Here is a 56,680-nt window from a genome sequence, read left to right as displayed (position 1 = left end):
AAACTACAAGGGATACGAGATCAGCGTTAACAAGCAGCAGATAAGTGCTCAGAGTCTCCTCAGGATAGTCGAGAAGATAGAAGGATTTCCCCTGCTTAAGGAAGCTTATAGAGAGATCTTGGAGGATTACATGGATGTTGAGAGGGCTGAGGAGGTGGTGGGCGGCATAGAGAGCGGTAGGATAAGGGTCGTTGACATAGGCATGGTGGATGTGCCCACGCCCTTCGCCCACAACATAGTTCTGGAGGGTCTGAGTGACCTGATATTCATGGAGGATAAGATGGCAGCTTTGAGGAGGTTCCAGAGTGAGATAGAGAAAATTATAAGGGGTGAGGTCGGCTGACCGCCTCCGTTTTTAACTTCTTTAGAGAGGAATTCTAGGAGTTACATGGTCTCGATGACAGGTATCTTCGGTTCCCTCGTGAGGTTCCTCGTGACCCTAGTTGTGAGTGCCGTCGTCCTATGGTTGGCTCAGAAGATAGTGCTTCCCGAGAAGAAGGAGCGGTCCTTCCTATCGGCTTTGGCCCTCGCCTTCGTTTGGTCAGTGATAGACTTCGTGCTCGGGATCATCTTCGTATTGCTCCCCCTGTGGATACTAGAGAAGATCTTAATCATAGTGATCTGGATCTGGGTGCTGAAGGTGTGGTTTAGGGTCGGGTGGTTGACTGCTGCGGCCATCTCGGTAGTTGCTTGGATCATCTCGGCTGTGATAGGTTTCTTCCTGATGATCCTCCATCTGCTCTGATTCCCAGCACCGTCTCCAATTTTTCGAAGGCCTTTCCTATCTCTTTAGGTTTAAGCACGAGTTCCTCGAACACCAGCCTGTGGAGAGAATTCAGGGGCGTCTCGTCGAAGTAGATGTTCACCACTTCCACACCCTCCAACACTGCCACTTCCCTTGGATCCCTCCTCTCTATGGTGTAACCATCCCTGTGAAGCTTGAGAAGTCCGGGAACCGCTATCGTCTTGATCAGGGTTGCGAGTGGCAAGGTACCAGCCTTGTTTATCAGGCGGGATGGGGTGACCCTGTCCGCGCCGACCAAGCCCACGGCCCCTTTCCTCTTGGAGTACCATGGGAGGAGGGCATCAACCACTAGAGTCACCTTGAACCCTGCGTCTCTGAGAATTTCTGCGGTCCTTAGCCCCTCTCTTCCCGGTCTAGATTCCCCGACTATCACCTCGCTCACGGATGACCTCTTCAGACAGTTTATGACTGCGGAGCTCCTGCTTAAAGTAGCTATAACTTCGATTCCCAGCTCAGATAGGAGGTTAGAGCATGTAGAAGCCAGTTCCTCCTTGGATCTACCGTAGAACTCCCTTAACTTGAACAGAGAGCCGGAGCACGCTGCCATCTCCAAGTATTCCAGGGCCGTCATCTCTGGATGAGCTTCTCTGAGGACTCTAGCATCTTTGCACGGATCTCTCGACTTATTGAGTAAGATCAGGGCCTCCTCGAATATCTCCAACGAGCCCCTCGTCCTGTCCTCTATCAGGCGGCGAATATCAGTATTCGTAGGCTGGGCCCTCCTCGAACGTATATTTAACGGTCTTGAACTCTTTCCTGAGTTCTGAAACCTCTCTAGCGACTTCCTTTGGATCCTCTCCGTCTATAAGGACCTCCCTGTAGAACTTCGCCACCTCCCTCATCTCGTCCGGTCCCATGCCGAGCCTGGTGAGTTCGGAGACCCCCAGCCTCAGGCCGCCCGGATCCTTGAAGCTCCTTCCCCTCTTTATGTCCCACGGAAGGAGGTTCCTGTTCACAATTATGTTGGCCTCCTCCAGCAGCTTCTCGCACTTGTATCCTCCACCCAGATCGTCAACATCGAGGAGGACCTGATGGCTCTCGGTGAACCCCAAGTGCTCTGCTACCACCTTGAATCCCTCGTCATGCAACGCCTGGGCCAAGGCTTTCGCGTTCTTAACAACAGCCTCAGCGTACTCCTCACCAAATGCGAGCATCTCCGCGGCTGCTATTGCCAGCGCTGCCACCGCATGAAGATGGTGGTTGCTCAAGAGACCCGGGAAGTTGGCCAACTTGATCAGTTCGAATTTTTCCTCGTCGTTAGTGATCACCGCACCGTGCTGGGGGCCGAAGAAGGTCTTGTGGGTGCTGAAGGTCATCACATCGGCTCCTTCATTTAAGGGACGCTGGAACTTACCTCCCGCAATTAAACCAGCGACATGAGCGGCATCGTAGTTAACCGCAGCTCCCATGGACTTAGCCGCCTCCACTAGCTCTTTCACCGGTTGAGGGAAGAGTATCACGCTGCCTCCCATCATTATCAGTTTGGGCTTGTACTTTTCCATCCTGTTGATGGTCTTATCGGCATCTATGTTCATGTTCTCGTCGTCGAAGGCTATGTACTTCACATCCAAGCCCCTGACGGCTCCTGCCGTACCCCCTATGAACTGTCCCTTGGACCCCTTCAAGGGTCCCATGCTGATGTGCCCTCCCTTGGTTATGGGCAGCGCCATCACGACATCTCCTGGCTGTGTGAGGGCCGTATATACGGATAGGTTAGCAACTACCCCGCTTATTGGACGTACATCTGCGAACTTCACCCCGTACAGCTTCTTTATGAGCTCCATCGCAAGCGATTCGACATCGTCGATGTACTTCGTCCCGGCGTAGACTCTCTCCCCCACCCATCCCTCAGCGTACCGGTGACCGAAATCGCTGGTCATTGCCCTCCTAACTGCAGGACTAGTGACATTCTCGCTGGCTATCATGGGTAGAGACGAGTCGAACCACCTATGGTGTTCCTCAATTGAGGATAGGACTCTCCTGTAAGCATCCTCCGGATCCAAACACCCACCCAGTTTCCACCGAGGGGAGAAGTTATAACTGTGTGTCGAAGAAAGCCGGGATGCTCGGGGAATACGAGCTTCGCTGCATCAAATGCGGCAGGACCTACAGAGCCGACCCTTGGACCATAGTTTGCCCTCACTGCGGAGGCCTGCTGGAGCCCGTCTTCAGGAGGAAGCCCCTCGGCGTATCTTGGGCTCTTTTCAGGACGAGGAGGTTCGGGGTATGGAGGTATAAGGAGCTTCTACCCAGAGTGAGGCCCATAACAATGGGCGAGGGAGGTACTCCCCTCATAAAGATAGGCGAGGGGCTCTGGGTGAAATTCGAGGGGAGCAACCCAACAGGATCCTTCAAAGATAGGGGAATGACTGTAGCAGTGTCCTTGGCCAAGGAGGCTGGTGTGAAGAGCGTCATATGCGCCTCCACTGGTAACACCTCCGCCTCCGTCGCTGCTTACGCCTCCAGAGCGGGCATGAGGAGCTTCGTCGTACTGCCGAGGGAAAAGGTAGCCAAGGGGAAGCTGGCTCAGGCGGTGCTCCACGGTGCCACCATCGTGGAGATAGACGGTCCCTTCGATGCCGCATTGGATGTGGTGATGAAAGTATCTGGGAGGGAGAGCGGACTTTATCCCCTCAATTCAATCAATCCTTGGAGGTTGGAGGGTCAGAAGACCCTCGCCTTCGAGATAGCCGATGAGATAGGCGTGCCGGACTGGGTCGTGCTGCCCGTAGGAAACGCTGGCAACATTTCAGCGATATGGAAGGGATTCAAAGAGATGAGAGAGCTGGGTCTGATCGACAAGATGCCTAGGTTGGCGGGCATACAGGCAGCGGGCGCCTCTCCAATAGCTAGAGCTCTTAAGAAGGGGCTTAGCGAGCCTATCTTTAATGATAATCCCGAGACCGTGGCCACCGCGATAAGAATAGGGAGGCCTGTGAACTGGCCGAAGGCCTTCAAGGCCCTCAGGGAGAGCAGGGGTGTCGTCGAGATCGTGACCGATGGAGAGATTCTGGAGGCTCAGAGGAAGCTAGGGAAAATGGGTGTGGGGGTGGAACCAGCTTCGGCCGCATCGTACGCGGGTTACCTGAAGTTACTGGGAAGGGAGATCTTCCCGGACGACAGGGTTGTGCTTGTGGCCACCGGCCACGCCCTAAAGGATCCGGACGCCTTTCCATTCCCCGAGCCAGTGAGGGCCTCCAGCGTTGATGAGGCCGTGGATAAGATAAGGGGGCTAGCCCTATGAGGGTCAGGGCGTGGAGCACTAGCGCCAACTTGGGGCCTGGTTATGACATAATGGGGATAGCAATTGATGCGTTCTCCGACACGGTCGAGATCGAGCTTGTTAGCGGTGGCCCGGACGCTGTAGTTACTGAGGTTAAGGGCCCCTATGCGAAGTCCGTACCCCTCGGAAGGAGAAACAGTGCTGCCGCTGCCGCCAGAGCCGCATTGAAAGCTGCGGAGCAGCATTTAACCGCTAGGATAAAGCTTTGGAAGGGAGTTCCGCCGGGTAGGGGTCTAGGAAGCAGTGGCGCGTCCTCGGCCGCAGCGGTGAGGGCAGTGGACTTGGAGCTGGGTGGTGTGCTATCGGAGGAGGATCTCGTGAGAGCAGCGGCTGAAGGGGAGAGGGAGGCATCGGGTTCTCCTCACCCGGATAACGTCGCTCCCTCTCTGTTCGGGGGGTTGGTCGTCATAGGAAGGAGGATCGTGAAGCTGGATCCTGATGCGAGGTTCGTCCTATCCGTTCCCTGGACACCTATTCCCGAGAGGAAGACTGAAAAAATGAGGTCCCTGGTCCCCAGAAGCGTGAAGATTGAAGAGATGATCAGGCACTACTCCCACTTGGCCTCCTTACTGCTCGGACTTGCTACAGGCGATTTGAGGTTAGCAGGAGAGGGGATGTCTTACTCCCTAGTAGACGAGTCCCGATCCAGGCTCATTCCAGGATATAGGGAGGTCAGGGACATAGCTATGAGATCTGGGGCCCTAGGTGTGTCCATCAGCGGAGCAGGACCGAGCATGCTGTTCCTATGCGAGGAGTGCGACCGAGTTGCCGAAGAGGTGAGGCGGGCTTATAAGGGGCTAGGTATACCAGCAACGGTGATGAATGTGGCGCCGGCTGGCGGCGCTGATGAGGTATGAGGGATCCCCTATGGAGGACTTAGTGGCCTTAGCTCTCCTGATAGTGGAGCTCACCCTGCTAATAGCCACCATAATCCTGCTCTACCTCAGCAGACATGAACTCGAGGGTAGGAAGAGGCTTGTGGAGCACCTCATGGAAGTGACCAAGATGCTCACTAGAACCCAGTACTTTAATGCGGTGCTGGAGGCCATGAGAGGAGCTGCTAAAGAGATCTTCGGGTCTGTGACGGGCGCTAAGCCCAAGGACTCTACCGAATTCTTCGACAAGATCGTCAAGGAGATAGAAGCTGCCACATCGAGGGGTGTGAAAATTAGGTACATGATGCCCAAGGGAAGGGAGAAGCTCTACGTGGGTTACAGGTATTCGAAGGCCGGGGCCGAGGTTAGGTACCACGGAGGACTCGTAGTGTACGATCTCAGACACATGGTGGTTGACGACAGAGTCGTGGTCATGGGATTCCCGGAGAAGATAGGGGTGGAACAGCCCACGAGAACTGGTATAAAGGTGGAGTCGGAGAGTCTGGCGAAGATCTTCAAGGAGAGATTCGATAGGTTGTGGGAGGAAGCCATTTCATATGAGGATTACTTGGCCCACGCCGTCGATGATATAAAGAGGACGAACCCAGAAATTTCTATGGAGTTAGTAGCCAAGCAGCTGGATCTGCCCGTAGAGGAGGTCGAAAAGGTGTGGGGTAGGTCCCCCAGAGGGGCAGCTAATACTTTCCTCGGCTGATGTTTCCTCTCTTAAACACTTACTTAAACACCTAAGTTATAGCAATCATTTAATACGGGTCTGATGGAGGGGCGGTCGAGGAGCATTGGAGAAGATAAGGGTACACGGAGGATTTTATCTGCCGGATCCTGATCCCCCCAAGGAGGCACATGTGGAGCTCACAACCTCCTGCAACCTCAACTGCAAATTCTGTTATAGGCAGAGCTGGAATGAGAGGATAGGATTCATGGGTGAGGAGCTGTTCGATCGGGTGCTCGGGGAGCTCAACAACATGGGTGTCCAAGATCTGTGGTTCAGCGGATGGGGAGAGCCCACGATCCACCCGAGGTTCGAGGACTTCGCGAGGGAAGCGGCGGAGAGATTCGATCTAGGGATGATTACCAACGGAACCACTCTCTTGAGGAAAGCCGATGCAATAAGTCGCTATTTCTCTTGGGTTTTCGTAAGCGTGGATGTCACGGATCCGGAGATGTACAGGAAGATCAGGGTGGGATCGAGCTTTCACGTAGTTGAGGAAGGGATCAGGGAGCTAGCCAACAGGGATGGGGCGGAGCTGTGGATCTCCACCGTCCTCCTGAAGAGCACGGTTAGCAAGCTACCTGATCTAATAGAATGGGCAGCTGAGGTAGGGGCTAGGGGTGTTCTCCTGTCCAATCTGATAGCTACTCACCCTGCCCTCGCTCGTGAGCAGATACATGATAAGGTGCAGCCCGATAACGTCACGAAAATCATGGAAGAGGTCAGGACCTTGTCAATGCTCCACCATATTAGGGTGATAGAGCCCTTCTTCTACTACAAGACTGAGAGGAGGTGTCCCTTCATCGAGGAGAGGGCCTTCGCCATCACGTTTGATGGGAAGGTCGTCCCATGCCTCTTCACCCTTCACGACTACAGGGCTTGGATCGATGGAAGGGAGGTGGAGGTAAAGCAGCTAGTTTTCGGCGATCTGAAGGAGAGGAGCTTGAGGGAGATATGGTGGTCCCCCGAGTACGTATCTTTCAGGGCTAAGGTGAGGATCGCTGACTTCCCGTCATGCAACGACTGCCTCCTCTGGGATGGCTGTCACATAGCCAACAGCAACGAGTTCGACTGTTGGGGTAACAGTCCAACTTGCTCCTTCTGCCCCTATTACAGGGGTGCCGTCCAGTGCCCTAGGAGCTACATTGCCCGCTGGGTGATAGGAGCCTGATCCCCGCTACAGTATGTCAAAGGGCTTACTGGTCCCTAAAACATCGGCTCCCGAACTAACCAGCTCAATAGCCTGTTCCTTGGTCCTTATTCCTCCGGAAGCTTTTATCTTCTTGTCAGTGAGCTCTTTTATCCTCCTGACATCGTCGGGTGTCACGGGCCTGTACAGTCCAGTGGATGTCTTCACGTACTCCACGTCGGTGGACTCTAAGGCCTCTAATGTGCTCTTGAGCTCATTTTCAGAGAGAAGAGGTACCTCAATAATGGCCTTAACCGTACCTGAGAAGGCAGCAGTTATGAGATCAGCTTCCTCCTTCAGGTAATCGAACAGTCCGTTCTTCACCGCAGGTATGCTGATCACATAGTCTATCTCGGAGACACCGATCTCTCGAGCCAGTTTCGCCTCCCCCACTTTCGCTTCCTTGAGTTGAGAGCCGTGAGGAAAGCCTACAACTGTGCATATGGGTATTCCCATATCTATCACCGTCAGACGCTGAGCATAGAAGGGGTAAACCACGACGGACCTCATCCCCTCCCTTGCTGCCCTTTCCGCGAATTCCACGACCGCCGACAGGGAGACATCATGCTTCAGTAGTGTTGCATCTATCCTGCCCCTCAAATCCATTCTCATCTCCCGTGTTCTCTGCCACTTTTGCCAGATAACTCTTCTTGTAATGGGGACTCCTCACGAGAGTGGCGAATAATAAGTTATAGAGGGAATACAGAAGGATGAAGGCGAATATGGGGTACTCAAGTGATATGCTCATCATATTTCCTCCTGCCAGCGAGGAAATGGCCCTAGGACCCACTACCGACAGGTTATAGAGAGAGTTAACCATTCCTCTCTCGTCAGGAGGTGAGTACTCCATGAAAAGTGCCCATATCAGCGGGAAGGGCGCATAAGTTCCCATCACTTGAAGGATAAGTAGCGTAGAGGCTAGCAGGAAGTCTTGGGTTAGGGGGATCAGAGCCATCACGAGTATGGCGAAGCCTTGGGACAGTACGATGAATTTCACGAGCCCCAAGAGCTTGGAGAACACCGGAGCTACTAGGTAACTGAATGATGATATAAGGTATATCAGGGAGAGAACGGTCCCAACCGGTCCGGACTCGACCCCATACTTCTCTCCCAAGTAATAGCTGGTTAAAGGATAGAAGAACCCTGTGGCCAAGCTGGATAGGACTAGGAGGAAAGTGAGCCTCCGTATCATGGAGGAGTTCAGAGGTCTCAGGATGTCTTTGAGAGTTATTGGGTGATTGGCCGTTGAACATGCCATCTTCTTGTCTTTAGTGGCCAGAAAGAAGGGTATGGCGATCAGAGTCGCGAGCATGGAGAGGAGTATCATCATTCGGTAGGCTTGGGAGTAGTTCATGTCTCGAGACGACATGACCATAAGCTCGGGAACCCATCCCATTAGACTCCCAGCTGAGAAGCTGACGCTGTAAAGGAACATCTGGATGCTCGAGGCCTCTTCCATTCTGCTACCAGCGAGGTCGGCTAGCCAGGCTTGGAAGGCGGGTAGGGCGAGGGAGCTACAGCCTCCCAAGATCCCACTCACGATTATCGCCAGTAGGTTTAGACCCCATAGCGATACTATGGCTAGAGACACGGCGGAAAACATGTACCCTATCAGCACGGGTTTCTTCCTTCCCATCTTATCGGTGATGAGACCGGCCGGAATGAAGACTGCCGCCATTAATAGACCTTCCAAGAAGCTATAGAGACCCAGTAGACTAACATTTACACCTTCTGTTTCGAAATATAAACCCCAGACGGCGTAGAACATCCCACCAGAGAGCCCCGTCGGTATGCTTGCTATGAGCAATAGTTTCAGATCCCTTTCTAGCTCCCTGATTCCGTTAATCATTTCAGTCATCAACTATCCGCTCTTTTTAATTAAAATAGCTACCTTACTTCTTTGATATTCCCATCTAACTATATAAAAAAACGTAGATTACTCTCTTTAAGTTTCTTATATCGCCTCAATCATCATTTTAATTACCTGAAAAAATCGATGGTATACCCACCTAGAGGGCCACATAAAGATTAAAATCGAGCGATCGGTCTGACTCAGGGGGCCGGTGGTCTAGCGGCTATGACGCCGCCCTCACACGGCGGAGGTCGGGGGTTCGAGTCCCCCCCGGCCCACTACCACTTCTTCAGAGTGATGGCTACTATATCTCCGTCTTTAGCGTTCAATTTAATCCTCAGGCTTTCGGGGTGTATTATCTCTAGTACATCATCGCCGTAATGTCTCCTGAGAGGGAAGATTGCGTGAGCCTCCACAGATCCGTTTAGAACCACGGGTAGAACCTCCACATCCCCAAATGTCCTGCCCGCTTCCACGAATCCAGGCACCACCTTGGGCCTCACCCTCCTCCTCCATTCCCTTATCTTGGAGATGTCTTCTCCCCTCACTCTGAGGTTTAACGTGCCTGGGAAGGGTATATAGCCCACAACCTCCTTGAAGCCCATCACATAGCCCGGTCTGGACATGTAGTAGGCTCCTTCTTTCATCCCCGAGAATACCTCGGCCATAAGTACCTCTTCGTCCCAGCTTATACCCTGAGTCATCTCATAGAGGGTTCTGACGAGTTCCAATGCCTTCTGAGTGGTCATCACGTACTGGACCCTTCTAGCCATGGTCGACCTGAGAAAGCCCAAGTCCTCCGCCCTAGAAATCCATCTAGATATCGTAGCTCTGGAGGTGTTGAGATATTCGCATAAATCGGAGGCTCTCACTGGTTTTTTCGATCCCCCCAAGAGGATGACGGCCAGCAGCAGGTGTGATGTGTAGGGATCCAGCTCCTTGAAGTCCCTGCTCATCCCCCACCACCCGATGACTTGAGCATGAGAATCTCCGAGAGGGTCTTCTCGACCAAGGATCTGGCGACATCCGCCTTCCTCCTGACCGGGACTAATGAGTCAGGAAGCACTATGAGGTTCAGTCCTTCATATATCTCCTCCATAATCTCGGCGAGGCGTTCAGCCTCGCCAATCCTTCCCTCCAATAGTAAATGTAGAGCTACCCTCCTGAGCTCCCCCACCGAATCACCGATGCCCAGCACGTACTCTCTAGGGCCAACTCCCAGATCTTCATGGGACGGAACTTCTTTTCCGGAAAGCAATCTCGACAGAACTATCCCCTCGACCGCCTCTTGCATGGAATCGGAGACGATGTTCCTCAGAGTGGGATCCAAGTATCCCAACTCCTCCTTGCACTCCAAGAGGAATTCTCTTATCTCTTTTAGGATGCCCGCCAGTTCCCTCTCGACCCTGTCCAGATCCTCCATGCCCCTAGCCCTCAATATAAGCTCCCTGCACCTAGTGAGCCAGCCTCTAGAGAGGGATATGGCCTTCTCTCTGAGGATATTCAGTTTCTCCAGTTCGAGTTGAGACTTCCTCAGCTGTTCAGTCACCTTGCTCGGGCGAATCATTATTTATCGGGAACTCGGTGTCAGCATGGATAAAGATGTTATCCACCGGTCTCGTGAGGATACCCGATCACGTAAGGAAACTCATGGAGAAGCAGGGGTACAAAATTATTCTGAATCATTCTGCCATGAAGCCATGCTATTGGTTTAGAAAGGCTCTAATGGAGGGAAGAACCTGCTACAAACACAGGTTCTACGGCATTCCCTCGTGGAGATGCCTCCAGATGACCCCCACCGCGTCCTTCTGCAACCTACAGTGCCTCTACTGCTGGAGGTTGAATGTGAGCGATGTACCGGCCGAGTTCAGGTGGAAGGAGGTACCTGAAGAGGGGGAGAAATGGGATGATCCGGAGGAAATAGCTGATGAGAGTATCAGATTGCAGAGGATGATAGTACAGGGCTACAAGGGAGTGAAGGTGTTTAGAAAAGAATGGGTGTACGAGGCAGAGGAGCCAAAGCATGCAGCCATATCCCTGACAGGGGAGCCCACACTTTACCCGCACATAGGCGGACTCGTAGAGGCGTACGCAAAGAGGGGGATGACCACCTTCATCGTCACGAATGGTACCCTCCCGGAGAGGCTGGAGAAGTTGGAAAGAGAACCTACTCAGCTATATGTCACTGTCCCCGCCCCAAACGAGAGGCTCTACATGGAAATAACCCGCCCATTGTGGCCTGATGCATGGTCTAGGCTTCAGAAGACCCTAGAGATGCTCCAGTCCTTCTCCTCCCCAACCGTCATGAGGATACCCTTAATAAAGGGGTTTAATATGGATGATAAAGTTATAGAGGAATTCTCTCGGCTTATAAAGGAATCTCAGCCCACTTATGTGGAGCCCAAGGCCTACATGTGGGTAGGCTACTCTAGAAGGAGGCTAGGGAGGGAGAACATGCCAACCCATGAGGAGGTCAGGGCTTTCGCATCCAAAATAGCGGAGCTGGCGGGTTATAACATCATAGATGAGTCTCCTGAGAGTAGGATAGTGCTCTTATCGAGATTGGAGAGGGCGATAAGATTTTACTAAGGTGATCTCATGACTGAGGGATTCGTCCTACTTCTGGGAGGGCATGTGTTCAGGGGCATCGCCGATGGGGACTTCAGCCTGATCGAGAGAACGGCTAAGGTTGTTAGAGACCTCTTCAAGGGCAGAAAACTGGCTATAGTCACGGGTGGAAGCGATACCGCTAGGAGGTACATAGAGGCCGTCGGATCTTTGGGTGGTAGTAAGTTCCTGCAGGATCAGGCCGGGATACTCGCCACAAGGCTACACGCCCTAGTCATGATAGCGGCGCTGGGGAAGGGCGCCTTCCCCAAGGTGATCGGGGATTACGATGAAGCTGCTCTCGCATTCCAGTTGGGCAAGATACCTGTATCTGGAGGTATGCAGCCCGGGCAGTCCACGGACGCTGTTGCAGCGCTCATGGCCGAGAGGCTTGGCTTGGGCCTCTTAGTGAAGATGACCGGGGTGGACGGAGTTTATGATAAGGACCCCACCCGTTATCAAGACGCCAAGAAGATAGAGGAGTTATCCTACGACGATTTGGAGCGTATTCTGAGGGACAAACTATATCATCCGGGTAGGTACGAGCTTCTCGACGCATTGTCAATCAAGATACTGAAGAGATCGTCTATCTCAACGATAATTTTAAGTGGGGATGAACCTGAGGCTCTACTTGACTTGGTGAGTGGTAAGAGGACGGGGAGCCTAATCAAACCGAGGTGATCTCATGTTAAGATCCTCTAGGAGTTGGAGAAGGGGTAGAACAGCTATTTCTAGGAGAAGGAGGAGAGGACTACCTCCCGCCATAAAGAAGACGTTAGTGGAGGCAGTATACGGCGTTCTCTTCGCGGTGTTCACTTTTCCAGTCGCGCTCTTTATAGCGGAATTAGGAGTGTGGGTAATGATAGTGTGGATGCAGCCTTACGATGTCATAATGGGGAACTTCTACTTGGTGTTGGTGATGATCCAAGCGCTTTTCCTGCTGATACCTGCCTACAATAAGCAACCTGTCCGTCTGATGGTGGCAGCCCTCACAGCTTACGTAATATGGTCTATCCTAGTAGGTGTCGCGGAGTTCCACCCGATAACTTCCATGTTCGGAGAGCTCCCATACTGAAACGACAAAATAGGTAAGGGAAGTGGTGCTCCGGCCGGGATTTGAACCCGGGTCTGGGGCTCGAGAGGCCCCTATGCTTGACCGGGCTACACCACCGGAGCCCATGGCCAAGGGATGTGTATGGGAAATATAAATGTTTCTGGCCCTCGCTCTAGACCGTTGGGCCTAATAGTAGTTATGGGAGCCCCTGCTTCCGGCAAGAGTACCCTGTGCCGGAGATTAGCTGAGGTGCTGGGATGCCGCCATATAAATGTGGGTGACATGGCCGAGGAGAGGGGATACATCTTAGGAAGGGATGAGGAGAGAGACACGCTAATCCTAGATGATGACGGTATCCAAGAAGAAATTTCCAAGATTCTAAGGGTAGAGAAATGCTTAATCGTCGAGACTATTTCTCCTTACGCCATTCCACAAGAGAATGTGGTTTTGGTGGTGGTCGTCAGGTGTAGGCCCTCCGTCCTCTTGGAGAGGCTGAAGTCGAGAGGATATCGTTCCCTTAAGATCAGGGAGAATGTAGAGTATGAGGCGATAGATGGTCCCTTACAGGACGCACTGGAGATTGCTGACTGGGATAGGATAGTGCAGGTTGACGGTTGTAGCGGCGATCTCGACCTCGAGGTTGAGCATATCTTGATGAAGCTCGAGGGCAAAGATGCGAGTAGGAAATTCAATTGGACTAACGATTTCATGTCTCTGCTGGAACGCCTCGCCCGCGAGAATCACGGGAAGTAGAACCTCTCCCTCAATATAACCCCTTCTATGGACTTGGGATCGAGTGGTTCCTCCTCTGGCGGTGAAATCTCCACCGTCTTGATGTACTTTGGAGTTGAGACGATGCACTCCCCAGTAGACAGTCTAGTTATCCTATCCACAATTTCCCTGTCGCTTATCAAGGATCTGATCCCCTTCACGTCGGATGGTGAGTCCATCCTGTGAAATATCTTAGTGCCAGCGTTCCTCACGACCCCCTCAGGTATCTCGGAGATATTCTGGGACACTAGCACCAAGGACACGCCGAACTTCCTGAGCTCCGAGAACAATCTGTCTATGATGTCCATGCCCGTGGCATCCTTGTAGCTGGGAAGGAGCTTCTCGGCCTCCTCAATCACCACGATCAATTTAGGGTGGGCGGATTTCCTTTCTTCCCGAGTGAACAGGTCCTTTAACCTCTTTAGGATGAAGAAGACAGCTATCTGCTTCAAGATATCGCTCTCTACATCTCCCATCTCTATGAGTGATATGGTCTCCCCCAATATCCTCTCGTTGAGGTTGTCGCAGTCAAAGATCTCTGCACCGGGTGAGCTGACTATCGGCTCTATCTTCCTCAGGAGTGATGCTCTGCTCTCTTCTTCGGCGTGGGATGTCGGTTCCAAGGTCCGCACTATCTCTACAAGGTCTCTGAGGTTGGGTGCTGTGCCGCTCATGGATAGATCTCTCATCATCTTGAGAGCCCGATTCATAAGGTAAAACTGAGAAGGGGTCAGATCCAGTATGGAGGAAAGAGTTTCTGATATCAAGAATGTCGCTCCCACCTCGTGTAAGTCCGATAGCGGGTTTATGCAGGCGAGGGGCAATCCCTCCTTGGTCGAGAAGATCCTGCCTCCCAGCTGAAACACGAACCCCTTGTATTCCCAGTGAATATCGAGAATTAGGGAGGGTATGCCGAGGTTCCAAGCCTCATAAATTATTCTCTTAGCGGTGGTGGTCTTACCAGAACCGGTTTGGCCGATTATGAGGATGTGTCTAGTGAGGTCCCTGAGGGATATGCCGAACGTCCTGCCCTCACTCTCTCCTAGCTCAATTACGGAGATATCGGTCCTCTCCCCCCTCCCCACCCTGACAGAGAGTTCCTCACCCTCATAACCCATACTCATTATTTCGGAGAATAGTTCAGGATCCAATTTGATTCTCTGGTCGATCTCTACCTTTATTCCATCCATAGAACTGTTCAGGGCAGATATCGCCGCTTTTATCATGCTCTGCGTCTCCTCCAAGCTATCCAGCTTCCTCCATATCAACCCGCTTAGGAACAGGCTACCCTCCTGCTTCCACGAGAGGAAGGTCCTCCCAGGCCACCTGTTGATGATCACTGTGATCCCCACGCCCAAGTCCTCAAGCATACTGCTCAGTGAATTAAAATCGAGCTGGGACTCGCTTCCCTTAACCTCGATCCTCAGAGGTGCTGCTAGGAATGTCCCTCTGTCTGTGCTCACGAGAGCGGCGTTGATGGATGGAATTCCTCTCTTACCTCTCCTGAGCCTGAGAGCTACGATTGTAAGAGAGAGGACCAACATTAGAGGGGTTAAATACGTGGCGATGGATGACAAATCCAGAGAGAGTAGGAGCTGATGTCCTCTCTTGTACACTAAAATGCCCGCTAGTAGGATGAAAGTCACTATGACAGGCATATCTCCTGTATCAGCCCTCATAGAGGACCTTCCTCTCCAGCAGTTCCAATCTAGATTCAATTTCACGTATCCTAGAGATTATGTCATCTAACCTGAAGAACAAGTATTCTATCTGATGCTCTATGGACTCAAGCTCCAGTTTTTCCTCCATCATTTCACCAAGCCTAAGACCTTGGAGATAGTCGATCTGTTGGCTCCTAGCAGATCAGCGATCGTTCCTTGTGAGAGGTATCTCATCCCTATCTTCCTTCCGGCCATGTACACAACTGCGGCAGCGATGTACACGGGGTTCCTCCCTACCAAGATGGATCTCTTTCTGTTTCTCAGTTCCTTCATTTCCTTCAGTGCTCTCATTCTGAGCCTCTCCAAGAGAAGTCTTGGATCCACTTTACCTGAAGCCCTTTCCAGTTTCCTCATGAATTTCTCGTCCCTGGACATCTTGACTATCAGGTAGTTTATGTAACCCTCCCAAGGGATCCTCTTCCTGGGCATCAGCTCCTCGATCTTTCCCACATAGAAGGCTACTCTCGAAGGTGATACTCCGATAGAGAGACGTTTTATCGCCTCTTTTATGGGGATAGGTGATCCTTGCAGCCTGCTAGCCACTATCAAGGCTGCTAAGAGTATCGAAGGTGCGTGAATCCTGCCATGCAAGGAGTTATATGCCCTTACGAGCTCTTCAGCTAGCTTAACGACTTCATCTGAGAGACCCAGTTCCCTTCCTATGTGCTCCAATGATCTGCTTCTACTCATCATCGGAGAATCATTGCGGTCAAACACACTGGGGACTAGGTCTTCGTCGGCTATGAATCCACAATTCCCGCAGACTAGCAATCCTCCCTCATCATGGAGGGGGGATCCGCATAATGGACATCTCCTCATACATTATAGCATGAATTTCTCACATTTTTAATCATTTCTTGCGTGTAAATCAAATAAAATTTTCATAAATATTAAGATACTTCATCTACTTGAGGAGTTTCACCACTAGGTATACCTCCTTTCCCTCTTCCAAGTCGAACGGGTTCTTCTTATAAGACATCCTCAGCCAGAGACCGTGAAAGGACACCTCGATCCTCTTTTCTCCTTCATCTAGCTTATAGACAATTCCCTTCATGATCAAATCACCGTCGGCCTCCTCGCCTAGATCTATCAGGACCTTAGATCCCTTTTTCAGGTTGATTAGATCTTTTAGATCTTTAGGTAGCTCCAGTAATAGGGTGATGGATCCATCCTTGGATTTGAACTTAGCCACCTCTATGTCGAACACGGGATCTCTTTCTAGGGTCTCTAGAGTGGCTTCTATTCCCATCAAACTTTCACCTCTTCGTTGCCACGCCTCCTCCGTAATAAAAACATCTTCCCTCATCCTAGAGGAAGGAATGGTGTCGCTAACCCTAGTGTTAGAGAAGAATGCGGAGATAAGGAGGTTCGCTAGGGGATCGCTCCCAGATCCCAGCCCCCTAGAAGTAGAATATTTGATTGAAAGAGTAGATGAGTTGCTGAATCTGATGGGTAGGAATAATGTACCACTCTATTGGAGCGAGGAGGATGTTCCTAACGTCCTGAAGGTTAAGGCGATACTTACCCTCTTAACAGAGGAGTTAAGGTCCTTCGCTGTGGAAGCTGCCTTTGACTAACCCTTAGTGGCTATGTACACCTTCAGGAGACGCTCATCCACAACGATCATTTCCCTTATGTACTTCACTGTGGAGTATGGGATAAGAACGTTGCCCTTCCTGTCTTTTTTCAGCTTCTGCAGCAACGCATCAGCTGCTCCCCTGCTGCTCCTCACCACTAGGGAGATCATCTTACCAGTTATCTCATCGACAACCAGATCGGTAACCTCCCCTAGCATGAGCCCCTTGTCCGTTATTATGGGTTTACCAGCGAGCCTAGAAACCGAGTACCTGGCCATATTCTTGTCCCTCTTTTCTCATTGGTGGGCCGGGGGGGACTCGAACCCCCGACCTCCGCCTCGTCAAGGCGGCGTCATAGCCGCTAGACCACCGGCCCCTTGTGGTGTGGGAGGTCCCTTAAATAAAGTTTTTCATCCCTCCCATGTGCAAGAGGAAGTTCAGGAACAATAGAGGATTCTCTGGGGGAGTCAGGACTCAAGATCGTCTTCACGGATCAGAGGGCCCTTTTACATCATCCCCCCAGCTTATACGTGGAGGGGGATGATATTATTAATGCCTCCTCCCCCCTTCCGGGGATGTGAGTATGGACAGCTCTGTAGTGGAGGAACTACCGGAACTACTGTCGAAGGCTCTTCTGGAGTACAGGAAAAAGGGGTCGGTCGAGGATGATCTCTTGAATAGGATCTCTAGCGCGCTCTCGAGCTACGACGAGGGCTCAGTCATACGTGAGCATCTGCAGGTGGTAGTGAAGAGCTTGAGAGAGGGCAACTTCGAGGAGAGGAGCCTGTTGGGGAAAAGCATCAGGATGGACAAGGACGAGTTACTCATGATCATTCAATCAATCGACAGGTTCCTTGAGGAGGAACCGTTCAAGGAGATGGAAACGAAGGATGTCCTGCAACTATGGAGGGAATCCCTTAAGAGCGTTTTAGAGGGGCTCGATACTGAGGTATCTGGAGAAATTAGCTCCTGAGAAGGAACCTCCCTCCAGGAGCCTTTTCTATAAGCCCCTCCTCCATGAGCTCTTGTAGTAACTCTCTCGTTCGAGTCAGCTTCATTTCTAGAGCCTTAGAAGCCTCTATAAGCGAGAAAGTGGTTCCTGGTGGGAACTTCTTACGCAGTATAGCTATCTCGGGCCTTATATCCTCTAGAATCACTTCTTCCCCTTCTTCCTCATTGGGGATCTCCCTCTCCTCGCTGGCCTCGGAAATCAGGTTGAGTATCTTATCTTGGCTGAGTTTCCCGCTTTCCTTGAGTTCCCTAGTTAACATGGCTAGTAGATTTCTGGCCAGTTTCATCAACCTCCTCGGATTTCCTCCAGCAAGCTCATTCATCTTCCTGACCAAGTCTTCCGTGAAAGGCTCACCTAAGTTGAGACCCCTCGCTTCCTCGTTTAATACGTCTCTATAGTGCTGTATTCTCTTCTTCAATATTTTACTAGCTTCCTCGGGACTGATAGTCCTCATTTCGATCTTATCGTGGGGTATTTTGCCAAGGAGCCTCTTCATTATATCATAGGCAGGAGGTATGCAGGCTATTATCAACATTCGGCCGGGCTCCATTCCCTTGTACAGCCGCCTTATAAACTCGGAGAATAGTTCAGCGTCTTTTCTGGTCCCCGAGATCACAATGTTCTCCACCTCGTCCAGCATGAGTATTGCGACATCGTACTTGTTGAGCTCTTCCTTTATGATAGAGAAGAGAGAGTCTGGGTCTCTCGGAAACTTCCTTCGGAGAGGTTTCAGAGGAGGCATCTTCTTGACATTAGTAGCTATCCTGTAGAGGGAAGCTTCATAATCGTCCACATCTATCTTCACGTAGAAGGTCGGCACATCAAGGAGAATCTCGCTGATCAACCTCAGCCTGTGGGTCTTACCAGTTCCAAATTCGCCGACCAGAAAAACAAGGTGCTTCTTTTTACCCTTTATGACCTCGTCAATCAGCTGAGCTAGTCTTTCGTCCACATCCGTGTCGACATGTAGAGTCCTCACTTCTTCCAAGCTCTCACTGCTCAGGTAGGCGAAGGGGTTGGCTCTGAGCATCCAGCGCATATAACCAGCTTCTACTACCCTGACATCGCTTTCATCTGGCATTCATAGGACCCTCACTTATTCTAGGCTACGTCTAAGCCCCAACTACGTTTATATAATCTAGCCCAATGAAAAAGTGTTGCATACCTCCAGACTAAGGTGTGTTCGATGAATGGCACAAAAATAGGCAAAGGCGCGCTCGTGGTATCCCTAATGCTCGCTATACTCATTCCTATAGCCCATATATCTGAGGCAGAGATCCTCTCGGAGAAGCCCCACTATGTGAGCACCCAAGCTACATTCTTCTTCAAGGATGAGTTTACGGCCAAGGTAGTGGTCAATTACAGCTGGTATGGGCTCTGGGCTAACGACCTAGAGAGACTACTTAATCAAACCGGTGGTGAACAGAACTACACGAAGAACTTCTTAAAGAGTATAAAAGGGACGGTAAAAGGGCCCTATATAGGGGGTGACATGGAATTCTATCCCACTGACCTGAAAGCGGAGATCCACAGAAGCATATACCGCAATAAGTCTAAGAGAATAGATCTACTGCTCACGATGGATCTAGAAGCCAAGAAAGGGGCCCCGAAAGAGTCAGAGGGGAGGAAAGGTATAATATACACTACTAGAGAGGATTACAGCAACATAACGAAGCTATTCGTGAAAGAATTAGATCTTCTCAACTTAACGGTCATCCTGCCGAAGAATTACGTGGTAAGTATTTCCAGACCATCTCCAAACGCTATCTACCTAGCTAATATGTCCAAGGAGCTCAGAGTCGTGGTCTCATGGGTGTTAAAGAGTCCCACTGTGGACACTAGAGAATCGTCTGGATACAGCGGCTGGTTCTTCCTAGGGATAGTCAATCACACTCAGGAGGAAGTTAGAATGCTGGAGCAAATAAGGCGTAAGATCGCGGAGATCAGGAGATCCTCCACTCTCTCGTTAGACGAGGAAGCGGCCAAGAAGGCCAAGGAGCTCTTCGACCTCTATTACAAGTTTTCCACACTAGCCCCTAGAAGGGTGGGCTCCAACCTGACCTACGCCCTCAAGCTGGCCAATGAGATACCTATCTATCCCGTGAGTCCCGATGCAGTCGTGGCAGGTGTGTCTCTAGGAATCGTGATGCTCGAGATGGCTAGCTATCTCCTCTATAGGAGGTCCCTGAGGAGAAAGTAATACTTTCACCTAACCCCCTTCTCTATAGGGGACCACAATGAAATTATTTCTCATCGCGACGTAACACTCGGTGATGTGAAATACCGATAATAAAGGATCCCCACAAGTTCTCGGAGTCATATACTCCACCCAAGCTGCCACATAGGGAGAAAGAGGTTAATCTCTTAGTTAATACACTGGCCAGCGGATATGGCCTGACCGAGGGGCTCATACTCATCCGAGGAGAGCCGGGAGTGGGTAAGACGTCGGTAGCCAAGTTATCATCCGCAAGATTGAAGGAGAAACTGAATTCCCTAGACGTCGTTCACATCAACTGCAGGACCTACAGGACGCCGACTTCCGTCGTTCAAAGGGTGGTCTCTTCCCTCCTCCCCGGAGTACCAGATAGGGGGCTCTCGTACGAGGAGGTCGTGTTGATACTTGAGAAGGTGTTATCTGGAGAGGACAGGGATCTGCTAATAGTTCTGGACGAGGTAGACTACCTCAGGGATGGAGATATCCTAGTCTACACCCTCCTGAGGCTTCATGAAGGGGATGCGCCCAAATCACCGACTCTCGTGGTGGTCGCTAGGTGGGATCCGCCGTACATGATGGATGACTCGATAAGGTCCTTCATGGTGACTAGGCTCCCCCTAGAGAAATACACCTCGGAGCAGCTGGAGGCTATAGTGAGGTACAGGGCTGAGGAATCCTTGGAAGAGGGAAGTTTCGACGATGAGATCGTGGGTAAGGTTGTAGAGCTGTCAGAACACATGGGTAACGCTAGAGTGGCCCTGAAGATACTGTATTTAGCAGCTAGGCTGTCAGAAGAGGCTGATCTGTCTAAGATAACTCCGGACATGGTCAGTGAGGCGGCCTCGAGGATCGGGGTCATCGGGATAACGGAGGACTCGCTGACTCCCTTGGATCTTCACGACAAGATACTGCTCCTAGCGGTGTCTAAGAGGCTAGCTTCATCTGGGAGGTCTTGGATAAAGATGGGCGATCTATTGGAGGAGTATAGGCTCCTGTGTGAAGAGTTAGGTGTTCTCCCCTATAAGTACACGGCCATCTGGAAGAGGGTCAGGAACCTCAAGAACATGGGGTTCTTGGAGGCAAAGAAGTCGGGCGAGGGAATGAAGGGGCAGACTACCCTGATATCTCTCGGCTCTATACCAGCGGACAAGCTACAGGAGAAGCTAAAGGAGGTATTGAGAGAGGAATTGAGCCCCTTAGCCTCTAATCTCTAACTTGTAGTGCTCCTCTAGGTCCTCCAGTATTTCCCTAATGTCCTCTTCCCTCAGCCCAAGATCCCTCTCCAATCTCTTTATGATCCTGCCCTCCCTCTTGCTATCAGCTATGAGTATAGGGACTATCTCCATACTCACAGTCTTCGTCGGTAAGTGAAGTTCCCTAGCAAGCCTAGACAGAAACTCTCTCGTCTTAGCCCTGAGTTCCTTGGTCGTAGCGAGCTTTCTGATTATCTCAGGGAACTTCATCTTCACCCCCTGAGGCTTGGCCTCCTTGGCCGTGCATACCGCGTAGGTCGTTAATTGAGTGTAGTAAACCAAAAGTTTCCAGTTATTCGTCTTTATTATGCGGCTCCTCACGATATCAGCGTAGGATAGATAGTCATAGGCCCTAGAGAGGGCTCTCCCCTTGTAAACGTAGGGTAAGTTCTCCTCGACCCACCTGAAGAGCATGTCAGGATCCACATCTGTATTGAGGGACGTCAGATAGGCAGAATAACAGTTCTCTCCATAAAACACGGCTGTGAGTACCTTGAATACATCAGCCTCGACATCTCTCTTACCGAACTTCTTTCCAATAACCTCAGAAAGTTTGTGACTGCCCTTAATGAGGCTCTCGAGATCGTTAATGGCTGCTCTGAGATCTCCCTGTGAATTGACGGCTATCTGCCTCAGGATGTTATAGGGTACCTTCACGCCCTCTTTCCTGCATATCTCCTTGAGTACGGAGAGGACAGTGGTCCACCGTAGTCTGTAAAATCTGACTACCTTTGACAGCGATCTTATCTCATAGAGGTGTCTCTCATAGGGATCGTTTGCCGTCATCACAACAGGAACTCCTTCCTTAGTTATCAGTTCCTTCACCAAAGACACCAAAGCCCCTCCCTCGCTGGGAAGAGCATCTACCTCATCCAATATTATCAGCCTCCTGCTAAGGGTAAGCAGACTGACTGCCTTGGCGCTCTCTACCACGTACTTGAGATGGATCCTGTCCCTGAGATCGCTGGCGTTGACCTCCACTGGATCATATCCCAGCTCGTAAGCTATCGCATAAGCTGCCGAGGTCTTACCCGATCCGGGCGGACCTACCAGTAGCAGGGCCTTGCTCACCTTGCCAGCCCTTACGCTTCTCATCCACTCCCTTATCTCACTAACAGCCTTATTCTGCCCCTTAATCCCATCCAAGCTTTTAGGACGGTACTTCTCAGTCCAAGGAAGGTCCGCCATGGGACTCACCTAGCTCGACCAGCTTGGCCAACATGGCCGCAAGCTGGACATCCCCGTGGGCGCCTTCGGTCACCCTGAAGTCCACCTCACTGAGGAACACCATGAGCTGAGCCTTCATATTATCTGGAATGGACTTGCTGGCTATGATCTCCCTGTTCAGCTGCTTGATAACGTCCTGAGCGGACATCCCGTAGTTTATCATGAGGTTCCTGAGCATGTCCCTAGCGGCGATGAACCTCCCCTTCAGTGCAGCGTTTATCATCCCTCTCACCTCCTCGGGATGGGCGAGACCCGCTACCCTGTAAACGACCTTGGCATCCACCTCGTCCGCCATAGCCGAAGCGGTCTGCAGTAGGTTTATGGCCCTCCTGAGGTCCCCCTCAGCCACATATACAATGGCTGATATGCCCTCCTCAGTGTACTTCACGCCTTCCTTCTCAGCTATCATCACGAGCCTCTCCCTGACGGCCTCTTCCGGTATAGGACCGAATCTGAAGACCGCGCATCTCGACTGAATAGGCTCTATTATCTTCGAGGAGTAGTTGCAGGCCAGAATGAACCTCGTGGTGGCAGAATACATCTCCATTATCCTCCTGAGGGCGTGCTGAGCGTCGGCCGTGAGGCTGTCCGCCTCATCAAGGTGTATTATTTTGAATGGGACATCGCCAAAGGGCGCCGTCTTGGCGAAGTCCTTTATCTTCGTCCTTATGGTGTCAATGCCCCTCTCATCGCTCGCGTTGAGCTCCATGTAGTTGGCCCTCAAGAGCTCTTCGGAACCGTAGATGTCGTGAGCTAGGGCCAAGGCGGTAGTGGTCTTTCCAGTCCCAGCAGGACCTGCGAAGAGGAGGTGCGGCATGGACCTCTTCTCCACAAAACCTTTAAGGGCCCGGATGACATCCTCCTGATCCACTATGTCATCCAAGGTCCTCGGCCTGTACTTCTCTATCCAAAGCTCGAACGCCATTTCCCATCAACCTCCTTAGGAACATTCCCTTCAGGAACTCCCCCAACGGCATAATTTAATAACCTCAGTAGGTCATACCAGCCGAGGTCAGGATATGTTCCCGGTGAGGTGCTTCACCTGCGGCAGCGTTATAGGGGATAAGTGGGAAGAGTTCTCCCGGAGGGTCATGTCTGGGGAGGATCCAGGTAAGGTACTGGACTCCCTAGGTGTGACCCGATACTGCTGCAGGAGGATGTTCATAAGCCACATAGATCTTGCCGAGCTGGAGCTGTCCTTCACTCCAGTTATGGAGAGGTGATCAAATGGGATATGACGATATGAGTCTCTCCAATGTACCCCCAGTGGAGGATAAGGATCTGCTGATACCGAAGCAGAAGTACCTGTCAGCAGGTGTCCACGTGGGCACTAGGATACGGACGAAGGACATGGAGAAGTTCATCTACAAGGTGAGACCAGACGGCCTGTGCATGATAGACATAAAGAAGCTGGACGAGAGGATCAGGGTTGCGGGTAAGTTCTTGGCTAGGTTCGAGCCAGAAAAGATGCTTGCCGTTTCAGCTAGGATATATGGATTCAAGCCCGTGAGAAAGTTCGCCGAATATACCGGTGCCACTTACATAACCGGGAGGATACTCCCAGGTACCCTAACCAACCCCCAGGCGCCCCTCCACTTGGAGCCCGATGTCGTGCTCCTGTCCGATCCTAGGGTGGACAGGCAGATTCACGTCGAATCCGTCAAGCTGGGCATACCCGTGGTGGCCCTAGTGGACGCTGATAACACGCTAGAGAACATAGACTTGGCGATACCCGCCAACAATAAGGGAAGGAGGGCATTGGCCCTAGTCTACTGGCTCCTGACAAGGGAGGTCCTCAGGAACAGGGGAGACATACCTCCCGACGGTGATCTCGAGGAGAGCTACGAGGACTTCGCCACTAGGATAATGGGCCTCAGGTGAAACTATTTGGAGGTCAGGAGGTCAGCCGTCGCTGGCTCTTTTTATCCCTCCGATCCGGATGATCTCCTTTCCCTGTTAAGGGAGTTGTTCCTGAGCATTGGGGAGAGCGGGATTCCCTCACCGAATCCATCCGGGGAGAGGAGGATAGCCTCTCTGATATCGCCCCACGCCGGATACATATACTCGGGGAGGACGGCAGCTGCTGGATACTCAGTCTTGGCTAGGGACGGGATTCCCGAGACATTCGTCATTTTAGGCCCGAATCACACGGGACTTGGTGCCGCGTTCTCCGTTTCTAATGCAGATTACTGGGAGACACCTTTGGGCAGAGTTGAAGTTGATAAGGAGCTCGCCCTAGCCATTAAAGAGTACTTCAAGGATCTGGAGTTTGATGACCTGGCTCACATGTCAGAGCACTCCATAGAGGTCCAGATACCGTTCTTACAGGCGATATACGACTCGCCCAAGATAGTCCCCATTGCCATGGGCGTTCAGAATCCCTCCTCAGCCGCATCTCTGGGGAAGGCCATAGGCCTCGCCTCCGAATTTCTGAAGAGGGATGTCGTGGTGATAGCCTCATCAGACATGTCCCACTATCTCCCAGAGGAGGAGGCGAGGAGAAGGGATATGGCCGCGTTGGAGGCTATCTTGGACATGGATGTGGAGGGGCTATTCAGGACCCTGTTCGAGCTAGATGTTTCCATGTGCGGTCCTGGACCTGCCTCAGTGGCCATAACCTTCGCGAAGTTGAAGGGTGTTGAGAAAGGCGAGCTCGTGAGGTACTCCACCAGCGCTGAGGCGAGTGGTGACAGGTCCTTCGTGGTGGGCTACGCTTCGGTGGTGTTCGCGAGATGATTGATAATCCTGAGGAAACCTCTCAGCGTAAAATCGAGCACATAATGATAGCTAAGAGGGACGACATCGACCTTAGTACCACCAGCTCCTGGTTCGAGCATGTGAGGCTCCTCCACAATCCCCTACCGGATGCCTCCTTCGACGATGTGGATCTCTCTTGGAAGTTCTTGGGATACGAGCTGAAGGCTCCCCTACTGATAGAGGGAATGACTGGTGGTCACGAGGCAACTTTATCCGTAAATAGGGCTCTAGCTGAGGCAGCCCAAGCTGAGGGAGTCGCCATAGGGGTTGGCAGTCAGAGAGCAGCTTTGAGAAATGAGGACCTCGTAAGGACCTACTCTATAGTCAGGGAGACGGCCACAGAGGTGCCCGTCATAGCCAACTTGGGTATATCCCACGTCATAGGAGATGAGGGACCGGACAACGCGAAGAGAGCGGTCGATATGATAGATGCCGATGCTCTAGCGATCCACCTCAATCCCCTACAGGAGGTAATACAACCCGAGGGATCGGTTGATTTCACGGGATCCTTGGTGGCGATAAGGGATGTGACAAGGGAGTTAGATGTCCCAGTGATAGTGAAGGAGGTTGGTTCAGGGATATCCAAGGAGGCCGCGCTCGTCCTGAAGAGGGCCGGCGTTAGGATAATAGATGTGGCCGGGCAGGGGGGGACGAGTTGGTCTCTAATAGAGGGAGAGAGATCCCCTGAAGGATCCGTTAGATGGGTTGCCTCGAGGAGGTTCGCTGACTGGGGGTTACCCACCCCTCTTGCGGTAATGGAGGTCTCCACCCTTAGCGTCAAAGTCATAGGCTCCGGAGGGGTCAGGTCCGGTCTGGATGCCGCCAAATGCTTGGCCTTGGGCGCCCACATGGCTGGTGCTGCCCGCCCCTTCTTCATACGCGCGGTGGAGGAGGGGAGTGACGGCGTCAGGGACGAGTTAAATAAATTTATTTTCGAGATGAAGCTCGCCGCGTTCCTCACGGGGTCTCTCACAGTAAACCAGCTCAGATTGACCAGGAAATACCTGCTGACGGGTCCATTGAAGACCCTAGCGAATGAGAGGCATATTTTTATATGACACTCCCCGGCCCCCTCCAGGGAATGAAGGATGACGGCTCAGGACAAACCCTTCTATGTGAAGTTTGAGGTCCCTGATGACCTCGTTCCCAAGATACTCGAGTTAGTTCAGACCGCTAGGGAGACTGGTGGTAAGGTCAGGAAGGGCGTCAACGAGACCACTAAGGCTGTGGAGAGGGGTGAGGCCCTCTTCGTGGTCATAGCTGAGGACGTGAATCCCCCTGAGATAGTGGCTCACCTGCCGCTGCTGTGCGACGACAAGGGAGTCCCCTACGCTTACGTCCCGAGCAAGGAGGAATTGGGAAAGGCCGCTGGTATAGAAGTTCCCGCATCCTCAGTCGCTGTGGTGGATGCCGGGCAGGCCAAGAGCCTCTTGGAAGCACTCATAGAGAAGATAAAGGAGGTCAGGGGGACTGGAGGAACCGAGTAGTTTAAAAAACATGCTCACCCCACTCCTTTCTGAAGGTGATTGAATGTCCCAAGAGGCGGACAAGGGATACCCGGCCGAGGTAGTCGAGATAATAGGCCGCACGGGCGTAGCTGGAGATGTCATACAGGTCAGAGCCAAGATCCTCGTCGGGAAGGACAGGGGAAGGGTACTAACTAGGAATGTCAAGGGCCCAGTGAGGATAGGGGACATACTAATCCTTAGAGAGACCGAGATGGAGGCTAGGAAGCTGAAGCCGAGGTGATAGAATGTCCATACTGCTGAAGAAGTGTGCGTTCTGCGGTAGCGATGTCGAGCCCGGACACGGCTGGATGTACGTGAAGGCCGACGGTACCATCCTATACTTCTGTTCCTCCAAGTGCGCCAAGAACTACCTCAAACTGGGTAGGAACCCCAAGAAAGTTAAGTGGGTCAGGAAGAAGCCCAAGAAGGAGGGGAAGTAGAACCCTCCTTCTATCCCACGGTGACTCTAATTGCCCAAGAAGGACGGTAAGGATAAGGGGGATAAGGAGAAGAGGTACAGGCAGCCCCTAGTATCTGTTCTAGGCCACGTGGATTCGGGTAAGACCACCCTTCTGGACTACATCAGGAGGACCAGGGTGGCGGCTAAGGAGCCGGGCTCGATAACCCAGCATGTGGGGGCCTCAGAGATACCTACCGATGTGGTCTACGAGATATGCGAGCCCGTGATGAGGGCCCTCAACCTTAAGTTCGAGATAAAGACCGGAGGTTTGCTCTTCATAGACCTGCCCGGACACGAGGTATTCTCCAACCTGAGGAGGAGGGGTGGTTCTGTAGCGGACATAGCCATCCTGGTGATAGACATAAATGGGGGAGTGCAGCCCCAGACCATTGAGTCCATAAACATACTCAAGGAGAGGAGAGTTCCCTTCGTCATAGCGCTCAACAAGATAGACACTCTGTACGGCTGGAAGTCTGAGGAGGGCAGGCCTTTCATCTTGGCTGAGAGAGAGCAGCCACCCTCCGTTTTGGCCGAGTTGGAGAAGAGGCTCTACAGGGTGGTGGATCAGCTGGCCACCTTGGGGATCTACGCCGACAGGTACGATAGGATCCAAGACTTCACCAAGACCTTCGCCATCGTACCGACCAGTGCGGTGACGGGGGAGGGCATTCCGGACCTCTTAACGATGCTCATAGGACTCGTGCAGAGGTTCATGCTCGACAGGCTGGAGATAACCACTGAGGAGGGAAGGGGTACAGTGCTCGAGGTCAAGCAGCAGCAGGGACTGGGTACAGTGCTGACAGCCATAATCTACGACGGAGTCCTCAGGAAAGACGACACCATAGTGGTGGCTGGTGTGAATGGACCGGTCGTGACGAAGGTGAGGGCGCTCCTGGTTCCAGAGCCCCTCCAGGAGATGAGGGCAACGAAGAAGTTCAGGAGAGTTGATGAGGTCTCAGCAGCTGCTGGAGTGATGATCTCCGCACCTAATTTGGATGAGGTGCTCGCCGGATCTCCCCTATATGTGGTTAGAGATAGGGAGAGGATAGAGGAGGTCAAGAAGGAGGTTCAGGAGGAGGTAGAGCGTATCATCATAAAAACGGACAAGATCGGCGTGATAGTAAAGGCAGACACGTTGGGCACGCTGGAGGCCTTGATAGCTCAGCTCCAGAAGGAAGGCATACCAATAAGGAGGGCCGACATAGGCGATGTCTCCAAAGTGGATGTGTTCGAGGCAGCTGTGATAAAGCAGAAGGAGGAGAAGTTCGCGGTGATACTGGCATTCAACGTGAAGATAAAGGAGGACGCAAGGAGAGAGGCGGGGGACAGGAAGATCCCCATATTCACCGATGTCATCATCTACAGGCTAATTGAGAGCTTCAAAGAGTACTTGGAGGAGCTAAAGAGGAGAGAGGAGGAGAGAGTACTTTCACAGGCTGTATTCCCGGCTGAAATCTTAGTTCTACCGGACTTCATTTTCAGGAGGAGCGACCCTGCCATCGTTGGAGTTGAGGTCCTTAGAGGTAGGATAAGACCCGGCTATCCCCTGATGAACGAGAGCGGGAGGAGGGTCGGAACCATACTGGACATCCAGTACGAGGGGAACAGGGTACCCGAAGCTAAGGCTGGGCAGAGGGTAGCCATCTCAATAAAGGGCGGAGTAGTAGGTAGGAACGTCAAGGAGGGCAGGAAGCTTTACACTGAGGTGTCCGAGTTTGAGGACGATAAGGCCCGCTCCATATACTTCAGTAAGATGAGCGACGACGAAAAGGAGCTATACAGGCGGATCCTCTGGATCAGATACTCCCGGGGAGCCAGCTCCCCGGATTAGTTCAACTTATATAACTGAAGTGGTCAGTTTCGGGAAGGTGATTCCATCCCATGGCGATGAGAAGAAGGAGAAGGGTAGAGGAAGAGTTCCTCGTGCTCGACATCGGCGATCCCAATACTGGTAAGACCTTCCACGTTAAGCTGCCCAAGGATAACATCAGGTTCTTCGTGGGAAGAAGGCTAGGCGAGGAGATCAGTGGAGACGCCTTCGGCCTACCAGGATACACGTTCAAGATAACCGGTGGGACCGACAAGGACGGCTTCCCGATGCACCCCTCGCTCCAGATACCGGGAAAGAAGAAGGTCCTCCTGTCATCACCACCAGGGTTCCACCCTAGGAAGAAGGGAGAGAGGAGGGCTAAGACAGTGAGGGGCGCCATAATCTCCGATGCTATAAAGCAGATAAACCTAAGAGTCGTTAAGGTCGGGGAGAAAACCTTAGAGGAATTGCTGAAGAAGGAGGAGGCGGAAGCCGAGGCCTCCTGAAGGTGATCCAATGGGAAATGAAGTTGACAGAGTCATCTTGCAGCCCGAGATGAACATAGGGACTGCTGGTCATGTGGATCACGGCAAGTCCACCTTAGTCCAAGCTCTGACGGGCATATGGCCTGAGAGACACAGCGAGGAGCTGAGGAGGGGTATCACCATAAAGCTGGGATACGCAAACGCCGATCTGAGGAAGTGTAAGTCATGCGAAGGAGATGATGCCAAGTGCTACACCACCATGGAGAGATGTCCCATAGACGGAGGGGAGACGGTCCTCCTCAGGAAGGTCTCCTTCGTGGACTGTCCTGGTCACGACACCCTAATGGCCACTATGCTAGCAGGATCCACGTTAATGGATGCAGCCTTACTGGTCATCGCAGCCAACGAGCCAGCGCCTCAGCCCCAAACTAGGGAGCACTTAGTTGCCCTGAGGATAATGAATGTCAAGCAGATCATAGTGGTTCAGACCAAGATAGAGCTTGTCAATGATGAGGAAGCTCTGAAGAATTACGAGCAGATTGTGGAGTTTCTGAGGAGCTACTTGAATGAGATCCCACCCATAATCCCCGTCTCCGCCCTCCATGGGGTGAACATCGGCTATCTGATAAGGGAAATGGTGAGGAGATTCACGCCTCCGCCTAGGGATCCCACTAAACCCCCTAGAATGTACGTGGCTAGGTCCTTCGATGTGAACAAGCCGGGAACGAGGCCAGACAAGCTAGTAGGTGGCGTGCTCGGAGGCACTATCATCCAAGGAAGGTTCAGGGTGAACGATGAGATAGAGATAAGACCCGGAGCCTACAGGGCCGGTAAGTTCATTCCGCTCACGACCAAGATAGTGAGCCTGAGGAGCGAGAACGCTCCCTTGGAGGAGGCTTACCCAGGAGGGCTCATAGGTGTGGGGACTCTTTTAGACCCGGCACTCACTAAAGCCGACAACATGGTGGGCAACGTAGTTGGAATGCCTGGGGAGCTGCCGCCTACTTGGGTTGAGCTGGATGTGGAGGCCAAGTTCTTCGAGAAGATAGTGGGTACTAGGGAGGAGATGAAGGTCAAGAAGCCCAGCAAGGGTGAGTTCATACAGCTGAACGTCGGCACGGCCACCGTGCCGGCCGTGCTCAGGGACATGACTCCCGAGGATGAGATGACCCTCCTACTGAGGATACCTGCCACGGCTGAGCTCAACCAGAGGGTCGCCATCTCGTCTAGGATAGGCAACAGGTGGAGGCTCATAGGGTACGGGCACATCAGAGGTGGGGAGGAGTACAGACCACCCTCCTAAATCTCCAAGATCCTGATCTTCAGCCCAAGCTTGGAGAGCTCCCCCTCTCTCCTCCTCTGATATTCGTCATTAGTTCCCAAGATGACGCCGGTGGGTCCATCCAAGAGGAGGGCTTCTACCCTCGTCACCTTCAGATCGGCCAAGACTATCTTGGGGTCAGGCAGCCTCTCTAACTCCCTCCTGACCTTCCCTATGATGTCCTTTCCCTCCTCGGTCAATCTATACATGACGAAACTGTCAATGGTGGGGTGCCCGCAGGGGGTCTCCACCGTGGGGTAAGTGACTATCATCCCGCAGGATCTGCACCTGTACACGGGACCTATTGAGACCAGTTCTTTACCTGTAACAGGTCCGCATTTCGGGCATACACCTTTCTCGTAGGTCACCGATCCACAGGTGACGTGAATCCAAGCCTCCATCTCTTCCAAGTCGCTGGCACCGCAGGAAGGGCACTTCAGGACTGCATAGGTGGGTCCATCGCAGGAGAAAGTGGTCACCTTCTGGGATGTCAGGAGCCCTTTACCAGCCACCCTCTCCAAGACATCGTTCTTCCCCATGATCACCTCTTCTCTATTTAGAAAGTTCCAAACGAAGGTTACTAGATCCTCTCCACGGAGATCAACACCGGACACCGAGGAATCCCTCCTCGCATGCCCTGTCAACGTCCTTCAACCATGAGAAGGAACTCTCATCCTCTAAGAAATCGATCGCGATTGATTGAGACCTCCAGAGCGGCTTACCCTCTCTTATTTCTGGTACTGAGGAGTAACGTTCATTCCTGATGAATCCGTCGATCGTATAGTAGTAGGCAGCTCCTCTGAGCCTCTCATACGGTTCATAATCTGACTCCACCCCTCTGTAGATCAGATTACTCATGACGAGCGTCTCTTCGCCTGGATTAACTGTTACATGTCCGTAATTCGGTGGTATGACCACTACATCTCCCGGTGATGCCCTCACCACTATGAAATCCACTATCTCCTTGAGCGAGGGACCTGCCCTCTGGAGGAGGTAAATCGCATTTCCGGAGTGCACCTGATAGATCTCAGGGTAGGAGGGCCTGCCCGCCGAGGGAGGCATATGATAGTGGCCCTTCGTCTTGGCATACTCCCTTCCGACCATCCAAGACGGGATTATCGTTACATCGAACCGGACCCATCTCGCTCTCAGAGGGGGGAGGTCCCTGTACATTAAGTACGCGTTGCCATCCTCCTTGAGGGCACTGGGATCCTCCAGGACCGTGAGGAGGTCGAAGAACCTCCTCACGCTGGGGATAACCTTCTCACCTTGGACTAGGAGTTCACCTTCACCTTCCCTGTACTCGACGCCGGGGGCTATCATCATCAGCGCTCCCAAGGAATAGGGACCTGAGCCAAGTTAATATTCCGGACCCTCCCAAAGTCGGGATGAGGTTCAGGCTTATTCTACTATTCCTCGTTATCTCCGCGCTCATAATTCCTCTAATAAATACGAGCGGTCAGATAGTGTATGAAATAGAAAGGGAAAAGGTCGTTCTTGATATACAGCGTTCGGGAACGGTGTACTTGAGGTACAACCTCACTCTGAGGGTGAAGTCGGGGACGGTAGCCCGCTATGTATCAGTAGGGATGCCCTCCCCATCTTTCAGCGTGCTAGAGACTAAGGAAATCTTTCCCAATGGAAAAACCGTTGAGATCGATGCCCAAGAGGTAAGGGAGGACTCATATTACGCGGTGAAGATGAGACCCAGCGAGCCTATAGACCCGGGGGAGAGCAGGACTTACGTGGTGGAGGTCGAGCTCAGGGACTTCATATATGAGGACGAGACTAACCCCGGCAATGCGGGCCTCATGTTCACACCCTCCTGGTTCAATGCTCCCGTAAAGCTGCTCCAAGTATTCGTGATACTACCTCCTGGGGTTTCCAAGGGAGAGGTGAGAAACCAGCCCGATTACGACAACTTGCAGACGCTGGATGACGGCAGGATATACCTCTACTGGGAGAGGAGGGACCTCCCCCCCAACTACAAGTTCGAGATAGGGGTGTCGTTTCCAAGGGACTACGTCGATAAGGTAGTACCTGCGGGTGGCGGAATTCCGGACTACCTCAGCTTCATTATAGGGATCATGTTTCTGGGAGCGGTAATAATCTCCATCGTGGCCATAGTCAAGTTATTCAAGTCATGGATAGAGAAGCTTCCCTATCAAGCCCCTGAGATCTTCGCGGAGAGTTTGGGACCGAACAAGAACATGGGTCCAACGGAAGTGGCCTATCTCCGCAAGTTGGAGGGAGCCAAGCTCAGTTACGGGCGAATTTTAGCAGTTCTCATAGCCAGCTTGGTGGAGAAGGGGTTCTTGGCGGTGGATAGCCTAGATCCACTTAAACTTAGGAAGTTAGAGGGATCGGGGAGGAACCTGAGGATCTATGAGAAGAGGTTCTTGGACTGTGTGATGGAGGACAGATCTCTAGACCAAGATTGCCTAGTTAAGGTAATCAGGCTCATACACAGGAGGGTGGAGAGAGAGCTATCCGGATACTCGAGGAGGGAGACCCTCGCTTTCTACGACAGCAAGGTGAGATCAATATGGGAGATGATCGAGGATGCTCCCTTGGCGGAGAAGCTCGATCTCGTCAAGAGTAATCTTGCATGGCTGTTGACAGATCCTGATTTCGAGAGAAGTTTGAGAAAGGCATTGAAGAGTCCTAAGGGGAAGGTAGTCTTTACCTCCTATCCGCTGGACGATGTGTGGATATGGTGGCCTAGGGGTAGATGGACCTCGATTCCCCCCACTCCGAGGATTCCCAGAGCTCCTGATACGTCTGGGACGCCTAGTGGCAAGGTAGATGTCCCAGTCATCCCGGACATAGAGAAAGCCGCCGATATCATCGCTAGATCGGTCGAGGAGGTCTCCTCTAATATCGTCAGGAACATAGAGGACTTCGCTGACAAAGTCGCTGAGGTCATAGTCCCCTCCAGACCTCGAGCTAGGAGGACGGCATCAGTCAGCTGCGCCTGTGTCAGCTGCGCATGTGCCTGCGCATGTGTGAGTTGCGCTTGTGCCTGTGCTGGAGGTGGGGTTGGTTGATCGAGAGGGAATTCCTGACATTCAAATTGAATGGTAGGAGGATCCAGCTCCGTATAGATCCCCTAGCCATGGGTGCCTTAGTGGTGGATGCTCAGAGGGTCGCTTACCTCAACTACACAGCAGCGGTATTCGCCAAGGCTTTCCTCTCAGGTAAGGGATGGGATGAGGCTTATCGGGAGTTGAAGAGGATTTACAGGGGCATGAGAAAAGATGAGGTGAGGAGGCACTATGAGGACGTAGTCAGTAAGCTCAGGAGATTCATCGAGGGATATGAGGACCCCGTAACCGATCTGGGGTTTAAACCGGCCTTTCCTGACCCATCAACCCTCGGCGCCCCCTTCAGGGTCGACTTGGCCCTCACGTATAGGTGCAATAACGCCTGCATCCATTGCTACTCCTCCAGTCCCGACGAGCGGGGGGAATTGAGCACTAATGAGTGGAAGGCCGTGTTAAGGAGGTTCCATGAGCTGGGAGTCCCTCAAGTCACTTTCACCGGTGGGGAGCCCACGCTCAGGAGAGATCTTCCGGAGCTGGTGGCCGAGGCCCAGAGGCTCGGGATGGTCTCGGGAATAGTGACAAATGGGAGACTTCTAACCCGAGAGCTGGTTGAGAGGTTGATCGAGGCCGGATTGGATTTCGCTCAGGTGACCTTGGAGTCCAGCGATCCAGAGGTCCACGATTCCATAACCCAAGTGAGGGGAAGCTGGAAGGAGACGGTCGAGGGGCTCAAGAACCTGCTCAAGTTCGATATCTACGTGAGCGTCAACGCCACCCTCCTCAGGAGGAACATGAGCACGGTGGAATCATTGATACGGTTCGCCGCAGATCTGGGTGTAGATGGATTCTCTCTGAACAGGCTGATATACAGCGGAAGGGGCAGGGACCTGAGAGATCTGGAGCCCTCCTTTGATGAGATAAGAGATGTGTTGGCTGAGGCTAAGGAGCTCACCACGGAGCTGGATCTGGACTTCAGGTGGTTCGGGGTGACCCGTTACTGTGAGCTGGATCCAATGAGCGAGGGTCTGGGACCGAAGTTCTGCTCGGCGTGCAGCATAACCTTGGCGGTAGAGCCTGATGGGTCCGTGATACCCTGCCAGAGTCATTACAAGGTTCTGGGTCACATCCTGAGGGATTCTTGGGAGAAGATCTGGTATCACGATGAGTGCCTGAAGATCAGGGAACTCCGCTTCGTGGGGGAAGCGTGCTTCTCCTGCCCTCTGCTCCAAGTCTGCAGGGGAGGGTGTCCCCTCGAGGCCGAGGTGAGACCGTATCCCAGCTCTCCGCCGGAGGTGAGGTTGGGTGAGTGAGGTCGTCCCTTCCGAGAACCTGTCCTCAGCGGCCCGCTTGATCAAGGAGCATACAGGAAAGGTGCTGGCGTTCACAGGAGCTGGGACCTCAGCTGAGGCAGGTATCCCGACCTTCAGGGGGAAGGATGGACTCTGGAACAGGTACAGGCCTGAGGAGTTGGCCACGCCCCGAGCGTTCGAGTCTAACCCCAAGAGGGTCTGGGAGTGGTATAAGTGGAGGATGTCCGTAATCGCGAGGGCCGAGCCAACTTGGGCCCACAAGGTGATGGCTGACTGGGAGAGGAAGGGCATACTCATGGGCGTGGTGACCCAGAACGTCGACGGGCTCCACCAGAGGGCTGGCTCTAGACTAGTAGTAGAGCTTCACGGTTCTATATGGAGGGTTAGGTGCACTGCATGCGGCAAGCGGTTCAATCTAGGTTTCGGGAACATACCAGAGGATGATTTACCGAGGTGTAAAGAGTGTGGTGGGCTTCTCAGGCCTGACGTGGTGTGGTTCGAGGAGCCCGTTCCGATGGACCAGTTCGAGAGGGCAGAAAGTTTGTTCTCTGAGGCAGAGGTCGTCCTCGTTGTGGGAACTAGTGGTGTGGTCATGCCTGCAGCCCTGTTACCCATAAACGCGGCGAGGCGAGGGAAGATACTGGTGGAAGTGAATCCGGAGGAAACTAATTTAAGTAGCTTGGCGAACATCAGGTTGGGAGGGCTGGCGGGAGAGATCTTCAGGGAGCTCGCCCGGCTGGTGGAGGATGATCCCTCTTGGAGATAGTTGAGTTCAGGCATGATTTGTTGGATGAAGTTGTCTCGATTCACTGCCCCAGCTGGAGGGATATGACCTTCGATCTCCGGATCAAGGAGTGCGGATACTGGGGAGACCCCCAAGTATTTGAGTGGTACTTGGAGTCCCTCTACTCGTCCGGTGGCAAGGCAGTGGTCGCTCTGTCTGATGGAAAGGTGATCGGTGAAGCTGAGGTCGTACCGGAGAGGTTCCTCACCCCCGTAGGCGAGCACGCATACCTGCAGATGGTCTGGGTCAAGGAGGAGGCGAGGAGGACTGGCGTAGGGAGGAAGCTCGTTGAGAGGTGCATGGATCTAGCTAGGGGAATGGGAATGCGCCACTTAGACACGATACCGACCACCGAGGCCCTCCCCTTCTTCGAAAACCTGGGATTCAGGGAGATCGATTCTCAGGTGCTGATGGAGGCGCCGGCGAGGCCTGCACCCGAGCAGCCCAAGTTAGAGGACGCTACTAGGGAGGAATTCCCCGCTGCCGCCCAGATGATCGCTGGACAGACAAGGCCCTCATCCCTCCTTTGGGAGCTGCTGTGGGACAGGGAGAGTGTGGGTCTTCCCTCGCCTAGAGTCGTGAAGGTCAGGGTGGGGCTGTGGCAACTCATCCTCGCGATGTTCCAGCCTACTAGGGACGATGATCACCTTTATGCCCTGATATGGGGACCGAAGAGGGCCAGTCTTGGTCAGATATTTGATTCTGCTGAGATGGCGGTTACCCTCGCCAATGAGATGGGTGTGCCCAAGGTAGTTACGCAGACTTGGTGCAGGTACAGGGCAGCGTTCGAGGCCGCTGGCTTCGAGCCGGTAAGCAGGTACAAGTGGATGAGGAAGGAGATCTAACCCCTTTAAAAAGAGGAAGAAAGGAAGGAGGGAGAGGATGCTTAGCCTCCCAGCGATGGACCTACCACGTTATCTACCCACCACTGCATGGACCAGAGTTCATCGTGGCCTATCCTCTGCCCGGGGAGCACCCTCAACTTGCCCTCGTTATCGTATATCGGTCCGGTGAACGGGTCGAACGTCTCGTCGTTAACGAATACCCACTTCTTACCGGTCCAAACGGCACCCATCTGTACGAGCCTCGCCATGACGAGCGTGTAAACGTCTGGATTCTCTATCACTGTACCGTTCGGGAGCTGGACCTTCTCATTCACCTTAACAGACTTCAGCTCGCCCACAAATTTGGGATTGATCGGTTGGTTGTAGGCACAGCCGAGTTCCACGGCGCCTTCCTTCAGCTTCCACCAGTAATCGACATTTTGGAGGTTCTTGGGTGTGTAGGAGCCAGCGTATATCTTGCTGAGGATGTCGTCGTATATCACCTCCCAATGGACGAGCTGACCGCTGACGCAAACGTCCTTCCCGAACTTCTCCATGGGGCTGTAGTGACCGAAGGCGAGAATGCGCTCTCCCCTCTGGAAGTGCTCTTCTGCCACCTGAACGACGGTAGGAGAGTCCTCCGTGAACGCGAGCACATCCACGCCCTCAGATATCAGGGCCTCCGCTGCCTGTCTGGCCTTTGTGGGATCGTACCAGGCTCCTATCTCCCTGACGTATACCTTGCAGTCCCCGCAGACCTCCTTAACTCCTAAGGAGAAGGCATTTATGTGCCTGACGACCTCAGGTATCAGATGCGCCGCCACATAGCCTATCTTCTTGGTCTTGGTCAGGGCTCCGGCCATGAGACCGTTCAGGTAGTAGACTTGGTAGAAGTCCGCGAAGTACGTACCCATATTAGGAGCCCTCTTGTACCCTGAACAGTGCCAGAATATCTTGTCAGGATGCTTCTGGGCCTCTTCCAGAGTCGGATCCATGAAGTCGAAACTGGTGGTGAAGATCACGTCGTAACCTTGGGAGATGAGCTGCTCTATCACGCCAGCGGCATCGGCAGGAGCTACTGACTCTACATGAGTCGTCTCAAGCCAGTCGTACTTTTTGTCCACCATCTCCTTCGCTTGATGGTGGGCGTAGGTCCATCCTATGTCCCCTATCGGCCCCACGTATATCCAAGCGGCCTTTATCTTCCCTCCCTCTGGCGAGATGGTCTTGGTTTCGGTGACCGTGACGGTCTTAGCGGGTGCTCCTGTAGCTCCTACAGTCACGGTCTGAGTGACCGTGGTGACACGACTCGGAGCAGCAAAATAACCCGCAATCAGGCCTAGAATAAGGAGTATTACCGCTATCGCGGCCCACTGGGTAGAGGTCATACTAACTACCTCATGGGGGGTATTGTGGCTGAGGCCAGCGGGCATTTCATAAAGATGACTCAGTCGTTTCACCTGCACCGAAAAGTTTTCAAATAAGAGGTGAAAGGAGTAGGAGGCTGCCGTGGGCGGTGGCCTAGGAGAGGCCCGCGGGTAGAGGGCTTGAACCTCATGGGGGGTCGCGAGCCTCTCCTATTTACCTCTCTTCTCTTTCATACGGTTTGCCCAATGCTGCAGGGGCCCCCATCCTCCTCCTCATGGATTCAGTGGCTCCCAGAGTTAGTATTACTACAGTCAGAAGGTAGGGAAGTCCGTTTAGAAGCCATTGACTGTAACCATAGGCCTGGAGCGTATAACCGCTCGCCTCCACGATGCCAAACAGGTACGAGCCCAAAAGGGCTCTGAGAGGGTCCCAAAGTGAGAATATCACGAGTGCCAGAGCTATCCACCCCCTCCCGGCGGTCATGTTCTCTATCCAAGCCGGATTATACGCGACCGATAGGTAGGCGCCGGCGAGCCCGGCAAATATCCCTCCAATTAGGGTACTCAAGTACCTGACCCTGTTCACATCTATGCCCATCGCATCAACGGCAGCTGGGTTCTCCCCGGTAGACCTTATGACTATCCCGTACTTCGTCCTGTATAGGAGTAACCACATGATCAGGGCCAGAAGCAGGGAGACGTAGAAGAGGGGATCTTGGTCGAAGAGCACCTTCCCCAGTACCGGGATAGACGATAGTGGTTCCACGGGTTTTGGAAGGAACCTCGCCTCCACTGGTAGCTGGTTTCCCACGTAAACCCTTCCGAGGACGCTGCTGAGTCCTAGGCCGAACATGGTCAGGGCAAGCCCCGAAACCACCTGATTTCCCTTGAGTCCTATGCTTATGGCTCCATGTATCATCGATAGCGAGCCCCCGGAAAGCATCCCGACCAGAACTCCCAACCACGGGTTCCCTGTGACTAGGGCGGTCGCGAAAGAGCTCAAGGCACCCACGGCCATCATTCCCTCAACACCTAAGTTCAGAATTCCGGATCTCTCTGCATATATCTCACCTAGTGCCGCGAGGAGGAGAGGCGTCGCCGACCTCAAGCCTATCCAGAGGATATTCTCGATTAGCTTGGCCTCGATCATCCCCTCACCACCCTGTACCTCACCAGAAACTCGCCAGCGAGGATGAAGAATAGTATTATCCCGTTGAAGAGATCCACTACCCCTATGGGAAGCCTGTACGTTATCATTATGTATTCTCCACCGACTAAAAGTCCTCCATAGAGGAAATTCGTCACGATCAGGCTTAGAGGGTTGTTACCCCCCAGCCAAGCGGTTATTATTCCGGAGAACCCGTATCCGGAGAGGAACTCGGGAGTGAACCTCTTCTGTACGCCGCAAAGTTCCCCCACTCCTGCGATCCCCGCCAAGCCACCGCTCACCACCATGGCCAGAACCACGGTCCTCATGTAGCTCATGCCAGCCGCCGAGGCGGCATCGGGATTGCTTCCAATGGCCCTCATCTCGAACCCCCAAGGGGTCTTCCTCAGGATCAGGTAGGCCAAGATGGAGGTGATCACAGCTATCAGGAGGGTGGGCCAGTGGATCCTAGTGCCATCTATCAGGGGAAGGTGAGACGCTTCTGGTATCACCTCCGTGTGGGCGAAGCCGCCGTAAGTGAGCTGTCCGACCTTCTCCTTAGCCTTCCAAGGACCGTGGATGAGGTGCTGGAACACCCAATACAGGATGTAGTACAGCATGAGGGTGGAGATGACCTCGTTCACGTTGAGTTTAGCTCTCAGGATCGCTGGTGGTATGCCCCAAGCGGCTCCCGCGGCGAACCCGATGGAGAAGAGGATGGGGATGAGCAACGCCGACGGGAGGGACCCGTAATTCACCGCTATCACGTAAGCGGCCATCGCCCCCGCCAGCAGCTGGCCCTCTGCCCCTATATTCCAGAACCCCGTCCTGAACACCAAGGCGAGGCCTGAGCTCACCAAGAGGAGGGGAATCATTCTAACCACAGATTCCGTCACGCCTATGCGAGTAGCGAACGCGTTGTAGAATATGGAGGAGTATACGTCGACGGGATTCAGGCCGTAAACCAAGAAGACGATCGAGGCCGTCATCAGGGCAGCGAAAACCGATGATATCCTCACGAGAATCATAATCTTCCTGCTCGTCTCGAGCCTCTTGATCACTCTCAATCTCATCAGAGCACCTCCGATCCGGACATCATGAGGCCGATCTCCTCCCTCGTCACTTCCTCCGGCCTGACTACTCCCACGAACCTACCCTCGAACATCACAGCTATGCGATCGCTGAGCTGGATCACCTCGTCCAAGTCGCCCGATACAAGGAGGATGGCCCTTCCCTCGTCCCTTTTCTTGAGAAGGAGTTTTCTTATGTACTCTGTGGCTCCCACATCCAAGCCAAAGGTCGGGTTGGAGGCCACTATGAGTTTGGGGTCCCTCCTTATCTCCCTCCCCACTATGAGCTTCTGCATGTTACCTCCTGAGAGGAGCCTGGCCTGCGTGTCAGGTGAGGGGACGGCTATCTCGTACTCGTTTATGAGAGACTCGGCGGTCCTCCTTATCTCGCCGTAGTCGAGTAGCAGACCTCTCCTGTAAGGTGGCCTGTAGTAGCTCTTCAGCACGGAGTTCTCCGCGACGCTCATGTCGGGGACTATGCCGAACTTTAGCCTCTCCTCCGGAATGTGTCCGACACCCAGCTCGGCGATCTCTCGGGGCGATTTATTGGTAGCATCCACCCCCATCACACTCACGGAGCCGGATTTCACCCTCCTCAATCCCACTATAGCTTGCACCAGCTCTCTCTGTCCATTCCCCGCTACTCCAGCGACGCCGAATATCTCGCCCTCCCTCACCTCGAAGCTGACGCCCTTGACGGCCTCTCTCCCCCTATCACCGAGGACGACGAGGTCCTTAACCTCGAGGACCGGCCTTCCTGGCTTGCCAAGCACCTTCTCCAGCTCGAAGACCACATCCCTCCCCACCATCATCCTAGCCAGCGATTCCTTGGTCGCCTCTTCCACCCTGAGCGTGCCAACTACCCTTCCCCTCCTCATGACCGTAACCCTGTCCGCCACCTCGAAGACCTCTGAGAGCTTGTGCGTGATGAAGACGATGCCCTTTCCGTCTTCCTTCATCCTCCTGAGCACATTGAAGAGATCCCTGGCCTCCTGGGGCGTGAGAACCGAGGTGGGCTCGTCCAAGATGAGGATGTCCGCCCCTGCATAGAGGGCTTTCACTATCTCCACCTTCTGCTGCTCCCCCACCGAGAGCTGCCAAATGTAGGCGTCGGGATCCACCTGGATCCCGTACTTCTCGGCGAAGTCTCTTATCCTATCCTTTACCTCTCTCAGGGGATTGAGGAAGCTCCTAGCGTAACCCATGGCTAGATTCTCGGCCACGGTGTGCTTGTCCACCAAAAGGAAGTGTTGATGCACCATCCCTATTCCAAGTCTTATCGCATCCCTAGGGCTGCGTATCCTAACTTTCTTCCCCTTTACGAAGATCTTCCCATCGTCCGGCTGATATATGCCGTAGAGTATGTTCATGAGAGTTGTTTTCCCGGCCCCGTTCTCACCCAAAAGGGCATGGATTTCCCCGGGAAGTAGCTCAAAATTGACGTGATCGTTCGCTAAGACTCCGGGGAACCTCTTCACTATTCCCTCCATCCTCACAAGAGGTTCCCCGTCCGATCCTCGGGTCAAGCTACCCCCGAGCGCCATATCAGGACAGATATTAAACTAGCTGTCGGTGGGTTCGAGTCAGCGGGAGGATATTTCCACGCTCTCTCCAGCGTACAACTCCCTGAAGCTACCCCCCAGCTGCGACGCTAGTTTGGATTTGGCCCTGAAACCGGTGCAGTGCATTGGAGCGAGTATCTCAGGATTGTACTCTCTCAAAGCCTCAACTGTTCTCTCTATCCTTTCTTCACTGGCATCGATCAAGTGGAATCCTCCTATGATCGCTTTTATCCTGTCCTCCCCTGTGAGGGAGATAGCTCTTTCTACAGTGTTCACCACCCCACTATGGCCGCAGCCCAGCAGGATCACCAGCCCGTCCTCCATCCTCACCACCAAGGCCTGGTCGTCCGGGAGCTCGTCCACCACGAACCTTCCCTCTTCTACCTTGTAGAAGCCCCTCACGATCTCAAAGTCGTTCTTTCGGGAGATCTCACCTGTGGTCATGATGTCCTTGGCTATGGGAACGGGATCCCTCGACAGGATGACCTCGGCATGTCTCTTCAGCTCCCCAAGCGAGTATGGCGGCCCCGTGTAGGTGAGCTCGTTGAGACCGAGAGATGGCAGTATCGCGTACTTAGGTGAGAAGACCTCTGGATGTGCGATTATCAGGGGATTCGAGTTCACACGGGTTAAAAGCTTGAGCAGGCCACCAGTATGATCGTAGTGGTTGTGGGTAAGGAAAATGTATCTCACTTTGGAGAGATCGATCCCCATAACCTCAGCATTGTTCAACAAGGCTTCTCCTGTGATACCAGTATCAATGAGAACTGTAGAATCCAACTCCGGGGTCTCAAGCAAGAGAGAGATCCCATTCTCCGCCAGTATGGGGCCCTCATAGTGCGTGGTGTTATCAATTAGGGCCGTTACCCTGATCGAATCCAAGCCCATCTTCGCCCCTTCGATTAGTGAGTTAGGAGAGATTAAAATGACAGTGGTGCCGGAGATATTCAGAAAAATAAGAGAGATAGGCAGGGATATCTTTCATAAAATTACCATCTAGTGACGTACCTTATAAGGAACTGGTGTCCAAAATTTGAGAAGAGATATATTATGTATGGGTAGCCAAATTTCCTGTAATAGTAGTCCCAGTAGTAGGGCCAGAAGTCGTTGTAGTAGCAACCTACAGAGACGAATAACCTTTTGCCGACAATGTACGATGCCCCTCCACCCCACATATCTGGATAACCGTATTTCACCCATCTGTTGTCACTTCTGTTGTAATTCGCCTCGCTCCACAGTTCTCCATGGAGCTTGTATATATTTACGTATTCTGTATTCTTATACACGTAGTCATCAAGTCTAGAATTTATGAAGTACTTTATATGAAACCAGGTGTATTCTGGATAATTAGATTCAACATATTCTTTAACAGTATCAGGGGACCAGTAATCCCTTACAGTTTGTATCCCCGAGTCGCAGTTGAGGCAGCGTTTCCCATCGAAGACCGAAAAGTAAGTCCCGGCAAAGTTAGCAGACATCACTTTTCTGAATACCGTATGGTTTCCATTTATCACGTACATATCGTTACCATCAAAATCCCAGTAGTGATCTGTTGCATTACATCCCTTTTCTGTGAAACGGCCACTCAACGCTAAGAAGTTACCATTTTCATCGGTGATCTTCCTCCCTTTTCCTAAGTGTATATTCCCTTCAGGATCCTCATGAACTGTGCCCACATATACGTTGGGCTCTGGAATGAATATCGGAGGTCGTTCTCTGTCTTCTTCCTCTAATTTCTTCAATATTTCGTCCATTTTCTTCATTTCCTCTGGTGTAGGACCCTTGATCGCCTGACCATCTTTGTTACTAGGCTGGGCAGCTATGCTGAGTAGTGGAGGGAGTATTAGGAGGACCAGTATTGTAACGACAATATATTTATAGATTCCACCTGCTCTCTTCATACAAATCATATTATCTCCTCTGTAGTTGAATATTTAATCAATATAGGCTGGAATTTTTGTTATAAAGATTTTACGATGCAAGTCGTTCTTTTTTTAAGATTAGCGTAAATTGCAATTATTAATTATGTTTTTCAGTGATACATCTGGAAAGTCCGGCAGGTTGTGGGGTTATAGATATGAGAATTAAGCTGTTAGCTCTTTCGTTGGGTCTGATGGCATTGGCATTGTTTATGATAATCGTAGTTCTCCTATCTCAGTTTCCGAGTGAGGGTGTTACAACATCAAACAGTATACCTCCAACTCGGACTAGTTCCGCCCGGACTGGCTCAACCACTCAAAACACGCAAAGTATGTCTAGAAATGAGATTAATGCTACTTTTTTACATGGAGAAGGAAGATATTGGATTGTAAAACTCTTTCAGTCAGCGATAATAAGTTGATAATCTTCTTAGAGTTAGTGACCCCTACCAGAGTGAACAAGACCCTAATTTTATCTAAGCTTGATCATTCCTTACACATAGAGAATTTAACGCTAATTCCCTGGGAATCGCCTAAGCGTGTCAAGCATGTCCATAGAGGGTTCCTTCTAGTTGGTCCGAGCCAATTAGTTCTAATCGATAGGAATGGAAATTCCGTCTGGAATCTAGCAGGTAATTTTACTGATGCTGTTGAGATAGATGAGTGGATATATGCCCTTGAATTCGTTGATGGCAGACTCTATTTAGCCAGAATAGATATTAAGGGGAAGATCCATGAGAGGAACTTTGTAGCGGAAATAAGTCGGGATGCCATGGAAAAACTGAAGTATCTTTATAAAGAGAGCCCCCCTATTCTGTTGACTGATGGACATTACCTTTACGCCTTTTGGTATGATCTAAAGGGGAGGGAGGCCCTAGAGAATGTAAATGGCATCAAGAAACGACAATGAGAGCGGAGTCATCGAAATGGCCAAGTTCTACTCAAATGGTAGCTTAGTGTATACTAGGGAGTTGATCGACCGAAGTGTTGGAGGGGGAATTAGCGCTATTACACTGGATGACAAAATTGTGTTATCTGTGTGGAGTTTCAATTGTTCCCTCTTATTCGCGGATAAGGATGGTAAGGTTATCACCAGAATCAAGAATCCAGTGTACGCGGGGCTACCCACCAGTTTTGGATGTTTGGGTGGGCTGAGAAGCTTTAGTGGTAGATTATATCACTTTGGTTGGTACTCCATGGTTGGTTTCCTAGATTTGCTAAGAGAGGACTCGCTAGTTGAGGAGACTTTCTTGAATATGCAAGAGAACAATGATGTTGGAGATATCTATTTGTGGAATGGAACTCTGTATGTTTGCGGTCTGGTGCAGGGACCTCAGGTGAGATCGCTTGTTCTTAGGGCTGACATCCACTCATGACATCTTGAAGAGAAAATAGGGTATGTCCTCGGCCTCTAATACGATTATTCCCCTAGGATACCTCCTGTGACTCTTTCCAGCTTTCACTTCCACCTTCAACCCTCCTGAGATTGCATCTATCTCGTAACTATCTCTGTAGTAGTAGATCTCTCCGTACTTCCTGTAAAGGTGTTCCTGAATCACCCACTCGTAGAGAGCTTCTCTCTTCACCTCACCCCTGATCTGATAGAAGGCTCTAGGTATGGATGGATCTCTGAAGAAGATTTTCTTCTCTTTCTTGAAATCCACCCTATTTCCCCGCCTCCAGTAGGCCACACCCACCATAAAGAGATCCTCGAGGAGCTCTAGGTACTCCCTTACTGTTACATGGGACACACCTATCTCCTTGGCTATCGAATTATAGCTCATGGCCGAGGGTCCTTTCTCTATTACCTGATGGATAATTTGCCTTGCTATCCTCGCGCTCCTCCCTACCTTAGCCAATTCCTTATCTACTTGCTCTGGGAGCTCCAGCAGGAAAGTTGAATCCTCATTTATGGATCTGGGGAAACCTCCCAGCCTGATGTAGTCTTCAAATGCCCTCTCTAACTCCTTCAGTCCGTATCCCCTGACACCAACGAACTCTCTGAAGCTTAATGGTAGGACTTGAACATTCCTACCCTTCCCCCTCCTGCCCGTGAAGGACTCCGCGTATCTACGCACCCTGACGGAGGAGGATCCGCTCACTATCAGGACGTCCTTGGAGAAGAGGCCTTGATCAATGAGCCCCTTTACCACGCGCCACCAGTACTCCAATCCCGTGACCTCATCTAGTATTACCAGACTCTCCCTAGACGGAAGGATGGAGAGGGCAGATCTCAACTCCCTAAGATCGACGATCAGATCGCAGTTCACGTAGACAAGTTTGGTCGGCTCCCTACCTAGTTCTATGAGTTCCTTTATTAGCAGTTTCAGTCCGGTGGTCTTCCCCACCTGCCTCGGGCCCAGCACGAAGTTAAGGGAGAAGGGCTCCAAGGAAAGGCCGTCTAACCAATCGGGTCTCCACTTGTATTTGGACCTGGAAAGTTTAGCTAGATGAGGATCGTGCCTAGCCCATGAGTCGTCGTACCACCATGGATTGAAGGGTTCGAGCTTCACTTGATATTCTAATATCAAGTATTTATATACTTTTTGATAATTAAATGTCAACAATGGGACTAGCTAGTGTAGGGCTTCCTTACAGAAAAATAAGCTTGGGGGGGATTTGGCATCTATTCACAGCAGACACTACCTGCTTAATACAACAGGGAAGGCTTCGCGGCTTCATGGCATTTTACAACTTATTAGTAATACCATTTAAGAGCATGTACAGTTACTCTCAGGCCCCGAGTGGTTGAAAAACACTGTTACTGCCGGTTATTGCAGGGAACTGGTCTTGAGTTGGAGGTACTCATTGGGAGGTCAGTCCTTCACTTGAGAGGCTCCGTATTGAACGGGGGTCCTATCTCCACAGCCTTAACCCATACTTGATCAATCTCTCGAAATGTCTGAAATTACCCGTCCACAGGGGGTAGTTCTTTGGCTATCGCCGTGGCCCCGATTAGCAGATCCCTGTCGTCTATAGGAGCTCCATCCTTCCTGAGGTCCCTCCATATCTCAACAGCTTTCGAGATCACCTCGTTATCCAAGGGTACTACAACGCAAATTTCCTCCACGAGAAACTTCGCCCTGTTGGGATCTACCTTACCCCTCACGAACTCGTACAGACTCACCACGGAGATGAAACATGAGACATCAGGCAGGTCCTCCTTGCCCCCTATAGACCTAGATCAGCATGTCCGTGTCGATCAGGACTCTCTCAACCTCAATTTGAGCCTCACCTCTTCGTAAGTAGAGTGAATTCTATCTTCTTCATACTGATGGTAATGGTGGTTGGCACGATACAATTGCCAATTGATAATTTATATTTCTTTTAGGGAGAATCGCTTTCACGCGACCGCGGGAAGTTAAAGAGAGGCAGCAACGCCAGTGGAGCCGCATATATGCTCACAAGAACTCCCTGCATGAAACGTAAGGTAAGAGCTTGCAGGGGGATCCTTTAGGCTGTGGAAGATCGTTAAAAACCCCTTAATATGAGATCGTCCCTTATCACAAGCATTGGACCACCATGGTTTGAACGCTCCAACCTCATCTCGTCTCTCTTGATGTCCCGCTTTCCCTCCTTTGTATGTGCCGAATGAAGTACCAATAGGAGGCATATCAGGGATTTAGTAATGCTAGGTTTTAGGTTCGAAATACGAACAGAAAGCTTTTAAATATCTAACAGAATGTTAGACTGGCCTAAGTCAGGTCAATGAGGTGATACATATGGATGAGGTAACGAGGATGCCCCTATTGGGCGACAAGTTCCCAGAGATGGAAGTCAAGACCACTCACGGTGTGATAAAGCTCCCCGATCACTACAAGGGCAAGTGGTTCATCCTGTTCAGCCACCCCGCTGACTTCACCCCGGTCTGCACCACCGAGTTCGTGGCCTTCCAGAAGAGGTATGATCAGTTCAGGGAACTTGGAGTCGAGCTCATAGGCCTCAGCATTGACCAATCCTTCAGCCACATAAAGTGGGTCGAGTGGATAGAGGAGAAACTGGGCGTGAAGATAGAGTTCCCGATAATAGCTGACGACCTCGGGAAGGTCTCTTCCAAGCTCGGGCTCATACACCCTGGTAAGGGTACCAACACCGTCAGGGCCGTGTTCGTCGTGGACCCGAATGGCGTGATCAGGTTGATACTCTACTACCCGCAGGAGATAGGAAGGAACATGGACGAGATCCTCAGGGCCGTGAAGGCTCTGCAGACCTCCGACAAGAACGGCGTGGCCACTCCGGCCAACTGGCCCGAGAATGAGCTCATAGGCGATAAGGTGATCATACCCCCCGCCAGTGATGAGAAGACTGCTAAAGAGAGGCTCGAGAAGGCCAAGGCCGGAGAGTTCGAGTGCTACGACTGGTGGTTCTGCTACAAGAAGCTCTAAACCTCCCTTCTTTTCTTTTATTCCCAATCACGACCTGGATCACGCTCTGATAGCTGATTCCCTTCTTAGAGGAGATTTTACGTAAATTGAGGCCTGAGGCAAACTACCCAGATAATTAAGTAATGCGTGGCTTTTAGAGCGAGCGCATTACCTTATGAGATCGCTCAGAGCACCTCTCTTCAGGCGATGGCGTTAAATTGGGGAAGCATTAACCTCCCAAGGCCAATAACCAACTTAGGACTTCAGCTTTGGGAGGAGAGGGGTAATGTCCAATAAGGGAGAACTGCCCGTCTTAGCGGGAACTCTGCTCCTAGAGCTGGCTTGGAGCATGAGCTACATGTTCATGGCGTTCGAAACCTATGCTCAAGCAGGGTTCTACGCGTATGCCCTCATTAGGAGCCTGCCCTCCCTAGCTTATTTCTTGGGGAGTAGATTTCTGGGATTTCTCAGCGATTCCTCCGGAATGAAGAGGCCTTTCTTCCTCCTAGGCAGTATTTCCACTGTTACATCGCTCTCGGCGATGGCCTTTCTTCCTATAGACCTCTGGATCCCCGTAATATCGCTGTGGTACTTCCTCTCCGCCTACGAACCCGTGATGATAGCATACCTCAGCGCAGAGATGGAAGCTGGGACTGCCTCTGGAGAGTACTACGCCGCCTCAGAGCTTGGATTCACCCTAGGGACGGCTATAGGCGGCATGCTTGCTGACGCTTTGGGAATAAGGAACGTCCTTATCCTCGCCGCGTTTGTATCTTTACCGTCCTTGCCCCTCTTTATGCTGGCTAAGGATGGGCCTTACAGGTCTCTGGACATCAAGGGTGCCCTGAAGAGGACCATCCAATTGAAATTCCCCGGCAGGACTAAGGAGTACGTTCCCATGTTCCTCACCGCGAGCCTCTCCATATCAGTGTTTTACGTGGCCTTCTCGATAAAGGTCTTTGAAGCCTCGGGAAGATCTAACTCGCTCATGGGTCTCTTGATAGCGGCAGCCGGCCTATTAGGCACATTGACCGGACCCGTTTACGGCAAGTTAACGGACAGACTTGGAGGAATGCGGAGTTTCCTCGTTTCCTGCCTCGTTTACTCCACCTATTTCTCGATCGCCGCTTTCATCGAGGGTCTCACGCTGCTTGCCCTGCTCATGGTGATCCCCATATTTCCCTTCCACTATTCCTCAAGGAACGCGTTGGCAATGGAGCTAGCTCCAGAGGAGAAGGCCTCGGCCGTGTCAGTTCCCTCGTCCCTCGGCTCCATATCGGAGGCTGTGGGGAACTACGTGGGAGGCACCCTCATGGGCCTCCTCGGATTGACGGAGACCATGATAGCTGGCTCGATCCTCAGCCTAGCTGCGGGGGCGATGATACGACTGCGAGGTAGGAAAGGGGAAGGTGGTGACCCCGAGGTCAGAGCTTGACAGCGAGGGTGTGCCTTGGCGGGGCGTAGACTTTCAGCTTCTGCCCCACATTTATATCCAGATCGGGATCTACCTCTATTATGAAGTTCTCAACCTCATTGCTGGCCTGAAGCATCTGAGAGTCGCCCAAGAAGGATATATGGTAGACCTCCACCTCGAACTCGTTATACCTCTTACCCGGCTCCAGAGTAAAGGACTCGGGTCTTATCATGATTAGGGTCTTATCTCCAACCTCCAATCTCACGTCGGGGTGGGAAGGAACTGCTTTAACCACCTTACCACTCTCCAGTCGCACCTCCAGCTCCTCACCGGATGAGACTACCTCCCCGGTGATGAAGGTCCCCTGACCTATGAACCTAGCGACGAACTCGTTCCTCGGGTTCTTGTATATCTCCTTGGGCGTGCCGACCTGCATTATCCTGCCCTTGTTCATCACAGCTATTCGATCGGATATGCTCATGGCCTCCTCTTGGTCATGGGTGACGTAGATGGCCGTGATCCCGAGTTCCCTCTGTAATCTTCTGAGTTCGGCCCTCATCTCTATCCTCAGCTTGGCATCCAGATTGCTGAGGGGCTCGTCAAACAGGAGGACCCTCGGATTTATCACCAGCGCCCTAGCCAAGGCTACCCTCTGTTGCTGGCCCCCGGAAAGTTGGTGCGGTGTCCTGTTCTCCATGCCCTCGAGCTTGACCAGCTTGAGGACCTCCTTGACCCTCCTCCTAATCTCCTCCTTGGGAACCTTCCTTATCTTCAGCCCGTACGCGATGTTATCGAAGACATTCATGTGGGGCCACAGGGCGTAATTCTGGAACACCATCCCCGTCCCCCTCAGGTGGGCGGGCATGTCCGTTATGTCCTGATCATCGAAGTAGATACTGCCTTCGTCAGCCAACTCAAGTCCGGCAATCGTTCTGAGAAATGTGGTCTTGCCGCAGCCAGAGGGTCCGAGCAGGGTGAAGAACTCCCCGTGCTTTATCTCCAAGCTGACGTGATCCACGGCCACAACCTCTCCGAAGACCTTCGTAAGATTCACGGTCCTTATCGACACCATAAGACCACCTCACACACCTATCAGGGCCGTAGCCCTCTTCCTCAGGAGCAGGTTCGCTCCCACTATGAAGATGAATTGGAGGGTCATGAGCAGGAAGCCCAGCGCAGCGGGCTGGAATGTGCCACCCGCCAGTCCATGGAAGAGCATGTCGTACATCTTCCAAGTCATTGGAGCGTCCCTGTGATTCGCATCCCCGACGACTATGCCCGTGCTGACCTCCGACATAGAGTAGATGAATGAGAGCATTCCCCCTGCTAGGACATTTAGGAGGATCATGGGCATGACTATGGAGAAGAATGTCCTTGTTCTACTGGCCCCCACGGTCCAAGCCACCTCGTCAAGCGTTTTATCCGTCTGCTCTAATCCTGAGAATACTGCTCTCACTGTGAACGGGATCTTCCTGACGGTATAGGAGGCGATCAACAAAGGGGCACCACTTATGGTGGGGCTCAGTGGGGTACCCAAATAGGTCAGGAAGAGTCCGGTGGCCACAGCTATTCCGGGGACGGCTATGGGTATCGTCACAAGGAGGTCTAGGGCCTCTATTCCTGGAAGGGATTTCTTCCTAGAGACCAAATAGGCGGCGCTCACCCCAAGCACGACCATAAAGAGGGTCGCTATCGTGGAGTAGATCAGGCTGTTCATTATGCATCTGCTGGCCTCCTCATCGCTCAGCACTGCCGCGAAGTTGTCTAGGGTAAAGCTGGACGGTAGAAGTGTGGGTCCCCACTGCTTAGCGAATGCGAGGAGGGCTACGCCTATGTGGGGAAGCGTGGCGAAAAAGAGAACCCCCAGTATGAAGATGTAGACAAGCAGGGTGATCGCAGGCGATAGCTTCTTCCTCCTAGGCCTCCAAGTGCCTCCCTTGCTCAGCATCGCGTACTTCTTCAAGCTGACGTATCTCCTCACGCCCACGAAGACCAAGCCAGAGATGACGAGGAGAATCATCGCCAAGGTGGTGGCCTCTTGGGAGATGAGGCCAGCTGGAGTGAAGATCCTGTTGAATATCTGAAAGGTCAGGACCTTCTCGGCTGTCGTCCCCTTGAAAACTATGGGCGTGCCCAAGTCCTCAAGTGAGAGGATGAATACGAGAAGGGCACCGGCCTCCACCCCTGGAGTGGCAAGCGGTAGAGTCACAGTCCTGAAAAGCTTGAAGCCGCTCGCTCCCATGTTGATAGCCTGTTCTTCCAGCGTCGGATCGACGCTTATCAGGGCGGTGTAGGAGTTCAGCATTACTATAGGGTAGAACAGGAGAGTCTGAACCAGTATAACCGCAGGGAGTCCGGTGATCTCTATCTTGAAGGGGAGAAGGTGTAACATGTCGTAGAAGAGGACGTTGAGGACACCGTCGGCCACTATCATCTTCTTAAGGCCTATAGCTCCCACGAAGGGTGTGGAGAGCAGCGGGATCAGGGATACTATCCTGAGAACCTCTGATCCGGGGAACCTGTACTTGGCGAATACAAAGGCCAGCGTAAAGCCCAAAACGGTGGAGAAGAGCGTTGTGGAGGTGGCTACCACGAGGGAGTTCGGTATGACCCCCATGTCCCAGCCAGTAAGCAGGACGATCGTCTCCTCTCCTGCGGCAGTTTGGTACTTCACCACTTCGTAGAGGCTTCCCCTTATCCCCTCCAAGGAGATGAAAGGAAATTGATTCAGCAGCTTCAGCCTCAGAGGGAAGTAGAAGGGATCTGTGAGTATCGTCTGGAGCCAGTAGAAGGAGAAACCGCCGGATGAAGAGTAGAAGGACCTCACAACTACCAGTCCTAGGGGGACTATGAGGAAAGCGGTGAATGAGGCTAGGACTATGATCAGCTGTGACCAAGAGAAGGTGTCCATTTCCCATCTTATCTTCCTGAGCAGTTTGGATAGCCCCGCGGCCTGACCCATGACTGCACCATGTCAGGTTGGTGAGGATCGTTATAAATGCTGTTGGGAGCTAGCTGGCTAGAGGTATCGACACGAGGATCAGCAACGCTCCTATAAGCTGGAGTGGGGATAGAAACTCACCCAGCAGGAGCCAGGCAAATGCGTATGCGAATACGGGTTCAGCCATGAGGCCTAGGGCAGCTGACTCGGGCGAGATCCTCTCTTGGGCCCATGCTTGGAGGTAAAACGCAACCACCGTGGCCAAGATTCCAGAATATAGGACTGCTGCGACTACCACAGGATCTAATGGTATGCTATATTCTCCCAGCACCGGAATGGACACTAGAGCAAGTACAAGAGTAACGAGAAACTCGTTGAAGGCTACATCATCCGGTGAGAGTATCTTTGAAGCTCTATCGACTACCACTATCTGGAGGGCCCACGCCACAGCGCATCCAAGTGTTAAGAGGTCGCCTGTGGCGAGCGGCATTCCGTAAACGACCTCCGTCAAGAGGGCCAGTCCCAAGACCCCCAAGAATATTGCAAGGACAGCTCTAGCCTTAGGTTTCCTCCGAAAAATGATTAACTCGAATAAAGGGACGAGGGGAGCGTTCAATCCAGTGATAAATGCTGATTTTGTGGCAGAGATCCCTGTAAGGCCCTCCATTTGAAAGGCGAATCCTAGGAACACCATAAGACCAGCTAGCATTCCTATCTGAGAGAGCTTCGGCCTTATTCCCCTGATGAAGTAGAGAAGGGATAGTATCAGGAGGGCCAAGGCGAACCTAGTAAGGAGGAAGGGCATGGGATCCGCCGAGTAGAATGCTGACTTCATGGCAGTGAAGGTCCCTCCCCACAGGGCCGCCACGGTGAGTATAGCTATTGTGCCAGCCGCGCTACCTCTGACTCGCATGTCAACCGGAACTTACGCCTGACTATAAAAGTCGTTTACGGGTCCATGACCAGATCTGGTGGGTCCTCGTTAGATCGCATGTACCTTGCGGGATAGAGGGTGCGGAGGAATCAATCACGTAATTCGGAAAAGTGGGAGTTACGTTAACTCGTTTCTCGTTCACTTCCTCCATTAGCTGGCACGCCGAGAAGCCTCTTAGCTACTTCTACTCCTTCTATGGCGTTTTTACCCCATCCATCGGCTCCTATCTTCTCAGCAAACTCCTTAGATGTGGACAGGCCTCCTATCAACACCTTCACTCTGTCTCTGAGACCCTCCTCCTTCAATCTATCTATCACGGCCTTCATGTAGTTCCTAGTAGTCGTTAGCAGGGCGCTCATTGCCACTATATCTGCGTCATGCTCCCTAACTGCGTGGATGAATCTGTCAGCATCCACGTCAACCCCCAGATCTATCACCTTGAAACCCGAGGCCCTCAGCATCGTGGCGACTAGGCTCTTCCCTATGTCGTGGACATCTCCCTTCACTGTACCTATGACCACTACTCCCAAGGAAGACTCGCTATCTGATTCCTCGATACCCATCTCCTTGAGGGCTTTCTTAAATATATCAGCCGCCACGAGCATCTCCGCTATGAAATATTCGCCCTCCTCGTAGAGCTTTCCTATCTCATCCATGGCCTCGCTCATGGGACCGAGTATTATGTCCCAAGGATCCTCTCCCCCAGCTAATAGGTCCTTAAGCGCTTCGAAGAAGGAATCCTCATCCAAGTCCACTAAGGATTCCTTGAGTCTCTCCCTAGGATCCATCTCAACGACTGGATTCCATGACCCTATATAGCCTTATCTTCCTCCGCTTCATCATCGCGCTCCTACTCTCAACCATACCCGATTCGACCAGCTTCGAGAGCGCCTTGTAAACGCCTTGGAGTGAAACATCATCCAACCTCCTCCATATCTGGTACGCGGTCATCTCACCACCCTCCCTGAGGACATTCAGCACTCTCGCTTGGAGTTCGGTGAGGCGCCTCGCAGTCACCCCGTGTTCCCACTTCCTGAGGCCGGTCCCTGTGAGTACGGCTATCACATCGCTCCCGAGCTCCTTGGCTAGGGAGTACGCCTTGGCAGCTACTGGCTTGATGTACACTCCCTTTCTCGCCAACTGGACCAGCGATTCTAGTGCACTTGCCGCATCCACTTCAACCAATCTCACACCCCTGCTCTCCAAGGTCTCGAGGAGTCCCGTCTTGACGGTCCCGTGGTAAGCTAAGTATATGGGGGGGATCCCAGACAGACCCAGTTCCTCCAGCTCGGAGAATCCCTTCCATACCCCGTATGCCAAGACTCCTGACTCCGCTGGAATGACTAGACCATCAGCCCCTCCCTTTGCCTCGTATATCTCGAAGGCTATAGTTTTGAAGCCCTCTATCATGAAGGGACTCTCGTACGCCCTTCCCCCGCCCCCATCGAAGGATATGTCCACATCCAAGTTTGAGAGGTAAAGCAGCTCCGTTAGCTCCACGCTGCTGGGATCCACCCTGACCCTGACCTTCACACCAGACTCGAGAAGGTATGTGGAGATGGAGACCGTTATGTCCTGAGAGAAGTCGAGCTCCAGCTCCTCAGGTAGATCTGAGCAGCTGGCTAGTACAGAGGATCCCCTGTCGACGTACGAACCTGTGGGGTTCCTAGTTTCGTCCTTCACGAGTATGCCCTCGATCCTCCTGAGGGGCGTGAGTCCCTCACCCAAGCTAACCCTCCTCTTGGGATCGGGAAGTAGATATCTATACCTCCATATGGACGGTTCCTCCTCGTCCAGCGACCATTCCCTCCGATCCAAGACTATCTCCATCGGAGATCCGCATTTCGGGCACTTAGTGGAGAAGTTCGAAGTCGTGTAACCGCAACTGATACATCTGTACTTCATCACGCACCTACTCCATCTCCATCCTCCTCAGGGACTCGGAGACCTTCTCACCCATCTTTGCACCCATCTCCAGTGCTCTAGAGGTAGCTCCTTTAACTGGGGACTCCAAGAGATCTTCCACGCTATTGACGCCGCTGGACATGATGGCCGATACCCCCGCCCTATCCGCGGCCTCTATGTTCAGGAACCCGCACATGGCGAAGCTCCTATTCCCCCTTATCAAGATGAGAGGTGGAGAATCAGGCAGGTCCACCTCTATTCCGACCAGCCTGATCCCATCTAAGGAGATTTCCCTCACCCTCAGCAGCTTGGATCACCTAGGAGAAGGCACGCTGAAGTTAATTAACTTAAAAAAATGAGGAGATAAATGGAGTGCTTGTGGCTGCAGCTCACTTCTTGTACGGAAGATGCTCCTTTCCGAATAGGAACCTTCCAACTATCAGCCTCATTATGTTCTGGCCGCCTTCCGCTCCCACGTAGTAGCTCATTACTCCTCTCAAGGCCATCTCGAGCGGTGTGTCCTTGGTGTAGCCGTAAGCTCCAGTGGCCTTCATGAACTCCTTTATAGCATCAACGGAAAGCTCTGGAGCCAGCAGCTTGGCCATGGCCGCCCAGAGCCCAGCCTCCTTAAGGGTTACATTGCCTTGGTCGAATTGATCTATCATCCACGCGGCCTTATATATGACGAGTCTAGTGGCCTCTAGCTTCGAGTAATAGTCCACTAGTGGGAACTGTATTCCCTCAAAGGATGCTAGGGACCTGTTGAACACTACCCTGTTCTTCACATAGTCCTTTGTGTAATCGAACATGCCCATTGCAGACCCGGTGCATCCTGCGGCTACAAAGACCCTCGCTCTGTTGAATCCCTCCATAGCTATGCCGAAGCCCTCGTTGACCTCCCCTATTATGTAATCCTCAGGTATCTTGACGTTGTTCAGTCTCATCCATCCCGTGCTTATACCGCATCTGCCCATATCCTCGAAGAGGCCAGTCTCTATTCCGGGCAGATTTATCGGTAGCCAGACTATACTCATTCCCCTAGATCCGGCCTCTGGCTTGGTCTTTACGAGGGTAACGTAGCCTCCGTCTAGCTCCTTGGCCTCCACTATTCCGCTTATGAATGTCTTCTCGCCGTTGAGTACCCAGTAACCGTCCTCCTTCTTGGCCAACGTCTTGAACCCAGCCACATCGCTGCCGCTCTGAGGCTCGGTGGAGTTTATACCCACGAACCCCTCTCCCTTAGCAGCTCTGCTCAAGACCTCCTTAGCCAGCTCGGGATTCGCGTATCTCTCGACGATCTTCCCCCAAGAGGCCTCCACCAAGTGGAACACGGCTGTGGCCACGCTGGGATCGGCTCGGGCCAGTTCCTCAGTAGCTATGGTTCCCATAACCCAGCTAGCTCCCTGACCACCGTATTCTGGCTTGACCGTCAAGAGGAGAATGCCATTCTCCGCGAGGGTCTTTATCACCTCATCAGGAATCCTACACTTCGTGTCTATTTCCCTAGCCTTAGGAGCCAGTACCTCGGAGAGAAGTTCCCTAAGAGTCTCCCTAAATACCTCTTCTTCCTCAGTGAATCC

General features: G+C 52.3%; 63 protein-coding genes and 3 tRNA genes (2 of these 66 cut by a window edge). 33 read left to right on the top strand and 33 right to left on the bottom strand.

Translation table 11 applies throughout. The annotated features are described in order from the left end of the window. Together QI197_02550 and QI197_02545 are read left to right on the top strand one after the other, a co-directional pair. Positions 1–343 carry the final stretch of an ATP-dependent helicase gene (locus QI197_02550; protein ID MDK2372238.1) on the top strand. It extends 2,285 nt beyond the left edge of the window, so only the last 343 of its 2,628 coding nucleotides appear in the window; the start codon falls outside the window, past its left edge; the stop codon is at positions 341–343. A 45-nt stretch (positions 344–388) separates the two neighbouring features. Continuing rightward, positions 389–745: a hypothetical protein gene (locus QI197_02545; protein MDK2372237.1), complete on the top strand. Its 357-nt coding sequence runs from the start codon at positions 389–391 to the stop codon at positions 743–745. On the opposite strand, the gene QI197_02540 is transcribed toward QI197_02545, so the two are convergent. Next, positions 696–1,466, bottom strand: a complete 771-nt coding sequence (locus tag QI197_02540; protein MDK2372236.1) for a hypothetical protein — start codon at positions 1,464–1,466, stop codon at positions 696–698. The genes QI197_02545 and QI197_02540 overlap by 50 nt on opposite strands. Before the next feature lie 37 nt (positions 1,467–1,503). Next, a complete protein-coding gene (locus tag QI197_02535; protein MDK2372235.1) occupies positions 1,504–2,808 on the bottom strand; it encodes a serine hydroxymethyltransferase in 1,305 nt (434 codons plus the stop codon). Between the two features lie 59 nt (positions 2,809–2,867). Between QI197_02535 and thrC the strand changes: the two genes are divergently transcribed. From thrC to QI197_02515, 4 genes are all read left to right on the top strand, one after another. After that, positions 2,868–4,049: a threonine synthase gene (gene thrC / locus QI197_02530; protein ID MDK2372234.1), complete on the top strand. Its 1,182-nt coding sequence runs from the start codon at positions 2,868–2,870 to the stop codon at positions 4,047–4,049. Next, the gene (locus QI197_02525; protein ID MDK2372233.1) at positions 4,046–4,945 is read left to right on the top strand and encodes a homoserine kinase; all 900 of its coding nucleotides are present in this window, start codon (positions 4,046–4,048) and stop codon (positions 4,943–4,945) included. The genes thrC and QI197_02525 overlap by 4 nt, the downstream gene beginning before the upstream one ends. Then, complete coding sequence (locus tag QI197_02520; protein MDK2372232.1) at positions 4,911–5,678, top strand: hypothetical protein; 768 nt, start codon at positions 4,911–4,913, stop codon at positions 5,676–5,678. Before QI197_02525 ends, QI197_02520 begins: the two co-directional genes overlap by 35 nt. Before the next feature lie 85 nt (positions 5,679–5,763). Next, positions 5,764–6,867 carry a radical SAM protein gene (locus QI197_02515; GenBank protein MDK2372231.1) on the top strand — a complete coding sequence of 368 codons (1,104 nt, stop codon included), beginning with the start codon at positions 5,764–5,766 and terminating at the stop codon, positions 6,865–6,867. Between the two features lie 6 nt (positions 6,868–6,873). Here the strand turns inward: QI197_02515 and deoC are convergent, their stop codons facing one another. Both deoC and QI197_02505 read right to left on the bottom strand, forming a co-directional pair. Next, positions 6,874–7,491, bottom strand: coding sequence for a deoxyribose-phosphate aldolase (gene deoC, locus QI197_02510; protein MDK2372230.1), 618 nt, complete (start codon positions 7,489–7,491; stop codon positions 6,874–6,876). Next, positions 7,448–8,743: an MFS transporter gene (locus QI197_02505; GenBank protein ID MDK2372229.1), complete on the bottom strand. Its 1,296-nt coding sequence runs from the start codon at positions 8,741–8,743 to the stop codon at positions 7,448–7,450. Before QI197_02505 ends, deoC begins: the two co-directional genes overlap by 44 nt. 199 nt (positions 8,744–8,942) lie before the next feature. On the opposite strand from QI197_02505, the gene QI197_02500 reads away from it, so the two are divergent. Then, positions 8,943–9,015, top strand: a tRNA-Val gene (locus tag QI197_02500). Here the strand turns inward: QI197_02500 and QI197_02495 are convergent. Together QI197_02495 and QI197_02490 are read right to left on the bottom strand one after the other, a co-directional pair. Continuing rightward, on the bottom strand, positions 9,016–9,693 hold the full coding sequence (locus QI197_02495; protein ID MDK2372228.1) for a CTP-dependent riboflavin kinase: 678 nt from the start codon (positions 9,691–9,693) through the stop codon (positions 9,016–9,018). It abuts the tRNA gene before it with no gap. Continuing rightward, on the bottom strand, positions 9,690–10,304 hold the full coding sequence (locus tag QI197_02490) for a translin family protein (GenBank protein MDK2372227.1): 615 nt from the start codon (positions 10,302–10,304) through the stop codon (positions 9,690–9,692). Before QI197_02490 ends, QI197_02495 begins: the two co-directional genes overlap by 4 nt. Before the next feature lie 17 nt (positions 10,305–10,321). Between QI197_02490 and twy1 the strand changes: the two genes are divergently transcribed. From twy1 to QI197_02475, 3 genes are read left to right on the top strand one after another with little or no spacing between them, the layout of a single operon-like run. Further along, positions 10,322–11,326 (top strand): 4-demethylwyosine synthase TYW1, encoded by a 1,005-nt coding sequence (twy1, locus tag QI197_02485; protein ID MDK2372226.1) that lies wholly within the window; start codon positions 10,322–10,324, stop codon positions 11,324–11,326. Positions 11,327–11,335: 9 nt separating this feature from the next. Next, complete coding sequence (gene pyrH, locus QI197_02480; protein ID MDK2372225.1) at positions 11,336–12,025, top strand: UMP kinase; 690 nt, start codon at positions 11,336–11,338, stop codon at positions 12,023–12,025. A gap of 4 nt (positions 12,026–12,029) precedes the next feature. After that, a complete protein-coding gene (locus QI197_02475; protein MDK2372224.1) occupies positions 12,030–12,419 on the top strand; it encodes a hypothetical protein in 390 nt (129 codons plus the stop codon). A 23-nt stretch (positions 12,420–12,442) separates the two neighbouring features. Here the strand turns inward: QI197_02475 and QI197_02470 are convergent. Then, a tRNA-Glu gene (locus QI197_02470) sits at positions 12,443–12,520 on the bottom strand. 76 nt (positions 12,521–12,596) lie between these two features. On the opposite strand from QI197_02470, the gene QI197_02465 reads away from it, so the two are divergent. Then, a complete protein-coding gene (locus QI197_02465) occupies positions 12,597–13,151 on the top strand; it encodes an AAA family ATPase (protein ID MDK2372223.1) in 555 nt (184 codons plus the stop codon). Here QI197_02465 and QI197_02460 read toward each other — a convergent pair. From QI197_02460 to QI197_02445, 4 genes are all read right to left on the bottom strand, one after another. Then, positions 13,139–14,848, bottom strand: a complete 1,710-nt coding sequence (locus QI197_02460; GenBank protein ID MDK2372222.1) for an ATP-binding protein — start codon at positions 14,846–14,848, stop codon at positions 13,139–13,141. The genes QI197_02465 and QI197_02460 overlap by 13 nt on opposite strands. Beyond that, on the bottom strand, positions 14,838–14,978 hold the full coding sequence (locus QI197_02455) for a hypothetical protein (protein ID MDK2372221.1): 141 nt from the start codon (positions 14,976–14,978) through the stop codon (positions 14,838–14,840). The genes QI197_02460 and QI197_02455 overlap by 11 nt, the downstream gene beginning before the upstream one ends. Then, on the bottom strand, positions 14,978–15,661 hold the full coding sequence (locus QI197_02450; protein MDK2372220.1) for a hypothetical protein: 684 nt from the start codon (positions 15,659–15,661) through the stop codon (positions 14,978–14,980). Before QI197_02450 ends, QI197_02455 begins: the two co-directional genes overlap by 1 nt. A 133-nt stretch (positions 15,662–15,794) precedes the next feature. Then, positions 15,795–16,139 (bottom strand): hypothetical protein, encoded by a 345-nt coding sequence (locus QI197_02445; protein MDK2372219.1) that lies wholly within the window; start codon positions 16,137–16,139, stop codon positions 15,795–15,797. A 70-nt stretch (positions 16,140–16,209) separates the two neighbouring features. On the opposite strand from QI197_02445, the gene QI197_02440 reads away from it, so the two are divergent. Next, on the top strand, positions 16,210–16,467 hold the full coding sequence (locus QI197_02440; protein ID MDK2372218.1) for a hypothetical protein: 258 nt from the start codon (positions 16,210–16,212) through the stop codon (positions 16,465–16,467). On the opposite strand, the gene QI197_02435 is transcribed toward QI197_02440, so the two are convergent. Together QI197_02435 and QI197_02430 are read right to left on the bottom strand one after the other, a co-directional pair. Next, on the bottom strand, positions 16,464–16,745 hold the full coding sequence (locus QI197_02435; GenBank protein ID MDK2372217.1) for a PRC-barrel domain-containing protein: 282 nt from the start codon (positions 16,743–16,745) through the stop codon (positions 16,464–16,466). The genes QI197_02440 and QI197_02435 overlap by 4 nt on opposite strands. Before the next feature lie 22 nt (positions 16,746–16,767). Continuing rightward, positions 16,768–16,843, bottom strand: a tRNA-Val gene (locus tag QI197_02430). Positions 16,844–17,050: 207 nt separating this feature from the next. Between QI197_02430 and QI197_02425 the strand changes: the two genes are divergently transcribed. After that, positions 17,051–17,440 carry a hypothetical protein gene (locus QI197_02425; protein ID MDK2372216.1) on the top strand — a complete coding sequence of 130 codons (390 nt, stop codon included), beginning with the start codon at positions 17,051–17,053 and terminating at the stop codon, positions 17,438–17,440. On the opposite strand, the gene QI197_02420 is transcribed toward QI197_02425, so the two are convergent. After that, positions 17,430–18,560, bottom strand: a complete 1,131-nt coding sequence (locus tag QI197_02420) for an ATP-binding protein (protein MDK2372215.1) — start codon at positions 18,558–18,560, stop codon at positions 17,430–17,432. The genes QI197_02425 and QI197_02420 overlap by 11 nt on opposite strands. Positions 18,561–18,665: 105 nt before the next feature. Between QI197_02420 and QI197_02415 the strand changes: the two genes are divergently transcribed. Together QI197_02415 and QI197_02410 are read left to right on the top strand one after the other, a co-directional pair. Further along, positions 18,666–19,679 carry a hypothetical protein gene (locus QI197_02415; protein ID MDK2372214.1) on the top strand — a complete coding sequence of 338 codons (1,014 nt, stop codon included), beginning with the start codon at positions 18,666–18,668 and terminating at the stop codon, positions 19,677–19,679. An 89-nt stretch (positions 19,680–19,768) separates the two neighbouring features. After that, positions 19,769–20,908 carry an AAA family ATPase gene (locus tag QI197_02410; protein MDK2372213.1) on the top strand — a complete coding sequence of 380 codons (1,140 nt, stop codon included), beginning with the start codon at positions 19,769–19,771 and terminating at the stop codon, positions 20,906–20,908. Here QI197_02410 and QI197_02405 read toward each other — a convergent pair. Next, positions 20,891–22,135, bottom strand: a complete 1,245-nt coding sequence (locus QI197_02405) for a replication factor C large subunit (protein MDK2372212.1) — start codon at positions 22,133–22,135, stop codon at positions 20,891–20,893. The genes QI197_02410 and QI197_02405 overlap by 18 nt on opposite strands. Continuing rightward, positions 22,113–23,045: a replication factor C small subunit gene (locus QI197_02400; GenBank protein ID MDK2372211.1), complete on the bottom strand. Its 933-nt coding sequence runs from the start codon at positions 23,043–23,045 to the stop codon at positions 22,113–22,115. Before QI197_02400 ends, QI197_02405 begins: the two co-directional genes overlap by 23 nt. A gap of 148 nt (positions 23,046–23,193) precedes the next feature. Between QI197_02400 and QI197_02395 the strand changes: the two genes are divergently transcribed. Genes QI197_02395 through QI197_02350 form a run of 10 tightly spaced genes read left to right on the top strand, consistent with a single transcriptional unit; the run spans position 23,194 to position 30,497 of the window. Further along, entirely contained in the window at positions 23,194–23,397 is a 204-nt protein-coding gene (locus QI197_02395) for a DNA-directed RNA polymerase subunit N (protein MDK2372210.1), read from the top strand. Between the two features lie 4 nt (positions 23,398–23,401). After that, positions 23,402–24,055: a 30S ribosomal protein S2 gene (rpsB, locus tag QI197_02390; GenBank protein ID MDK2372209.1), complete on the top strand. Its 654-nt coding sequence runs from the start codon at positions 23,402–23,404 to the stop codon at positions 24,053–24,055. Between the two features lie 6 nt (positions 24,056–24,061). Further along, positions 24,062–24,910, top strand: a complete 849-nt coding sequence (locus tag QI197_02385; GenBank protein ID MDK2372208.1) for an MEMO1 family protein — start codon at positions 24,062–24,064, stop codon at positions 24,908–24,910. Beyond that, the gene (gene fni, locus QI197_02380) at positions 24,907–25,989 is read left to right on the top strand and encodes a type 2 isopentenyl-diphosphate Delta-isomerase (protein MDK2372207.1); all 1,083 of its coding nucleotides are present in this window, start codon (positions 24,907–24,909) and stop codon (positions 25,987–25,989) included. Before QI197_02385 ends, fni begins: the two co-directional genes overlap by 4 nt. Positions 25,990–26,019: 30 nt before the next feature. Further along, positions 26,020–26,418: a 50S ribosomal protein L7Ae gene (gene rpl7ae, locus QI197_02375; GenBank protein MDK2372206.1), complete on the top strand. Its 399-nt coding sequence runs from the start codon at positions 26,020–26,022 to the stop codon at positions 26,416–26,418. 43 nt (positions 26,419–26,461) lie between these two features. Then, on the top strand, positions 26,462–26,680 hold the full coding sequence (locus QI197_02370; protein ID MDK2372205.1) for a 30S ribosomal protein S28e: 219 nt from the start codon (positions 26,462–26,464) through the stop codon (positions 26,678–26,680). A gap of 10 nt (positions 26,681–26,690) precedes the next feature. Further along, a complete protein-coding gene (locus tag QI197_02365; protein MDK2372204.1) occupies positions 26,691–26,879 on the top strand; it encodes a 50S ribosomal protein L24e in 189 nt (62 codons plus the stop codon). Positions 26,880–26,909: 30 nt separating this feature from the next. After that, positions 26,910–28,730, top strand: a complete 1,821-nt coding sequence (gene infB, locus QI197_02360) for a translation initiation factor IF-2 (GenBank protein MDK2372203.1) — start codon at positions 26,910–26,912, stop codon at positions 28,728–28,730. 56 nt (positions 28,731–28,786) lie between these two features. Further along, complete coding sequence (locus QI197_02355; GenBank protein ID MDK2372202.1) at positions 28,787–29,215, top strand: 30S ribosomal protein S6e; 429 nt, start codon at positions 28,787–28,789, stop codon at positions 29,213–29,215. Between the two features lie 10 nt (positions 29,216–29,225). Further along, entirely contained in the window at positions 29,226–30,497 is a 1,272-nt protein-coding gene (locus QI197_02350; protein ID MDK2372201.1) for a translation initiation factor IF-2 subunit gamma, read from the top strand. Here QI197_02350 and QI197_02345 read toward each other — a convergent pair. Both QI197_02345 and QI197_02340 read right to left on the bottom strand, forming a co-directional pair. Beyond that, complete coding sequence (locus QI197_02345) at positions 30,494–31,129, bottom strand: hypothetical protein (GenBank protein ID MDK2372200.1); 636 nt, start codon at positions 31,127–31,129, stop codon at positions 30,494–30,496. The genes QI197_02350 and QI197_02345 overlap by 4 nt on opposite strands. Next, positions 31,116–31,841, bottom strand: coding sequence for a glucose-6-phosphate isomerase family protein (locus QI197_02340; protein MDK2372199.1), 726 nt, complete (start codon positions 31,839–31,841; stop codon positions 31,116–31,118). The genes QI197_02345 and QI197_02340 overlap by 14 nt, the downstream gene beginning before the upstream one ends. A 140-nt stretch (positions 31,842–31,981) precedes the next feature. On the opposite strand from QI197_02340, the gene QI197_02335 reads away from it, so the two are divergent. From QI197_02335 to QI197_02320, 4 genes are read left to right on the top strand one after another with little or no spacing between them, the layout of a single operon-like run. Then, positions 31,982–33,562 carry a hypothetical protein gene (locus QI197_02335; GenBank protein MDK2372198.1) on the top strand — a complete coding sequence of 527 codons (1,581 nt, stop codon included), beginning with the start codon at positions 31,982–31,984 and terminating at the stop codon, positions 33,560–33,562. Further along, positions 33,559–34,869, top strand: a complete 1,311-nt coding sequence (locus tag QI197_02330; protein MDK2372197.1) for a radical SAM protein — start codon at positions 33,559–33,561, stop codon at positions 34,867–34,869. The genes QI197_02335 and QI197_02330 overlap by 4 nt, the downstream gene beginning before the upstream one ends. Further along, positions 34,862–35,635 carry an NAD-dependent deacylase gene (locus QI197_02325; protein ID MDK2372196.1) on the top strand — a complete coding sequence of 258 codons (774 nt, stop codon included), beginning with the start codon at positions 34,862–34,864 and terminating at the stop codon, positions 35,633–35,635. The genes QI197_02330 and QI197_02325 overlap by 8 nt, the downstream gene beginning before the upstream one ends. After that, positions 35,626–36,498 (top strand): GNAT family N-acetyltransferase, encoded by an 873-nt coding sequence (locus QI197_02320; GenBank protein ID MDK2372195.1) that lies wholly within the window; start codon positions 35,626–35,628, stop codon positions 36,496–36,498. The genes QI197_02325 and QI197_02320 overlap by 10 nt, the downstream gene beginning before the upstream one ends. A gap of 41 nt (positions 36,499–36,539) precedes the next feature. Here the strand turns inward: QI197_02320 and QI197_02315 are convergent, their stop codons facing one another. The 6 genes from QI197_02315 to QI197_02290 form a co-directional block, all read right to left on the bottom strand. Further along, positions 36,540–37,865: a BMP family ABC transporter substrate-binding protein gene (locus tag QI197_02315; GenBank protein MDK2372194.1), complete on the bottom strand. Its 1,326-nt coding sequence runs from the start codon at positions 37,863–37,865 to the stop codon at positions 36,540–36,542. A gap of 193 nt (positions 37,866–38,058) precedes the next feature. After that, on the bottom strand, positions 38,059–38,994 hold the full coding sequence (locus tag QI197_02310; protein ID MDK2372193.1) for an ABC transporter permease: 936 nt from the start codon (positions 38,992–38,994) through the stop codon (positions 38,059–38,061). Continuing rightward, a complete protein-coding gene (locus QI197_02305; GenBank protein MDK2372192.1) occupies positions 38,991–40,064 on the bottom strand; it encodes an ABC transporter permease in 1,074 nt (357 codons plus the stop codon). Before QI197_02305 ends, QI197_02310 begins: the two co-directional genes overlap by 4 nt. Further along, positions 40,064–41,551 (bottom strand): ABC transporter ATP-binding protein, encoded by a 1,488-nt coding sequence (locus QI197_02300; GenBank protein ID MDK2372191.1) that lies wholly within the window; start codon positions 41,549–41,551, stop codon positions 40,064–40,066. The genes QI197_02305 and QI197_02300 overlap by 1 nt, the downstream gene beginning before the upstream one ends. 93 nt (positions 41,552–41,644) lie before the next feature. Further along, positions 41,645–42,511 (bottom strand): MBL fold metallo-hydrolase, encoded by an 867-nt coding sequence (locus QI197_02295; protein ID MDK2372190.1) that lies wholly within the window; start codon positions 42,509–42,511, stop codon positions 41,645–41,647. Positions 42,512–42,612: 101 nt separating this feature from the next. Next, a complete protein-coding gene (locus tag QI197_02290) occupies positions 42,613–43,524 on the bottom strand; it encodes a hypothetical protein (protein ID MDK2372189.1) in 912 nt (303 codons plus the stop codon). 436 nt (positions 43,525–43,960) lie between these two features. On the opposite strand from QI197_02290, the gene QI197_02285 reads away from it, so the two are divergent. Beyond that, a complete protein-coding gene (locus tag QI197_02285) occupies positions 43,961–44,452 on the top strand; it encodes a hypothetical protein (GenBank protein MDK2372188.1) in 492 nt (163 codons plus the stop codon). 16 nt (positions 44,453–44,468) lie between these two features. Beyond that, the gene (locus QI197_02280; protein MDK2372187.1) at positions 44,469–44,918 is read left to right on the top strand and encodes a hypothetical protein; all 450 of its coding nucleotides are present in this window, start codon (positions 44,469–44,471) and stop codon (positions 44,916–44,918) included. On the opposite strand, the gene QI197_02275 is transcribed toward QI197_02280, so the two are convergent. Together QI197_02275 and QI197_02270 are read right to left on the bottom strand one after the other, a co-directional pair. Then, positions 44,913–46,055, bottom strand: coding sequence for an ATP-binding protein (locus tag QI197_02275; protein ID MDK2372186.1), 1,143 nt, complete (start codon positions 46,053–46,055; stop codon positions 44,913–44,915). The two genes, QI197_02280 and QI197_02275, sit on opposite strands and share 6 nt — an antisense overlap. A 395-nt stretch (positions 46,056–46,450) precedes the next feature. After that, a complete protein-coding gene (locus QI197_02270; protein ID MDK2372185.1) occupies positions 46,451–46,672 on the bottom strand; it encodes a hypothetical protein in 222 nt (73 codons plus the stop codon). A gap of 592 nt (positions 46,673–47,264) precedes the next feature. On the opposite strand from QI197_02270, the gene QI197_02265 reads away from it, so the two are divergent. Then, entirely contained in the window at positions 47,265–47,927 is a 663-nt protein-coding gene (locus tag QI197_02265; protein MDK2372184.1) for a peroxiredoxin, read from the top strand. Between the two features lie 265 nt (positions 47,928–48,192). Beyond that, on the top strand, positions 48,193–49,341 hold the full coding sequence (locus QI197_02260) for an MFS transporter (protein MDK2372183.1): 1,149 nt from the start codon (positions 48,193–48,195) through the stop codon (positions 49,339–49,341). On the opposite strand, the gene QI197_02255 is transcribed toward QI197_02260, so the two are convergent. The 7 genes from QI197_02255 to QI197_02225 form a co-directional block, all read right to left on the bottom strand. Further along, complete coding sequence (locus QI197_02255; protein ID MDK2372182.1) at positions 49,331–50,392, bottom strand: ABC transporter ATP-binding protein; 1,062 nt, start codon at positions 50,390–50,392, stop codon at positions 49,331–49,333. The genes QI197_02260 and QI197_02255 overlap by 11 nt on opposite strands. A gap of 9 nt (positions 50,393–50,401) precedes the next feature. Then, the gene (locus tag QI197_02250; GenBank protein MDK2372181.1) at positions 50,402–52,282 is read right to left on the bottom strand and encodes an iron ABC transporter permease; all 1,881 of its coding nucleotides are present in this window, start codon (positions 52,280–52,282) and stop codon (positions 50,402–50,404) included. A gap of 49 nt (positions 52,283–52,331) precedes the next feature. After that, a complete protein-coding gene (locus QI197_02245) occupies positions 52,332–53,174 on the bottom strand; it encodes a DMT family transporter (protein ID MDK2372180.1) in 843 nt (280 codons plus the stop codon). Between the two features lie 143 nt (positions 53,175–53,317). Further along, entirely contained in the window at positions 53,318–53,983 is a 666-nt protein-coding gene (locus QI197_02240) for a corrinoid protein (protein MDK2372179.1), read from the bottom strand. 1 nt (position 53,984) lies between these two features. Further along, entirely contained in the window at positions 53,985–55,100 is a 1,116-nt protein-coding gene (locus QI197_02235; protein MDK2372178.1) for a pyridoxal-5'-phosphate-dependent protein subunit beta, read from the bottom strand. A 7-nt stretch (positions 55,101–55,107) separates the two neighbouring features. Next, positions 55,108–55,398, bottom strand: a complete 291-nt coding sequence (locus QI197_02230; protein MDK2372177.1) for a DUF1805 domain-containing protein — start codon at positions 55,396–55,398, stop codon at positions 55,108–55,110. 91 nt (positions 55,399–55,489) lie between these two features. Beyond that, positions 55,490–56,680: the 3' portion of an acyl-CoA dehydrogenase family protein gene (locus QI197_02225; GenBank protein ID MDK2372176.1), read on the bottom strand. Its footprint extends 12 nt past the window's final position; only the last 1,191 of its 1,203 coding nucleotides appear in the window; its start codon lies off the right edge, out of view; it ends in the stop codon at positions 55,490–55,492.

The organism is Thermoproteota archaeon (assembly GCA_030130125.1).
GTDB lineage: Archaea > Korarchaeota > Korarchaeia > Korarchaeales > Korarchaeaceae > Korarchaeum.
The sequence above is the reverse complement of the archived record's forward strand: the minus strand, read 5'-3'. Positions and strand labels throughout refer to the sequence as shown.

Coding starts and splice junctions, on each gene's coding strand:
- QI197_02425 (MDK2372216.1), top strand. CDS start 17,051: ATGGACAGCTCTGTAGTGGAGGAACTACCGGAACTACTGTCGAAGGCT.
- QI197_02255 (MDK2372182.1), bottom strand. CDS start 50,392: ATGGTGTCGATAAGGACCGTGAATCTTACGAAGGTCTTCGGAGAGGTT.
- QI197_02370 (MDK2372205.1), top strand. CDS start 26,462: ATGTCCCAAGAGGCGGACAAGGGATACCCGGCCGAGGTAGTCGAGATA.
- QI197_02490 (MDK2372227.1), bottom strand. CDS start 10,304: ATGATTCGCCCGAGCAAGGTGACTGAACAGCTGAGGAAGTCTCAACTC.
- QI197_02415 (MDK2372214.1), top strand. CDS start 18,666: ATGAATGGCACAAAAATAGGCAAAGGCGCGCTCGTGGTATCCCTAATG.
- QI197_02310 (MDK2372193.1), bottom strand. CDS start 38,994: ATGATCGAGGCCAAGCTAATCGAGAATATCCTCTGGATAGGCTTGAGG.
- QI197_02355 (MDK2372202.1), top strand. CDS start 28,787: ATGAGAAGAAGGAGAAGGGTAGAGGAAGAGTTCCTCGTGCTCGACATC.
- rpsB (MDK2372209.1), top strand. CDS start 23,402: ATGGGATATGACGATATGAGTCTCTCCAATGTACCCCCAGTGGAGGAT.
- QI197_02290 (MDK2372189.1), bottom strand. CDS start 43,524: ATGAAGAGAGCAGGTGGAATCTATAAATATATTGTCGTTACAATACTG.
- QI197_02265 (MDK2372184.1), top strand. CDS start 47,265: ATGGATGAGGTAACGAGGATGCCCCTATTGGGCGACAAGTTCCCAGAG.
- QI197_02240 (MDK2372179.1), bottom strand. CDS start 53,983: ATGGATCCTAGGGAGAGACTCAAGGAATCCTTAGTGGACTTGGATGAG.
- rpl7ae (MDK2372206.1), top strand. CDS start 26,020: ATGACGGCTCAGGACAAACCCTTCTATGTGAAGTTTGAGGTCCCTGAT.
- pyrH (MDK2372225.1), top strand. CDS start 11,336: ATGACTGAGGGATTCGTCCTACTTCTGGGAGGGCATGTGTTCAGGGGC.
- QI197_02495 (MDK2372228.1), bottom strand. CDS start 9,693: ATGAGCAGGGACTTCAAGGAGCTGGATCCCTACACATCACACCTGCTG.
- deoC (MDK2372230.1), bottom strand. CDS start 7,491: ATGGATTTGAGGGGCAGGATAGATGCAACACTACTGAAGCATGATGTC.
- QI197_02525 (MDK2372233.1), top strand. CDS start 4,046: ATGAGGGTCAGGGCGTGGAGCACTAGCGCCAACTTGGGGCCTGGTTAT.
- QI197_02520 (MDK2372232.1), top strand. CDS start 4,911: ATGTGGCGCCGGCTGGCGGCGCTGATGAGGTATGAGGGATCCCCTATG.
- QI197_02340 (MDK2372199.1), bottom strand. CDS start 31,841: ATGATGATAGCCCCCGGCGTCGAGTACAGGGAAGGTGAAGGTGAACTC.
- QI197_02440 (MDK2372218.1), top strand. CDS start 16,210: ATGGTGTCGCTAACCCTAGTGTTAGAGAAGAATGCGGAGATAAGGAGG.
- QI197_02350 (MDK2372201.1), top strand. CDS start 29,226: ATGGGAAATGAAGTTGACAGAGTCATCTTGCAGCCCGAGATGAACATA.
- QI197_02465 (MDK2372223.1), top strand. CDS start 12,597: ATGGGAGCCCCTGCTTCCGGCAAGAGTACCCTGTGCCGGAGATTAGCT.
- QI197_02435 (MDK2372217.1), bottom strand. CDS start 16,745: ATGGCCAGGTACTCGGTTTCTAGGCTCGCTGGTAAACCCATAATAACG.
- QI197_02300 (MDK2372191.1), bottom strand. CDS start 41,551: ATGGAGGGAATAGTGAAGAGGTTCCCCGGAGTCTTAGCGAACGATCAC.
- QI197_02405 (MDK2372212.1), bottom strand. CDS start 22,135: ATGGCGGACCTTCCTTGGACTGAGAAGTACCGTCCTAAAAGCTTGGAT.
- QI197_02460 (MDK2372222.1), bottom strand. CDS start 14,848: ATGAGGGCTGATACAGGAGATATGCCTGTCATAGTGACTTTCATCCTA.
- QI197_02455 (MDK2372221.1), bottom strand. CDS start 14,978: ATGGAGGAAAAACTGGAGCTTGAGTCCATAGAGCATCAGATAGAATAC.
- QI197_02420 (MDK2372215.1), bottom strand. CDS start 18,560: ATGCCAGATGAAAGCGATGTCAGGGTAGTAGAAGCTGGTTATATGCGC.
- QI197_02260 (MDK2372183.1), top strand. CDS start 48,193: ATGTCCAATAAGGGAGAACTGCCCGTCTTAGCGGGAACTCTGCTCCTA.
- fni (MDK2372207.1), top strand. CDS start 24,907: ATGATTGATAATCCTGAGGAAACCTCTCAGCGTAAAATCGAGCACATA.
- QI197_02445 (MDK2372219.1), bottom strand. CDS start 16,139: ATGGGAATAGAAGCCACTCTAGAGACCCTAGAAAGAGATCCCGTGTTC.
- QI197_02295 (MDK2372190.1), bottom strand. CDS start 42,511: ATGGGCTTGGATTCGATCAGGGTAACGGCCCTAATTGATAACACCACG.
- QI197_02280 (MDK2372187.1), top strand. CDS start 44,469: ATGGCCAAGTTCTACTCAAATGGTAGCTTAGTGTATACTAGGGAGTTG.
- QI197_02395 (MDK2372210.1), top strand. CDS start 23,194: ATGTTCCCGGTGAGGTGCTTCACCTGCGGCAGCGTTATAGGGGATAAG.
- QI197_02245 (MDK2372180.1), bottom strand. CDS start 53,174: ATGCGAGTCAGAGGTAGCGCGGCTGGCACAATAGCTATACTCACCGTG.
- QI197_02250 (MDK2372181.1), bottom strand. CDS start 52,282: ATGGGTCAGGCCGCGGGGCTATCCAAACTGCTCAGGAAGATAAGATGG.
- QI197_02475 (MDK2372224.1), top strand. CDS start 12,030: ATGTTAAGATCCTCTAGGAGTTGGAGAAGGGGTAGAACAGCTATTTCT.
- QI197_02545 (MDK2372237.1), top strand. CDS start 389: ATGGTCTCGATGACAGGTATCTTCGGTTCCCTCGTGAGGTTCCTCGTG.
- QI197_02235 (MDK2372178.1), bottom strand. CDS start 55,100: ATGAAGTACAGATGTATCAGTTGCGGTTACACGACTTCGAACTTCTCC.
- QI197_02505 (MDK2372229.1), bottom strand. CDS start 8,743: ATGACTGAAATGATTAACGGAATCAGGGAGCTAGAAAGGGATCTGAAA.
- QI197_02315 (MDK2372194.1), bottom strand. CDS start 37,865: ATGACCTCTACCCAGTGGGCCGCGATAGCGGTAATACTCCTTATTCTA.
- thrC (MDK2372234.1), top strand. CDS start 2,868: ATGCTCGGGGAATACGAGCTTCGCTGCATCAAATGCGGCAGGACCTAC.
- QI197_02305 (MDK2372192.1), bottom strand. CDS start 40,064: ATGAGATTGAGAGTGATCAAGAGGCTCGAGACGAGCAGGAAGATTATG.